The organism is Allobosea sp. RCC_152_1 (assembly GCF_041360765.1).
GTDB classification, from domain to species: domain Bacteria; phylum Pseudomonadota; class Alphaproteobacteria; order Rhizobiales; family Beijerinckiaceae; genus Allobosea; species Allobosea spartocytisi.
Map to the genome: position 1 here is coordinate 279,636 of NZ_JBFUPU010000003.1, position 55,671 is coordinate 335,306.

The following is a 55,671-nucleotide window of genomic DNA, read 5'->3' on the forward strand; positions in this document are numbered from 1 at the left end:
CGGGCGCGATCGAGATCATGGGGCGTGTCAACGCCGAGCGGTACGTCGTCGACGACGATGATGTCGATGCGCATGCCGTCCTCGACCGCGCGCAACTGCTCGAGGCGCTCGCGCTTCTCCAGCGGCGAAGGCGGCAGCGAAACGAAGCGGTCGAGCGCGCTGCGGCGATAGGTGTAGAGGCCGATATGATGATAGAGCGGCCCCTCCCCGCCCGGCGCGGTGACGCGGGTGAAATAGAGCGCCCGCATCCGGCCGGGGCCGATCTCGCTGCCGATCGCCTTGACCACGCTGGATTCGGTCTTCTCCTCCTCGCGCGTGATCACGGCGGCCAGCGTAACGATGTCGACTGCGGGGTCCTCCAGCGGCGCCACCGAGGCGATGATCACCTGCGGGTCGATGGTCGGCAGGTCGCCCTGGACGTTGACGATGACGTCATGGCGGCCCTGCGGATCGACGATGTCGGCGGCCTCCTTGATGCGGTCGGAGCCGGAGGGATGATCGGAGCGCGTCAGGGCGGCGCGACCGCCCGCTTTTTCCACAGCCGCGACGATCTCGGGCGTGTCGGTCGCGACCACGACGGGTCCGAGCCCCGTCTCCATCGCACGGCGCCAGACATGCACGATCATCGGCTCGCCATGGATGTCGGCGAGCGGCTTGCCCGGCAGGCGGGTCGACTGCATGCGGGCGGGGATCAGAATCAGCGGATTCGGCATGATCGGCGGCGGGTCCGGCTGGGATGCCGCTTCGGGACGGGAAGCAGCGTCGAAAGGTCTCAAAACGAAGCGCGCTTATACGAGTTGCAATCGGGCGCGCAAAGCGGTTAAGCAGCATCCGAGGCTGGAGGCGTTCAAGACTTCGGCTAAGGCTCTATCTCGTCTCCCGCGCCTCGGCCGCGGAGGGTCCAGGGTTCGGATACGATGAATATCGAAGCCAACAAGATCGCCGGCGCGGTTCTGTCCACGCTCCTCGCGGTGATGGGTCTCCAGATGGTCGCCGGAATCGCCTTCACGCCGCATAAGCCGGCCGTGCCGGGCTACGACCTTCCCAGCGCCGAGCCGGCCTCCGCCGGCGGCGCCGCTCCCGCGGCCGTGGAAGATCCGCCGATCGCCGACCGCCTCGCCAAGGCCGACCCGGCCAAGGGCGAGAAGGCGACCGCTGCCTGCAAGGCCTGCCACACCTTCGAGAAGGGCGGCGCCAACAAGGTCGGCCCGCATCTCTTCGGCGTCGTCGGCCGCAACGAGGGCACCGTCGAGGGCTTCGGCTACTCGGCTGCGATGAAAGGCCGCAACGACAAGACCTGGGATGCCGACGGGCTCGACCACTTCCTGAAGAACCCGAAGGCCTATGTCGCGGGCACCGCGATGTCCTTCGCCGGCATCAGCAATCCTCAGACCCGCGCCGACGTGATCGCCTATCTCAGCACGTTGAAGTGATCGGTTTCGATCTCACCTCTCGCTGACCCTTCCGAGCCGGGCTTAACGCCCGGCTTTTGCTTGCGGTGCCCTGCTCCCGCCTTCACCATGGCGATAATCACCGCCATTGCCGTTCCGGCGCCCACGGGCGACAAGGAACAGGCGAATCGGAGAAGGAGACGCGAGACGATGGCGATGCGCATCACACGCCGCAGGCTGCTCGAAGCCGGAGGCGTCATGGCGGCAACGGCCGCTTTGCCGGAACTGTCCGGGACGGTGCTCGCACAGGAAGCCGAATCGCACGGGCTCTCGACCTTCGGCGAGCTCGGCCTACCGCCGGATTTCCCACATTTCCCCTATGTGAACCCGCAGGCGCCGAAAGGCGGCACGCTGACCCTGCAGATCAAGCAGGCCGGCGGCAACCAGAGCTTCGACACCTTCAACACGCTCAACACCTTCGTGCTGCAGGGCGACGGTGCGGCCGGCATGGATGCCTGCTTCGACAGCCTGATGGCCGGTTCGGGCGACGAGCCGGGTTCGCTCTACGGGCTCCTGGCCAAGAGCGTCGCGGTCTCCGCCGACAGGCTGACCTATCGCTTCCGCCTCAGGCCCGAGGCGAAATTCCAGGACGGTTCGCGCGTCACGGCGAAGGATGTCGCCTTCTCGCTCAACATCCTCAAGGAGAAGGGCCACCCCTCATACCGGCTGACGCTGAACGAGATGGTCTCGGCCAGCGCCGAGGGCGACGACATCGCCATCGTGCAGTTGTCGCCGAAGCGCAGCCGCGACCTGCATCTGGTCGTCGCAAGCCTGCCGGTCTTCTCCGAAAAATACTGGTCGACGCGGGATTTCACCGCCGCGACACTGGAAGCGCCGCTCGGTTCCGGCCCCTACAAGGTCGGGCGCTTCGAGCAAGGTCGCTTCATCGAGTTCGAGCGCCTGCCGGATTACTGGGGCAAGGATCTGCCGGTGAATGTCGGCACCAATAATTTCGACCGGGTGCGCTGGGAGTATTTCCGCGACCGGCAGGTGGCGTTCGAGGGCTTCAAGAGCGGCGTCATCACCTTCCAGGAGGAGTTCACCTCACGCATCTGGGCGACCGGATACGACTTCCCGGCGCTGAAGGAGGGCAAGGTCAGGAAGGAGTCCCTGCCTCGGACGGAACCGGTGGCCTCGCAAGGCTGGATCTATAATCTGCGCCGCGAGAAATTCGCCGATCCGCGCGTCCGCGAAGCGCTGGGCCTCGCATTCGACTTCGAATGGACGCGCAAGAACATCATGTTCGGCTTCTACGAGCGGCTGACCTCCTATTTCGAGAACTCGGATTCGAAGGCCGTCGGCAAGCCCTCGCCCGCGGAGCTCGCGCTGCTCGAGCCCTGGCGCGGCAAGGTGCCGGACGAAGTCTTCGGCGAGCCCTGGCTGCCGCCGGTCTCGGACGGCTCGGGCAGCGATCGCAACCTGCTGCGCAAGGCCGACGAGATGCTGCGCGCCGCCGGCTGCAAGCGCGACGGCAATGTGCTCAAGCTGCCGAACGGGCAGCCCTTCGAGATCGAGTTCCTCGATTCGAACCCGGCGCTGCAGCCGCATACCCAGCCCTTCCAGGCGAATCTGAAGCGCCTCGGCATCAATGCCACCTCGCGCTTCGTCGACCCGGCCCAGTATCAGCGCCGCCTCGACGAGTTCGATTTCGACATCATCACCCGCGCGCTCAGCGGCAGCGCCATTCCGAGCGACACGCTGCGCATCGTCTATGGCTCGGAAGCGGCCAAGACGCGCGGCTCGCGCAACCAGAACGGCATCAGCGACCCGGCGGTCGATGCGATGATCGAGAAGATCGGCCAGGCGCACAGCTATGCCGACGCCGTCACCGCCGCGAAATGCCTCGACCGGCTGCTCCGCGCCGGCCGCTACTGGATCCCGATGTGGTGGAACGACGAGGTCTGGCTCGCCCATTGGGATATGTTCGACCGGCCGCAGACCAAGCCGAAATTCAGCTCCGGCGCTCCGGGAACCTGGTGGTACGACGCCGAGAAGGCCAAGCGGATCGGGAAGGCGTGATGACCGCACCGTTCTCCGTCGGCCAGGTTCAAGGCGCGCCGCGCCTGCTGCTGCGGTTGGAAGGGCTCGCGCTCGGCCTGCTCTGCATCTGGCTGTTTCACAAGTCGGGGGCCTCATGGTGGCTGTTCGGCAGCCTGATCCTGGCGCCCGATCTGACAATGCTGGGCTATCTCGCCGGACCGCGTTTCGGCGCGGTGCTCTACAATGCCGGGCACACGCTGCTCTGGCCGGTCCTTCTCGCGGTCATCGGTTGGGGTGTCCAAGCCTCCCTCGCGCTCGCCCTCGCTTTGATCTGGGCAGCTCACATCACCCTCGACAGGGCACTCGGCTACGGCTTGAAATATTCGAGCGCGTTCAACCACACGCATCTGGGAACCATCGGCCAGCCCGGAAAGGCGCAGTGAGCGAATGCTGAGCTATATCGCCCGGCGTCTCGCCCTGATGGTGCCGACCCTGTTCGGCATCCTGCTGGTCGCCTTCACCATCGTACAGTTCGCGCCGGGCGGACCGGTCGAGCGCGTGATCTCGCAGCTCCAGAACCCCAATAGCGGCGCGGCCGACCGCGTCGGCGGCGGCCAGGGCGGCGATGCCGGCGCCCATGGCGGCGAGGCATCAGCCTATCGCGGCGCGCAGGGCCTCGACCCCGCCTTCATCAAGGAGCTGGAGAAACAGTTCGGCTTCGACAAGCCGGCGCCCGAACGCTTCTGGAAGATGCTGACCGACTATGCCCGCTTCGATTTCGGCCGCTCCTATTTCCGCGGCGCGCCGGTGCTGCAGCTGATCAAGGAGAAGCTGCCGGTCTCGATCTCGCTCGGCCTGTGGATGACGCTGCTCTCCTACATGATCTCGATCCCCCTCGGCATCCGCAAGGCGGTGAAGGAGGGCTCGCGCTTCGACACATGGACGAGCGCGGTGGTCATCGTCGGCTATGCGATCCCGAGCTTCCTCTTCGCGATCCTGCTGATCGTGCTCTTCGCCGGCGGCTCCTTCTGGCAGATCTTCCCCCTCAGAGGACTGACCTCCGACAACTGGAGCGACCTCTCCCTGATCGGCAAGGTGAAGGACTATCTCTGGCATATCTGCCTGCCGGTCACGGCGATGGCGCTCGGCGCCTTCGCGACCTCGACGCTGCTGACCAAGAACTCCTTCCTCGACGAGATCAGGAAGCAATACGTCCTGACCGCGCGGATGAAGGGCCTGACCGAGCGCGGCGTGCTCTACGGCCACGTCTTCCGCAATGCGATGCTGATCGTCATCGCGGGCTTTCCGGGCGCCTTCGTCAGCGCGCTCTTCGCCGGCTCGCTCCTGATCGAGACGATCTTCTCGCTCGACGGGCTCGGGCTTCTCTCCTTCGAGGCGATCGTCAACCGCGACTACCCGGTGGTCTTCGCCAATCTCTACATCTTCTCGCTGATCGGCCTCGTCGTGCATCTCATCACCGACCTGACCTATAGCTGGGTCGACCCCCGCATCGATTTCGAGACGCGGGAGAGCTAGGGATGAGTGACACGCTGCTCGATGTCCCGCCGCCCTCTCTCCGCAGCGACGCGCCGCTCGCGCCGGTCGAGGCGAATGAAGGCTGGCTCAAGCTGACGCCGATCAACCGGCGCCGGCTCAACAACTTCAAGGCCAACAAACGCGGCTGGTGGTCGTTCTGGCTGTTCCTGGCGCTGTTCGTGTTGTCACTCTTCGCCGAATTCATCGCCAACGACCGGCCGTTGCTCGTCCGCTACAAGGGCGAGTGGCTGTTCCCGGTCGCGGTGACCTATCCCGAGGAGAAATTCGGCGGCTTCCTCGCCACGACCGACTACCGCGATCCGGTGATCGCCAAGGAGATCGCGGCGCATGGTTTCGCGATCTGGCCGCCGATCCGCTACAGCTACAACACCAACAATCTCGACCTGCCCGTCCCCGCCCCGGCCCCGCCGACCTGGCTGCTCAAGGACGAGCAATGCAAGCCGATCGCCGAGCGCAATGGCGGGGCGACCTGCCGCGACCTCGAATGGAACTGGCTCGGCACCGACGACCAGGGCCGCGATGTCGTTGCGCGATTGATCTACGGTTTCCGCATCTCCGTGCTGTTCGGGCTGATCCTCTGCGCCTTCTCCTCGGTGATCGGCATCGCGGCCGGCGCCGTGCAGGGCTATTTCGGCGGTTGGACGGATCTGATCTTCCAGCGGCTGATCGAGATCTGGACCTCGATACCGGCGCTCTATCTGCTGATCATCGTGGCAGCGATCATCACGCCGGGCTTCTTCGTCCTGCTCGGCATCCTCCTGCTGTTCTCCTGGGTTTCGCTGGTCGGCGTCGTCCGCGCCGAATTCCTGCGGGCGCGCAATTTCGAATATGTCAGGGCGGCGCGGGCTCTGGGCTTGTCCAACCGCACGATCATGATCCGCCACCTCCTGCCCAACGCGATGGTGGCGACGCTGACCTTCCTGCCCTTCATCCTGAACGGCTCGATCACGACGCTGACCTCGCTCGACTTCCTCGGCTTCGGCCTGCCGCCAGGCTCGCCCTCGCTCGGTGAGTTGCTGGCGCAGGGCAAGGCCAATCTCCAGGCGCCCTGGCTGGGCTTGTCCGGCTTCGCCGTGATCGCGCTGATGCTGTCGCTGCTGATCTTCATCGGTGAAGCGGTCCGCGACGCCTTCGACCCGCGGAAGACCTTCGCATGACGGCCCCTCTCCTTTCCGTCGAAGAGCTCTCCGTCGCCTTCCGACAGGGTGGCAGGGACACGCTCGCGGTCGACCATGTCTCCTTCCAGGTCTCCAAGGGCGAGACGCTGGCGATCGTCGGCGAATCCGGCTCGGGCAAGTCGGTCTCGGCGCTGTCGATCCTGAAGCTCCTGAACTATCCGGCGGCGCATCACCCTTCCGGCAAGGTGCTGTTCAAGGGGCAGGACCTGATCGCGGCCGACGAGGACGCGATGCGCAAGGTGCGCGGCAACGACATCACCATGGTGTTCCAGGAGCCGATGACCTCGCTCAACCCGCTGCACAGCATCGAGAAGCAGATCGGCGAGATCCTCGAACTGCATAAGGGCCTGCGCGGCGAGAAGGCGCGCGCCCGCACGCTCGAACTGCTCGGCCTCGTCGGAATCCGCGATGCGGAAAGCCGGCTCGGCGCCTATCCCCACCAGCTCTCCGGCGGGCAGCGCCAGCGCGTGATGATCGCCATGGCGCTCGCCAACGAGCCCGATCTGCTGATCGCCGACGAGCCGACCACCGCGCTCGACGTCACCGTGCAGGCGCAGATCCTGAAGCTGCTCAAGGAGCTCCAGGGCCGGCTCGGCATGGCCATGCTGTTCATCACCCATGATCTCGGCATCGTCAGGCGCATCGCCGATCGCGTCGTGGTGATGCTGAAGGGCAAGGTCGTCGAGGAAGGTCCGGTCGCGGAGATCTTCGCCAACCCGCAGCACGCCTATACGAAGCGCCTGCTGGCGGCCGAGCCGAAGGGACGCCCCGAGCCGATCGCACCCGACGCGGCAACGCTGCTCGAAGCCGGGCCGATGAAGATCTGGTTCCCGATCAAGTCGGGTTTCCTGCGCCGCGTCACCGGTCATGTGAAGGCGGTCGACGGTATTTCCGTGAAGGTGCGCGAGGGCGAGACGCTCGGCGTCGTCGGCGAGTCCGGCTCGGGCAAGACCACGCTCGGGCTCGCGATCCTCAGGCTCATCTCCTCCGAGGGGCCGATCGTCTTCCTCGGCGACCGCATCGACGGGCTGTCGAGCAAGCAGGTTCGCCCCAAGCGCAAGGACCTGCAGGTGGTCTTCCAGGACCCCTATGGCTCGCTCTCGCCGCGCATGTCCGTGGCCGAGATCGTCGCCGAAGGGCTCGGCGTGCAGCAGCAGGGCCTTTCCTATGCGCGGCGCCGCGAGATCGTGGCGCAGGCACTCGCCGATGTCGGCCTCGACCCTGCAGCGATGGACCGCTATCCGCACGAATTCTCCGGCGGCCAGCGCCAGCGCATCGCGATTGCGCGGGCCATGGCGCTCGATCCGAAATTCGTGGTGCTGGACGAGCCGACCTCGGCGCTCGACATGTCCGTGCAGGCGCAGATCGTCGATCTGCTGCGCGGGCTGCAGGCGAAGCGCAAGCTGGGCTATCTTTTCATCAGCCATGATCTCAAGGTGGTCAGGGCGCTCTCGCACCGGCTCGTCGTGATGCAGAACGGCAAGGTCGTCGAGGAGGGCCCGGCCGAGGAGGTCTTCGCCCGGCCGCGCGAGGCCTATACGCAGGCGCTGCTCGCCGCCGCGCTCAATCTCGAGCCGGCCGGCGGCGACGCCGTCAGGGAGTGAGCATGGCGCGCGCGCTGCTCATCGTGCTGGATTCGGTCGGCTGCGGCGCAGCCGAGGACGCGGGCGCCTATGGCGATGCGGGCTCCGACACGCTTGGCCATATCGCGCAGGCCTGCGCGGAAGGACGCGGCGACCGGGAGGGGCTGCGCAGCGGGCCGCTGAACCTGCCGAACCTGTTCCGCCTCGGCCTCGCCCATGCCTGCGAGGCCTCGACGGGCCGCCCGCTCGCCGGCGTCGCCAAGCCGGCCCAGCCGCAAGGGCGCTGGGGTTACGGCGTCGAGGTCAGCCAGGGCAAGGACACCCCCTCCGGCCATTGGGAGATCGCCGGCTGCCCGGTGAGCTTCCGCTGGGGCTATTTCACCGCGCTGGAGAACTCCTTCCCGGCCGAACTGATCGCTGGAATCGTCAAGGAAGGCTCCCTGCCCGGCATCCTCGGCAACAGGCATGCCTCCGGCGTCGCGATCATCGATGAGCTCGCGGCAGAGCATATCCGGACGGGCAAGCCGATCTGCTACACCTCGGTCGACTCCGTGCTGCAGATCGCGGCGCATGAGGAGCATTTCGGTCTCGACCGGCTCTACGCTCTGTGCAGGACGGTCCGCACGCTGGTCGACCCACTCCGGATCGGCCGCGTCATCGCCCGGCCCTTCACCGGTTCGCCGGAAGAGGGCTTCACCCGCACCGGAAACCGCAAGGACTTCGCCATCCCGCCGCCGCAGGAGACGATCCTCGACCGGCTCGCGGCGCTGGCGCGGCCCATCGTCACCGTCGGCAAGATCGGCGACATCTTCGCCCACCGCGCAACCGGCGTGGAGATCAAGCCCTTCGGCAACGCCGCGATGGTCGAGGCGGCGCTCGAAGCCTGGGACGGGCTGCCCGATGGCGGCTTCTGCTTCGTCAACCTCGTCGATTTCGACACCGAGTTCGGCCATCGCCGCGACGTGCCCGGCTATGCCGCGGCGCTCGAAGCCTTCGACCGGCTGGTGCCCCATCTGGAAGCGGCGCTGCGCCCTGGCGACATCGCCGTGATCACCGCCGACCATGGCAATGATCCGACCTGGCCCGGCACGGATCATACCCGCGAGCATGTGCCGATCCTCGCCTTCGGCCCCGGTATCCCGCTCACGCCGCTCGGGCGGCGCGAGAGCTTCGCCGACATCGCCGCCAGCCTCGGAATCTGGCTCGGGATCGGGCCGGTCGGACCCGGCCGTCACTGGTAGGGATCAGGCGGCGGCGACGCTGTTGCAGAAGACCGCGACATCCTGCCGGATGGTCTGGGCCTGCCGCGCGAGACCGGCGGCCGTCTCCTGCAGATTCTCGGCCGCGCCATGCGTCTCGACCGTCATGGCCTCGAAGCCACCCGCGATGTCGGCGCTGCGCTGCGCGCCCTCGAAGGACAGACGCACCTGATAGGCGATCTCGGAGGTCGCCCGGCTCTGCTCGTCCACCGACAGCGCGATCGCATTGGCGACGCTCTCGACCTCGCCGACGGCCTCGACGATCTCGCGGATCGCCCGGAGCGAGCGCTGGGTCGCATCCTGCATCGCCCCGATATGGGCCGATACCTCGTCGGTCGCCTTCGCGGTCTGGGCGGAGAGCGTCTTGACCTCGCTGGCGACCACGGCGAAGCCGCGCCCCATCTCTCCGGCGCGCGCCGCCTCGATCGTCGCGTTCAGGGCCAGCATGCTGGTCTGGGAGGCGATGCCGCGGATGATCTCGACGACCGCGCCGACATCCTGGCTGCGTCCGGCGAGATCCTGGATCTCGCGGCTGGCATGGCGCGCCAGCTCGGCCGTGGATTTGGAGCCGTTGGCGGATTCGTCGGCATTGCGGCCGATCTCCGCGATCGAGGCCGCGAGCTCGGTACTGGCGGCCGAAAGCTGGTCGATGCTCCCCATCGTGCCCGCCGCGGCGTCGGCGACCAGCGCGGTCTGTCCACGCGCCCGGTCGGAGGTCTGCGTCAGGGCACTTGCCTTCACCTTCATGTTCTCGGCCGAATGATCGAGCATCGCCATGGCCTGCTCCATCTGGTGGCGAAAGCGCGAGACGAGCGCCTGCAGCGCCTGTGTGCGGCGCCCCATCTCCTCCGACAGCGCCTTCTCCTTTTCCGTCGCCCGCCTTTCGCGCTCGGCCACTTCCTGCGCGTGGGCGAGGCCCGCCTCGCTCTCCTGGAGCCGGCGCTGCAGGAAAACCGCGAAGGTCGCGAGGAACGCGGTTTCGATGACCACGATCACCGCATGCAGGAGAACCCGCAGAATGTTGCCGCCCTGATAGAAGACGGCGGCCGGCAGGACATATTGAAGAACCAGATGGTGCAGCGCGGTCAGGGCCGCGCCCAGAATGATCGGCCGCCAGTCGCAGAAGCCCGCCAGAAGCGCCAGCACCGCGAAATAATACATATGCATGTCCGGCTGCCACGGATGGCCGGCGAAGCTGTAGACCAGTGCGGACACCTGCCCGATCAGAACCACCACGATGGCCAGCTGCGTCACCAGCGCCATGCCCGCCACACGGTAGAGAACCGGCAGGATCGCGGCCGCGATCGCGATGATCAGGACCGGCGCGAGGCCGGACTGGCCGTGGATCCAGAAGCTGAGCATGAGCAGCGGCACATGAAGCAGCGCCAATGCGATCAGCGACAGGCCGACGCGACGCCGGACGAGCCGTAGAGACCAGTTCATTGCCGCTCTTCCGCTAAAGATTGACTGTCGAGACAGCCTGCGAGCCCCGCCAGCCGCAATGAAAACCAGGCACCGCGCGGCAATTCTCCCGAGCGGGAGCCCGGAACCGTCACCACGATGGAGCCGAGCCGCCCCGTTCGCAGCACGCGCTCGCCCGCCTCGAAACTGCGCGCCAGCGCTTCGTCTCTCGCCATCCAGAAGGGGAACACGATGGCGACGGGCTCGTCGCGGCCATCAGCGCCGGGCAAGCTCGCAAAAACGCCGATGCCGACGAACACGCTGAGCACGGCAAGCAGGAGCGCAGCTGGAGCCGTGAGCTCCTGGCTGCGGCCGTCGGCCGGGGGGATTTTCGCGGCACAGACGGCAGGCATGGGCGTGGCATTTCCGGGCGCAAGCAACACGCTCCACGCAACGGCAACCCGGTAAAATTTTACTTAAGTTCAAAATCTTTCACCAAGCAAAATCCCGCTTAAATCCGCCTGTTAAGGGTTCATAAACGCGAAAAATACAACCTATGAGAGCGATCTTTGCTGGAGCTCTTCTATGGCTGCTTCGCTAGAACGTTTGACAAGGGACGAAGGCGGGACGAGCGCCATCGAGTTCGCCTTCGTCGCGCCGGTGCTGCTGATCCTGCTCTTCGGCATCATGGGCTACGGCTACGTCTTCGGCATCTATCACAGTATTCAACAGATCGCGGCCGAGGCGGCCCGTTCTTCCGTGGCGGGGCTGAGCGATACCGAAAGGGCCCAGATCGCGAAGGACTACGTCGCGGCCAACGCCCAGGCCTATGCCTTCATCGACCCGTCGAAGGTGAAGGTCCGCACAAGCCAGACCGGGCCACAGCAGCAAAGCTTCGAGATCGCGGTCAGCTACGACATGAGCGGCACGGTCTACGACCAGCTCAGCCGGCTGGCAGCGCTGCCGCCCCCTCTGATCGAACGCCGCGCGGTGGTGCAACGCGGCGGCTACTGAATTCGTCATTTCGGGCTGGGGAGGCCTCGATATGCGCAAATTCCGGAATTTCGCAAGCGACGAGCGCGGCGCCACCGCCATCCTCTTCGCCTTCTCGCTGGTCGCCCTGCTGGGCTTCGGGGCGATGGCGGTGGATGTCGGCAGCTTCTTCTACGAAAAGCGCAGGCTGCAGACGGCAAACGACCTCGCGGCGCTGGCCGCGGCGAGCGACATCCCCCGGGCGCAGGCAGCCGCACAGGCGAGCGTGACGCAGAACGGCTTCCAGAACGGCAACATCCGGGCCATCCAGCCGGGCGTCTACACCCCCGACCCGGCCAAGGCTGCCGAAGACCGCTTCGTGTCGGGGCCGGCCGCCACGGCGAACGCCGTCAGGATCGACATGCGGATGACGACGCCGCTGTTGCTCGGGCGCGCCTTGGCCGCCTCCACCACGACGAAGCCGGAGCCCGGCGCCAAGCTGGCGCCGATCCAGGCGAGCCTCGATACGGGGGAGGTCCCGATCGGCAGCAGCGCCATCGCCTATCAGGATGCCCAGGCGTCCTTCGCGATCGGCTCGCGCCTCGTCAAGCTCGAGGGCGGCTTGCTCAACGGCCTGCTGAGCAGCCTGCTCGGCGGCGGCGTCTCGCTGTCGGTGATGGACTACGAAGCGCTGATCAAGGCGCGGGTCGATCTCTTCGATTTCTCGAAGCATCTGGCGACGCGGCTCAACCTCACCGCGGCCAGCTATGACGACGTGCTGAAGGCAAATGCGCGGCTTGGCGACGTGCTCTCCGCGATCGTCGACGCCTCGCGCGACAATGACGCACGCAGCGGCACCGCCACCGCCGCGCTGGGCAAGCTCGCCTCGGTCGCCGCCAGCGGCCTGCCGGTCGACCTGTCCCAGCTCGTCTCCTTCGGCCCGGCCGGCGACCGGCCCGCCTCGGGGCCGAAGCCGCTCGCAGCGTCCGTCTCGGCGCTCGACATCGTCTCGGCCGTGGCGCAGATCGCCAACGGCAAGCGCCAGATCGATGTCGGGCTTGCGCTCAACCTGCCGGGCATCGCCGCGATCAACCTCAAGCTCGGCATCGGCGAGCGGCCGGTCGGCAGCCCGATGGTCCGGGTCGGCCGGACGGGATCGAGTGTCCATACGGCGCAGACCCGCCTGCTGCTGACCGTCGACCTCATCGGCTCGGGTGCCGCCTCGCTCGTGCGGCTGCCGGTCTATCTGGAACTCGCCGCCGCGACCGCGAAGCTCAACGCGGTGCAGTGCTCGCCCGGCGACGTCTCGACCTCGCGCGTGACGCTGGGGGTGAGGCCGGCGCTGGTCGATGCCTGGATCGGCCAGGTCTCGATGACCGAGTTCAACAATTTCAGCACCGCGCCCAACCCGCCGGCCGCGACGCTGGTCAACGTCGCCGGTCTCGCCAAGGTCAGCGCCCGCGCCCATGTCACGATGACCAATCTCGCCGAGACGCCGGTCAATTTCAGCTATGCCGAGATCCTGCGCGGCGACAAGAAGACGACCTCGACCCAGGATTTCGTCGCGACGCTGCTCGGCCGCCTCGTCGGCGATCTCGAATTGCGGGTCGAGGCGCTGGGTCTGGGCATCGGCCTGCCCGGGCTCGACGGGCTGGTCAGCGGCATCGTCGGCAAGGCCGTGACGCCGCTCGACCAGTTGCTCAACGGCGTTCTCGGCACGCTCGGCATCGGGCTCGGCCAGGCCGATAGCTGGGTGACGGGCGTGCGCTGCGGCGGGGCGGTGCTGGTGCGGTAACGCCCTCAGCTCCTGAGCCTTTCCTTGATGCGCCGGGTCAATCCGTCACGCAGGTCACGATAGGCGTCGAGTTTCTGCTCGCGCGAGCCCTGGACGAGGGTGGGGTCCATGGTCGGCCAGTATTCGACCTCGGCTGCCAGCGTCCGGGTCAGCTCCAGAGCCCTGTGGTGAGCCTCCGGCGAGAGCGACACGATGAGGTCGAAGTTCAGACCTTCCCACTCCTCCAGCTCCTCCACCGATTTCGGCTTGTGGCGGCTGAGATCGATGCCGATCTCGTCGAGAACCTCCCGGGCGAAGCCATCGACCTCTCCCTTCCGCGCACCGGCCGACTGGACGTAGATCGACTTGCCGAAGAAATGCTTGGCCAGGGCTTCCGCCATCGGCGAGCGCACGGCGTTCATCGCGCACATGAAGAGCACGCTCTGGACCTTGCGCGGAGCGGTCCATGCATTCGGCGCATTTTCTTCAGGCGAACCGGTAGCCACTTCGCTCGAAAATGCTTTCTGCTCCAAGCGCGTCAGCCTTTCCAGTGCAGCGCATAGATCAGCGTGAACAGGCGCCGGGCGGTATCGAAGTCGATCTCCACCTTGTTCGACAAACGATCGACGAGGATGGCCGCCGCCTCGTCGTGCAGGCCGCGGCGGCCCATGTCGATCGCCTCGATCTGCTCGGGCGTCTGGGTGCGGATCGCGGCATAGTAGCTCTCGCAGATCAGCTCGTAGTCCTTGACGATGCGCCGGAACGGGCTGAGCGAGAGATGGTGCGTGACGACCGCAGACCCGTCCGACTCCTTGATGTCGAAGACGAGGCGGCGCTCGACCAGCGCGAGATGGGCGAGGTAGGGCCCGCCCTCATGACCCGGTACGTTGAAGCGGTTGCGCTCGATCAGATCGTAGATCGCGATGGCGCGCTCGTGCTCCTGATCGGGCGAGCCGCGCCCGAGCGAGGATTCATCGAGGGTGACGCCGACGAGGGACTGCTTTTCCGAAGACGGGACGGCCGACATCGCTCCTCCTGTTACGGCACGGCCCTTTCGGCAGCGCCGAAAGAATGCGCCGGTCAGATTGCAACGCGATCTGACCGGATCACGCTTTCTCTATCAAACATCGAGAGACGGATTCACCGATCGGGCCGATTCAATCCGACCGAATCCGTCTCTAGAGATTGAGCCTGATCGTCACGGAACGGCCATGCGCCTGCAAGCCCTCCGCTTCGGCCAATTGCGTGGCGGCGGGTGCGAGCCTGCGCAGCCCCTCCGGCCCGCATTTCAGCAGCGAGGTGCGCTTCATGAAATCGCCGACGCCGAGGCCGGATGAAAAGCGGGCCGAGCGGGCGGTCGGCAGCACATGGTTGGGGCCGCCGACATAATCGCCGATCGCCTCGGGCGTATGACCGCCGAGAAAGATCGCGCCGGCATTGCGGATGAGGCCGGCAAGATGCTCGGGATGTTCGGTGATGATCTCGAGATGCTCCGGCGCGAGGCGGTCGACCAGCGGCACGGCCGCCTCCAGATCGGCAACGAGCAGGATCGCGCCGAAATCCTGCCAGCTCTTTCCGGCGATCCCGGCGCGCGGCAGCGTCGCGAGCTGGGCCGCGACGGCCTTCTCCACCTCGGCGGCGAGCGCGGCATCGTCGGTCATCAGGATCGACTGGGCGGAAACGTCGTGCTCGGCCTGCGCCAGAAGATCGGCGGCGATCCAGTCGGGATTGGCGGTCCGGTCGGCGATGACGAGGACTTCGGAGGGGCCGGCGATCATGTCGATGCCGACCTGGCCGAAGACGCGGCGCTTGGCGGCCGCGACATAGGCATTGCCGGGGCCGACGATCTTGGCGACGGGCGCGATCGTTTCCGTGCCATAGGCCAGCGCCGCGACGGCCTGCGCGCCGCCGATGCGGTAGACCTCGTCGACGCCGGCGAGCCGGGCCGCTGCGAGGACGAGCGGGTTGGTCTCGCCGCGCGGCGTCGGCGCGACCATGACGATGCGCGGCACGCCGGCGACCTTGGCGGGGATCGCGTTCATCAGCACCGAGGAGGGGTAGCTCGCCGTGCCGCCCGGCACATAGAGGCCGACGGCCTCGATGGCGCTCCAGCGCCAGCCGCTCTCGACGCCCGCCTCGTCCTTCACCCAGGAGTCTTCGGGCTTCTGACGGCGGTGATAGGTCTCGATGCGCGCACGCGCCGTTTCCAGCGCTTCCAGCAGCTCCGGCGAGCAGGCCGCGACGGCGGCGTCGATCTCGGCTTCGCTGACACGCAGCGTCCGCGGCGCCAGATCGAGGGCATCGAAGCGGCTGGTATAGGCGATCAGCGCCGCATCGCCCCTGGCGCGGACCTCGGCGATGATGTCGGCGGCAACGCGATCGACCTCCTCGGAGACCTCGCGCTTGGCGGAAAGCAGTGCCGCGAAGCCCTCGGCAAAGCGCGCATCGCGGTCGTCGAGCCTGATCGGCATGGATATCCTCGCTATTGGCAGACCGGACCGCGCTTCCGGGGAAAAAGCCGAACCAGCAACCGTCATCCCAGGCGGACCGACGCGGCCGAAGCCGCTTGTCCGGGATGACGCGCGTTCTTTAGACGAAGGGTGGCGGCGATTAAAGTTGTCGCCGGAGGAAAAGCGGCGCGCTCAGGTGTCCGGATGGCCGGGCGTCGCCACCGCTTCCCAGACCGGGCCGAGATCCTTCATCTGGGCCTCGACGCATTCGACGGAGAGCCGGATTGCGGCCCCTTCCGAGAAGTGCAGCGTCACGTCGCCGGCAGGCTCCGCGCTGTGGTCGAAGGTGATCGCCAGCAGGTTCAGCACCTTGCCGGGCTCTGCTTGATCGAGCCTGGCGCTGCGGACGGCGAGCACGCGGTCGAAATGCAGGGCGGCCAGCCGGCGGCGACGCTTGCCATGCGCCGCGCCTTCCCAGTCGAAGCGGCGCGCCGCGAGGGCGAAGCGCTTCTCGGACGGCAGATAGACGATATCTGCGGTCTTCAGCACCGCATCCTGAAGATGGGCGGAGACAATGGCGAGGTCGTCGGCGTCGAGCGCGACGAGCTTCAGCGGTTCGGCGGCATCGTCAGACATGAGATTGTTCTGACGAGCCGCCTCAAGAAAATCAACAACCTAAAATCGGGAGCCCGCAATCAGCTGCTGATGCGCTCGACGACGGCGCCGCAACGGCCGAGCTTGGCCTCCAGCGCTTCGAAGCCGCGATCGAGGTGATAGACACGGTTGATCGTGGTGTCGCCCTCGGCGGCGAGACCGCCGATCACGAGCGAGACCGAGGCGCGCAGATCGGTCGCCATCACCGGCGCGCCGGTCAGCTTCCGGACGCCCTCGACATGGGCGACATCGCCGTCGAGCCGGATCCTGGCACCGAGACGGGCAAGCTCCTGCACATGCATGAAGCGGTTCTCGAAGATGGTCTCGCGGATGCGCGAGGTGCCCTTGGCCTTGGTCATCAGCGCCATGAACTGCGCCTGCAGATCGGTCGGGAAGCCGGGGAAGGGATCGGTATCGACATCGACGGCATCGATGCCGTGGCCGTTGCGGCGCACGCGGATGCCTTCGTTCGTCTCGCTGATATCGACGCCGGCCCTCACCAGCGCGTCGAGCGCCGATTGGAGCAGATCGGCGCGGGCACCCTCGAGCATGACATCGCCACCGGTCATGGCGACGGCCATGGCATAGGTGCCGGTCTCGATGCGATCCGGCAGGACGGCGTGGTGGGCGCCGCCCAGGCGTGAAACGCCGGTGACGACGATCCGCGAGGTCCCCGCCCCCTCGATCTTGGCGCCCATCTTAACGAGGCAGGCCGCGAGATCGGTGACCTCGGGCTCACGCGCCGCGTTCTCGATCACGGTCGTGCCCTCTGCGAGGACGGCGCCCATCAGCGCGGTATGCGTGCCGCCGACCGTCACCTTCGGGAAGACGATCTCGCCGCCCTTCAGCCCCTTCGGCGCCCGCGCCAGCGCATAGCCGTTCTCGATGACGATCTCGGCGCCGAGCTTCTCCAGCGCCATCAGCAGCAGGTCGACGGGGCGGGTGCCGATGGCGCAACCGCCCGGCAGCGAAATCTTGGCCTCGCCCATGCGCGCCAGGATCGGCGCGATGACCCAGAAGCTCGCCCGCATGGTCGAGACCAGCTCGTAGGGCGCGCAGGTGTCGACGATCTGGCGCGCGGTCAGCGAGATCGTCTGACCGGTCTCGGCCGACTGGCCGATGCGCTTGCCCGCGACGGTGCGGTCGACGCCGTGGTTGGAGAGGATGCGCGACAGGGCGGTGACGTCGGACAGACGCGGGACATTGGTCAGCGTCAGCGTCTCGTCCGTCAGCAGGCTCGCGATCATGAGCGGCAGGGCGGCGTTCTTGGCGCCGGAAATCGGGATGGCGCCATTGAGGCGCTGGCCGCCGGTGATGCGGATCTTGTCCATCGTCAGGTCCTGCTCGGCCGGCGGGGTCAAGGGCCCGCGGCGCGTGGAAATCGGGAAAATCAGGTCCGCGGAGTGTCGGCCTGAGCTGGCGGCGCCGGTTCATGCGCTTGCGCCTCCTCCACACGGCGAGCGCGAGCCTGCGCCTTGCGGCGCTTCAGGTTCTCGCGAAGGGCGGCGGCAAGGCGCGCCTGCTTCTCGTCGTCGGCGGTCTGGCGAGTCACGGCATCAACTCGGCATCGGTGTTTGAACGCGGGAACGCGGCGAATTCGCGGCATCATGGTTAGCCGGACAGCCGGCCGCGGACAAGCGCGGCCGCGAAGCGGGCCGTGGGACGCAGCTGTGCCATGGCGGCGCCGGTTCCGTGCCGTTCCGTGACAACGCATGGACAGCCGCGCGCTCGCTGCAATCGGGCGCGCCCGAAGGTTTCGCAGACAGCCGCAACGAAACCATTTTTAGCCCATTAATCAACAAATCTCGCAATTTTATTGCGCGAGCTTTGGCCGAGCTCCGAGGCCCGTTTTTTGCCGGGTGGACGCGACAGACGCGCATCCGAGGGAAACCATGACGATACGTAAATCGGAAATATTAATGAAATTAACCATTTCCGCCGGAATGCGTTTACAGTTTGTTAAGCTCGTTTACCCTGACTATGTCGATATTGCGGGGATTGCGTCATGCTCGAGTCCTTCACGATGAATGGAGATCATGCCGGCTCTGCGCTCATCGAGAGCTGCGAGGTGATCGACGCCATTCGTTACAAGGCGGGATTTCTGCCAGAGGTGGAAATCGCCTATGAATCGGCGATCAAAACGCTCTGGGTGACGATCCGACCCGAGCTGAAACCAGTCTTCACGCTGCAGTTGCTCGACAGCCTGGTGAAGATCCAGAGCGCGATCGTCGCGCTCTGGGGCGCGCCCGACCAGTATCACCGTGCACCGGTGCGCTTCCTCGCCTTCCGCGGAACCGGCCCCTTCTTCACGCTGGGCGGCGATCTCGACTTCTACCTGGATTGCCTGGCGAAGAACGACCGCGCGGCCCTGGCGGAATATGCGCGCCTCTCAGCCGAGGGCGCGATCTGGAACACCGGCGGCCTGAACGGGCTCGTGGTGACGCTGTCGACGATCCATGCCAAGGCGATCGGCGGCGGCATCGACGCGCCGCGCTCATGCAACGTCATGATCGCCGAGGAACAGGCCTCGTTCGTCTATCCGGAGATCAAGTTCAACCATTTTCCGATCACGGCCGTAGCGATCCTGTCGCGGCGGATGGGCCCGCGCGCGGCGGAGAAGCTGCTGATGTCCGGCGAGGAAATGAGCGCCGAGGCCTTCATGGAGGCCGGCGGGCTCGAGGCGGTCGTGCCGACCGGGACCGGCGAGGCCTGGATCCGCAAGTACTGCACCGATACCCTGCCGATCCACGCCGCCAGGACGGCTCTCTTCAGGGCCTTCAACCGCCGTGCCGGCGATCTGCGCGAGGAATTGTCCCATCTCGGCCAGATCTGGACCGACTGCATGCTGCGCCTGAGCCCGAGCGCGATCTCGAAGCTGCAGCGCATCGCGCAGACTCAGGACCGGATGCTGGCGCGCGTCTATCAGCGTCAGGCGGAAACCGCCTGACGCCTACCGCCGACTGTAAAACTTCCGACAATTCAATCGGGAGGATATATGGCGTTGCGTCATCCGCACGCCTGATCGAAGATTGGACCAGAATCTCACGAAGCATTTACTTCTACTCGCCTACAGCTTCAGATCACGTGGGACGTCCGGAAATCTCACGCATCGAGCCGCCAGAGGTGGCAAAGGCAGGAGTGAATGGCAGACGCTTTCCAGCGTTTGATCGCCACAGGACAGCGCGACCGGGGCGATGATTTCGACCTGACCGGCTATACCCTGCTGGTCAATTCCCTGTTCTCCTCGCCCGCCTCCATCATTCCCGGCGGGATCGCCGGCATCCTCACGCCCTTTCTCTGCTGGATTTCGACCGGGTCCGACATCTTCATCCAGCTGACGTTGCTGGTGGCCCTCGTCGTCGTGCTGCGCATCTCGACCGTCATCACCTATCGGCGCCGCAACCACGCGCATGACAACTATGCCCAGACGCGGCGCTGGGATCGCGACTATTTCCTCGGGGCGACGGCCTTCAGCGCCGTGCTCGGCTACAGCTGCTACGTCGCGCTCGTCCACACCGACGACCCCGCCGCTCACATCACCTCGGTGTCGTCGACGATCGCATTGGCCTCGGGCTATGTCTCGCGCAATGCCGGGCGGCCGAAATTCGTCGCGGTCCAGCTGCTGACCTTCTGCGTCCCGATGGCCATTGGCCTGATCGCGGCCAGCAATCCCTATTACAAATATATCGGCTATTTCGCCTTCCTGTACGTGGCGGCCAATATCGCGATCACCAACTCGCTCCATCGCAATCTGCTCGCGCTGAGCGACGCGACGAAGCAGTCGAAGGCGCTCGCCACCGCGCTGCATTCGCAGAACCTGACGCTGGATGCGGCGCTCAACACCATGATCGACGGGCTGGCGATGTTCGACCGCAGCCTCAAGCTCGCCGTCAGCAACGCCCCGCACAGCGCGCTCTACGGCCTGCCGGAGACGCTTGCCCTGCCCGGCACGCCGCTGACGGCGATCGCGCGCTTCCTGGTCGAGCGGCAGGTCATCAGCTCCGAGCAATTGCGCGACATCCGGTCGGCCCTGGTCACCGTGCAGTCGACGCAGCAGGCCGCCAGCCAGGAGGTCGTCACCCGTGGCGGCCTCGTGCTCGTCGTGACCTTCGCCCCGGCCGCCGAAGGCGGCATCCTGATGCTGACGGAGGACGCGACCGAGCGGAAGCGGACGGAAGCCCGCATCGAGCAGATGGCCCGCTTCGACGAATTGACCGGACTTGCGAACCGCTTCGAGTACAACCGGCATATCGACGAGGCTTTCGCGCGGCTCGAGCGGACGGGCGAGACCTTCGCGCTGCTCTATGTCGATCTCGACGGCTTCAAGCAGGTCAATGACAGCCTGGGGCACGATATCGGCGACCAGGTCCTGATGGAGACCGCCAGCCGGCTGCGCAGCGCAATTCGCAGCAACGACATGCTGGCGCGCTTCGGCGGCGACGAGTTCCTGCTCATCCTGCCCTCCGCCGACCATGCGGTGGTCACGGCCGTTGCCCAGCGCATGATCGACAGCATGACGCGCTCCTTCGACGTCGACGGGAAGACCGTCTACGTCACGGCCAGCATCGGCATCGCGATGGCGCCCGTCGACGGCGCGTCGTCGGCCGACCTGCTGCGCCACGCCGACACCGCGCTCTACAAGGCGAAATCCGCCGGCCGCAACATGCTGATGTTCTTCAACCCGGCCATGGCCGAGGAGATGATGGAGCGGCACGAGATCGAGGTCGATCTCCGCAAGGCCAGCGTCGACGGCTCGCTCGAACTCTTCTACCAGCCCATCGTCGACCTGAAGACGCAGGTGGCCGTGTCGCGCGAGGCGCTGATGCGCTGGCGCCATCCGGTTCGCGGCATGGTTCCTCCCGGCGTCTTCATTCCCATCGCCGAGCAGTCCGGGCTGATCGCGGCCATGGGCGACTGGGCCATCCGGCAGGCCTGCAAGGACGCCGCCGGCTGGGAGCCCGGAATCAGCGTCTCGGTCAACGTCTCGCCGCTGCAATTCCGCGAGCCGCGGCGCCTCATCGACACGGTGAAGGAGGCGCTGATCGCCTCCGGCCTCAGCTCGCGGCGGCTGACGCTCGAGATCACGGAATCGCTGCTGATCGAGGACAACAAGCTCACGCTCTCCGTGCTCGAGGAACTCAGGGCACTCGGCGTGAGCTTCGCCCTGGACGATTTCGGCACGGGCTATTCCGCCCTCGCCTATCTCTCGACCTACCCGATCGCGCAGGTCAAGATCGACCAGAGCTTCGCGCGCGACGTGCACAACAGCGAAGCCCCCAAGGCCATCATCGAGGCGGTCTGCCAGCTCGCGCGCCGCCTGCAGATGAACGTGGTGGTCGAAGGCATCGAGACCGAACAGCAGCGCATCGCGGTGCAGCTTCTCGGCGCCCATCGCGCCCAGGGCTATCTGTTCGGCAGGCCGGAGAGCCTTTCCAACCTCAAGCAGGGCGGCGGCAACCGCAGCGTCGCCTGAGACGTCCGAACGATCTCCCGTCAGGCCGGTCTTTGCCAAATCGGCCTTGATTCCGCCCACTCGACAACGCATCAGCGATGGGGACAGCAGGCGGAGCGGATCACCCGGTGAGCGATGCCAAGGCCAAGGCGGCGAAACCCGCCGCGTTGACACCCGATCTTTGCGTCATCGGCGCCGGCGCCAACGGCATCGCGCTGGCGATCGCGGCAGCGGCCTTCGGCGCGCCGGTCGTGCTGATCGACCGTCAGGCGACGGGCGGGCGGACGACGTCGCTCGCCGCCAAGGCGCTGGTCGAGGCCGCCGCCCGCATCCAGGACATGCGCGAAGCCGGCCGGCTCGGCGTCCCGGTCGAGGTGCCTGAGGTCAACGACGCGCTGATTCACGACCATGTGCAACGGGCGCTGGCCACGACCGCCACCAACCAGCAGGCGGAGCGGCTCAAGGCGCTCGGCATCCATCTGATCCAGGGCGAGGCCCGCTTCATCGACCGCGGCAGCGTTCAGGTCGGCGACATCGCCATCAAGGCCCGCCGCTTCGCCATCGCGACCGGATCGCGGCCGGACATCCCCGCATTGCCGGGGCTGGCCGAGCTCAATCCGGCACTCATCCTGAGCGAGGACGCGCTGTCCGAACTGACGCGTCTGCCGGGACGGCTGGTCGTCCTGGGCGGCAGCGGCCCCGCCGTCGCCCTCGCCCAGGCCTTCCGACGCCTTGGCAGCTCCGTCGCGCTGATCTGCCCTGCCGGGATTCTGCCGGAGCATGATGCCGAGGCGGTGATGATCCTGCGGCAGAAGCTGCTGCGCGAAGGCGTGACGCTGCACGAGGACAGCGAGGCGGTACGGGTCGAGAGCCGCCGGTCCGGGCTGAAACTGACCCTCGCCGGGTTGTCGGGAGAGGGGACGCTCGAAGCCTCGCATATCCTCGTCTCCGGCCGCAGGCGGGCCGATATCGAAGCGCTCGACCTCGATCTCGGCGGCATCCGCAGCGATGCGGACGGCGTGGTGGTCGACCGCAGCCTGCGGACGGCCAATCGCCGGGTCCATGCGCTGGGGAGCTGCGCCGGCGGCGCCGCGGCCGGCTCCCGCGAGCTTGCGGGCAACGACCATGTCGGCATCGTGCTGCGCAGCGTCCTGTTCCGTCAAAAGGGCTCGCTCGATCCGACCGGCAATCCCCGCATCGCCTGGAGCCGGCCGGAGATCGCCTCCATCGGCGACTGGCGCGCCGTCAAGGATGCCCGGCCGGGCACGCTGCGCTTCCTGCGCTGGCCCTTCGCCGAGGTGCCGGCGGCAATCGCGGCCGGACGGACCGAGGGCTATGTCAAGCTCGTGACCGACCGGAATGGGCGGCTGCGCGCCGTCACCATCGTCGGCGATGGCGCAGGCGAGCTGATCGCGCCCTGGTGCGTCGCGCTCAAGGCCGGGCTCGACGTCAAGGCCATGGCCGGGATCGCCCTTCCGGAGCTGGCGGCCTCCGATGCGTCGCGGCGTGCGGCGCTCAGCTTCCTCGCCTCCGCCACGACGAGCCCGCGCCTGCGCAGGCTCATCGGCTTTCTGCGCCGTTTCGGCTAAGATTGGGTCGATGCATCCACCCGGCCTGCCCAGACACAACCTGTCGATCAGCGTACCGCGCGGCCTGACCCGGCTCGGTCTTTCGGCCAAGCTCCTGCTCGTCACCGTGCTGTTCGTGATGCTGGCGGAGGTGCTGATCTACGTCCCCTCCATCGCGAATTTCCGGCGCAACTGGCTGAACGACCGGATCGCCGCGGCGCAGGTCGCGGCGCTGGTGCTGGAGGGCGCGCCTGAGGACGGGTTGCCGGAAGGCAGCGAGAACCGGCTGCTCATGGGTGTCGGCGCACGCTCCATCGCGGCCCGCGTCGCCGGTGCCCGCCGGCTGCTCAGCCTGGATTCGATGCCTCCACCCGAGGTCTCGCGCTCCGTGGACCTGCGCAATCTCGACTGGTGGACCTCGATCCGCGAGGCGATCTCGGTGCTGGTCGCGCCCGCCACCATGCCGATCCGCGTCGTCGGCGAGGCCGTCGGCGGGGCGGATTTCGTCGAGATCGTCATCGACGAAGCGCCGCTGCGGCGGGCGATGCTGAAATTCTCCTGGAGCCTGCTGCTGATCTCGCTCTTGCTGACCGGGCTCACCGCGCTTGCCGTCTATATCGCGCTCAACGCGCTGATCGTCGGGCCGATCCGGCAGCTCGCCGCCAATGTGATGGAGTTCGAGGCCGATCCGGAAAACCCGCAGCGGATCATCGAGCCCTCGCTCAGGGCCGACGAGATCGGCGAGGCCGAGCGCGCGCTCGCCCGCATGCAGGGGACGCTCGCAGACGAGCTGCGCACCAAGAAGCATCTCGCCGAGCTCGGGCTCGCCGTCAGCAAGATCAATCACGATCTGCGCAACATGCTCGCCGCAGCGCAGCTCATGTCGGACCAGCTCGTCGAGACGCGCGACGCCAAGATCAGGCGCTTCGCGCCCCGGCTGATCGCGACGCTGGGACGCGCCATCGAATTCTGCCAGGCCACCCTCGCCTATGGCCGCGCGGCCGAGGCGACGCCCGCGATCAGGCAGGTAGCGCTGCGCCAGCTCGTCGCCGAGCAGGCCGAATTGCTGGGGCTCTCCGACAACAGGCACTTGCGCTTCGACAATCAGGTTCCGGCCGAGCTCGTCGCACCCTGCGACCCCGACCAGATGGCGCGCGTGCTGACCAATCTCATGCGCAACGCCATCCAGGCCCTGACCCAGGCAGGCACTGAGGGCGACAACCAGCCGATGCTGACCGTGAGCGGGATGCCGGCGAACGGCTCGGCCACGCTGCGCGTCATCGACAATGGCCCGGGCGTGCCGCTGCGGGCGCAGGCCAATCTGTTCCAGGCTTTCCGCGGTTCGGTCACGCCCGGCGGCACCGGTCTCGGCCTCGCCGTCGCGGCCGAGCTCGTCCGGCTCCATGGCGGCACCATCGAACTCGAACCCTCGCCGGTCGGAGCCGTCTTCCGGGTCTCATTGCCGCTGCGCCGCAACGGGCATTGAATCGCGGCGCGTGTTTTCCGCCGCTACTGGCTCGCCCAGATCACGCGGGCCATGAAGGCGATCTCGGCGAGGTTCAGCACCCTGTCGGAATGCTCCGGATTGAGCGAGGCGAGTTCGACGGTCTTGGCGGTCTGGCGCTTGAGCTGCTTGGCCAGCACCTCGCCTTCCACCGTCTTGACCACGACCCGGTCGCCGCGCCGGACCGTCGCGGTCGGCGAGACGATGATGGTGTCGCCGTCGCGATAGAGCGGCAGCATCGAATCGCCCGAGATCTCCAGCGCATAGGCCTTCTCGTCGGTCACGCCGGGGAAGGCGACCTCCTCCCAGCCCGTGCCGGCCGGAAAGCCGCCATCGTCGAAGAAGCCGCCCGAGCCGGCCTGGGCGAAACCGATCAGCGGGATGGTGCGTGCCGGCGCGGGCGCGCGCTTGAGCACCACGCTCATGAACTCGTCGAGCGAGGCGCCGGTCGCGGCCAGGATCTTGGCGATCGATTCGGTCGAAGGCCAGCGCTCGCGGCCATCGGGCCCGAGGCGCTTCGAACGGTTGAAGGTCGTGGCGTCGAGCCCGGCCTTGCGAGCCAGCCCCGAGGCGGTGAAACCATAGCGCTGGGCGAGCGTGTCGATCGCCCCCCAGATCTGGTCATGTGACAGCATCGCTCAGGGCCTCGCATGGCTCTTGCCGTTCGGCGGGGATAGGCAATAGGAAATATCCCCTATCTCATAAGATTTCAATCCGATTCTTGCCACATTCAAGGCATGGCTTGCGGAAAGCTCCTGCCACTGGCCATACCGTCCATGACCGTTCTCGCGCGAGACTCAACGATGCCGCTGATCTACAAGATATGCCCGGCCGCCCTCTGGCGCGAAGCCGAGGAAAAAGGCCGCTTCGAGGGTGCGCCCGTCGATCTCGCCGATGGCTACATCCATTTCTCGACCGGCACGCAACTCGCCGAGACCGCCGCGAAGCATTTCGCCGGACAGGACGGACTGCTCCTGATCGCGGTCGAGGATTCGCGGCTCGGGACCGCGTTGCGCTACGAGCCGTCGCGCGGCGGCGCGCTGTTTCCGCACCTCTATGGACCGCTCGATCCCAAGGCCGTGCGCTGGGTGATGCCCCTGCCGTTGAAAAACGACGGCAGCCACGCGCTTCCGGCTGATATCTGAGCCCATCACCGCCTCGCGGCTGCGGCGAAAAATCCATATCCAACAGCGCGTAGGATGCTCTAAAGACCCCGGCATGCTCTCAAGCCTCTTCCATCTCGCCCGCCCCCTGATTCACCGGATGGACGCGGAGGCGGCGCACCGGCTGACGGTCGCGGCGCTGGCGGCGGCGCCGGCGCTGAAGCCGGCTCCCGACGACCCCGTGCTGACGATGGAAGCCTTCGGCCTCTCCTTCCCGAATCCGGTCGGGCTTGCGGCCGGCTTCGACAAGCATGCCGAGGCGATCGACGGCGCGCTGGGGCTGGGCTTCGGCTTCGTCGAGGCAGGGGGCGTGACGCCGCTGCCGCAGCCCGGCAACCCGCGCCCGCGCGTCTTCCGACTCGTCGAGGACGAGGCCGTGATCAACCGCTACGGCTTCAACAGCGAGGGCGTCGAGGCCATGGCGCGGCGTCTCGCGGCCAGGCAGGGACGCGGCGGCATCGTCGGGATCAATCTCGGCGCCAACAAGGATTCGACCGACCGGGAGGCGGATTACGCGATTCTGGCGCGGCGTCTCGCGCCGCTCGCCGATTTTCTCACCATCAACGTCTCCTCGCCCAACACGCCGGGCCTGCGCAACCTGCAGGCCGAGAGCGCGCTGGACGATCTGGTGGCGCGTACGCTCACGGCCCGCGACGAGGCCGCGGCCGAGGGCAAGCGCACGCCGGTCCTGCTCAAGATCGCGCCGGACCTGACGCTGCCCGAGCTCGACGGCATGGTCGCGGTCGCGCGCAAGCGCGGCATCGACGGGATGATCGTCTCGAACACCACCGTCGCGCGGCCGCAGAGCCTGCGCAACGCGGCGAAAGCCGAGACCGGCGGGCTTTCCGGCAAGCCGCTCTTCGCCGCCTCGACCAGGATCCTGGCCGAGACCTTCCTGCGCGTCGAGGGGCAGTTCCCCTTGATCGGGGTCGGCGGCATCGATTCGGCCGAGGCCGCCTTCGCCAAGATCCGGGCCGGCGCGACCCTGGTGCAGCTTTATTCGGCGCTGGTGTTCAAGGGGCCGGGGCTGGTCAAGGAGATCAAGACGGGGCTGGCCGCGCAGGCGCGCCGGGCGGGGCTGCCGCGCCTCACCGCCCTGATCGGCCGCGACGCTGCCGCGATCGCGCGTGGCGAGGGGCTTTAGCCGCAGCTACTTCCGTGCCGCGAAGAGCCGCATCAGCAGCCAGAGCGGCACGACGACCAGCGCGCCGGCGATGAGCCAGTCACCGACCTCGCGGATGGCGCCGAAGCCGAGCCCCGTGATCGAGCGGATGAAGCGGGAGGCCGCCTCGAAGAGCCCGCGCGGCGAGAGGCCGAGAAAGGCCATGGCGGCGCCGACGAGCAGCGAGATGAAGATCAGCCTGACGAGGACGCTGAGCGGCGAGCCGCCGATGAACCGTTCCATGAAAGCCCTGGCATCCTGCTACGCGCCCACGGATCTGCGGGGCGCTTTCCACCTGTCTTAACCTGAAACCCGCCGCGCTTGAACGGCGCCTGAACGCCGTTTGCACAGCCGCGCTGCGTCCGGGCGGGAGCCCCCCGAGGGGGCCCGGCAGCCTCAGGCGGAGGCGCCGGCTCCGGTGGTCGCCCAGGCGGTGCCGGCGATCTTCGAGGCGGCGATGACGGCCTGCGTGCGGCTGTCGACGTCGAGCTTGGTCAGGATCGCCGAGACATGCGCCTTCACCGTCGCCTCGGAGACGCCGAGCTCATAGGCGATCTGCTTGTTGAGCAAACCTTCCGACAGCATCATCAGCACGCGCACCTGCTGCGGCGTCAGCGTCGAGAGGCGGCGGACCATGTCGGCCACCTCGGCATCGACGGGGGCTGCGAGATCGACGCCGGGCGGGGTCCAGACGCCGCCGTCGAGCACGGCGCGGATCGCCTCGCCCATCTGGGCGACATCGGCCGTCTTGGGGAGGAAGCCGAGCGCCCCGAACTCGATGCAGCGGCGGATCACCGCCGGGTCGTCATTGGCCGAGACGACGATGACCGGGATCTCGGGATGGTCGGCCCGCAGGAAGAGCAGGCCGGAGAAGCCCTGGACGTCCGGCATGGTCAGATCGAGCAGGACGAGATCGGCATCGCCGCCGCTCGCCAGCGCCTCGGTCAGCGCTTCGAGCGAGCCGACCTCGCTGACCTCCGCGCCCGCAATGGCGTGCGAGACGGCCTGTCGCAGCGCCCCGCGAAACAGCGGGTGGTCGTCCGCGATGACGATCCGTGTCGAAGGCTGCTTGCTCATCGCGCCACTCCGTATTGTCCTTATTGCGACCCTGTGGTTGCGACTCTGTTATGTTGCCTCAGGCGCGAGGCGGATCACAAGCATTGCCAGCGCATGGGCGCAACCCATCCGCCGTCAGCCATTGGTCGGCAATAGCGCTTCCAGCACCTCTATATGGTCGGCCTCACCAGGCGGCTTGTCCCAGCGGATGCGGTTGATGCGGGGAAAGCGCATGGCGAGCCCGGATTTGTGCCGCGTCGAGCGCTGCAAGCCCTCGAAAGCAACCTCGAAGACGAGGCCGCTTTCAGCCGTATGCACCACCTCCCGCACCGGGCCGAAGCGGTTCAGCGTGTTCTTGCGGACATATTTGTCGATCTCGAGCAGCTCCTCGTCGGTGAAGCCGAAATAGGCCTTGCCGACCGGCACCAGCTCGAGACCGCCCTCCTCGCCCACCCGCCAGACGCCGAAGGTGTAGTCGGAATAGAAGGAGGAGCGCTTGCCGTGGCCGCGCTGGGCGTACATCAGCACGCAGTCGACCAGCCGGGCATCGCGCTTCCATTTCCACCAATAGCCCTTGGGCCGGCCCGGCAGATAAGGCGAGTCGCGCCGCTTGATCATGCAGCCCTCGACCGCTTCCGCATCGGCGCCCGCCCCGGCCGAGGCCGGATCGGCCCGCGCCGTGGTCAGTTCCTGCCATGACCCGAAGGGGATCAGCGGCGAGAGATCGAAGCGCGGGCTGGCAAGCCGCGACAGGAAGGCTTCGAGGCGCTCGCGCCGCTCCTCGAAGGGCAGGTGGCGGATATCCTCCTCGCCATCGACCAGCAGATCGTAGACGCGGATATGGGCGGGGAATTCGCCCAGCATCTTGGCCGTCACGGTCTTGCGGTTGAGCCGCTGCTGCAAGGTGTTGAAGCTCTGGACAGCGCTCTCGCGCATCACCAGCAACTCGCCGTCGAGCGCGCCATCCTGCGTCAACTCCTCGACGAGATCAGGAAAGGCGTTGGCGATATCCTCTCCGGTGCGGGAATAGAGCCGGGTCACGCGGCTGCCGTCATCGCGCCGGCCGCTGGCGGCCTGGACGCGGATACCGTCCCATTTCCACTCGGCTGAGAATTCGGCCGGATCGAGCTTGTCGAAATCGCCGTCCTCGATCGGATGCGAGAGCATGACCGGGCGAAACGGTGCGGGATCGCGGGCCTCCGGCCGCGGGCCCCTGCCCTCCAGCCAGGCGAAGAGCGCGGCATAGGGCGGCTCCAGCCCGTGCCAGACCTGCTCGACCTCGTCAGCCGGCACGCCGCCGAGGCTCGCCGCCGCCGTCTTGGCGAGGCGGGCGGAGACGCCGATCCGCAAGGCGCCGGTGATGAGCTTCAGGAGCGCCCAGCGGCCGGTCTCATCGAGCGCGTCGAGCCAGGAGGCGACGAGGCGCGGCAGGTCGGTCTTGCCGGCCTCGCGCAGGCTCTCGACGACCTCCGGCAGATGCGGCACCGCGTTAGCGCCATGCCGGGCCGGCCACATCAGCGCGACCGTCTCCGAGAGATCGCCGACATAGTCATAGGACAGCGCGAACAGCACCGGATCGGTGCGCTCGGCGATCAGCGCGCGGATCAGCCCGGCCTTGGCGTTGCGGAAGACGAGCCCGCCCGTCATCGCCGCCAGCGCATAGCCGCGATCGGGGTCGGGCGTGGTGCGCAGATAATCGGCGATCAGCGCGAGCTTGGCGTTGCGGCGCGGCTCGTAGGCGAGGCGGTCGAGCAGCCAGGCGAAGCGGTTCATGGTGTCACCGCGTCGCCACATCGAATCGTTGCATGCTTCTTGCAGCGCATCGTTCAGATACCGTTCATGAAGCAAACCTTAACGGCAGCAGTGTAGCCAGGAGACAGACGCCAATGCGTGCCGCGATGCGGTTTCTTGCCTTGCCTGCCGTCATCGCTGCCACGCTTTCGGTCGGAGCCCCTGCCCAGGCAGCCGGCTTCTCCTGCCGCGAGACGCCGATCGTCCAGTCGCGCGCGGTTCTCGCGCCGCTGGCCGACAAGGTCGCGCAAGGGCGCCCGCTCACCATCCTCGCCATCGGCTCCTCCTCCACCGAGGGGATCGGCGCCAGCGCTAAGGACAAGACCTATCCCGCCCGTCTTCAGGCTTTGCTCGGCAAGGCCTGGTCGAAGGCGCCGGTCGAGATCGTCAATGCCGGCATTGGCGGCGAGACCGCGCCGCAGACGCTCGCGCGCCTCGAAACCGCGCTGGCCGGGCGCCATTACGATCTGGTGATCTGGCAGGTCGGCACCAACGACGCCGTCAAGGGCGGCGATATCGAGGCCTTCCGCGGCATGGTCCGCGAGGGCATCCGGCTGGTGAAGCAGGCGAATACCCCTCTCGCCATCCTCGACCCGCAGTTCTTCCCGACGGTGCGCGATTCCGACAATTACAAGCGCTTCGTCGCGGCTGTCGGCGATGTCGCGCGGCGCGAGGCCGTGCCGGTCTTCAGCCGCTACGAAACGATGCGGGAATGGCACGACAGCGATGCCGAGGCCTTCAAGGCGGCGCTGTGGAGCGACGGCTTCCATATGAGCGATGCGGGCTATGACTGCCTCGCCCGCGACATGGCGAATGCGCTTGTCGGCATGACCGCGCCGAGCCGTCCGGTCGTCGCCTCGGCGCGCTGATTCACTCTCCCAGCCGTCGTTTTCACGCCACCGGCGCATCGGCGGCCTCCGCTTCCGACTCCGCCTCGCCCTCGTCGCCATAGCCGACGAGATGCAGCGGCTTGGCCTTGAGGCCCGCCGTGCCGCACCAGTGGACCAGCGCCTCGGCCTCGCCATGGGTGACCCAGATCTCGCTGGCCTGAACCTCGCGGATCGTCGCCAGCAAATCGTCCCAATCGGCATGGTCGGAGATCACCAGCGGCAATTCGACGCCCTTCTGGCGGGCACGCGCCCTGATCCGCATCCAGCCCGAGGCGAAGGCGGTGACGGGGTCGGGGAAGCGCCGCGCCCAGAGGTCCTGTGTCGCGCTGGGCGGGCAGATGACGATCTCGCCACCGAGCGTCTTGCGGTCCATGCCCGCGACCAGGCGGATCTCGCCGAGCGGGATGCCTTCCGCTTGATAGAATTCGGTGATCGTCTCGACGGCACCGTGGATGTAGATCGGCTTTTCGTAGCCGGCCTCGCGGATCAGGGCCATGACGCGCTGCGCCTTGCCCAGTGAATAGGCGCCGACGATATGCGTCCGCTCCGGGAAGAGCCTGACGGATTCCAGGAGCTTCCCGACCTCGCCATCGGCCGGCGGATGGCGGAAGACCGGCAGGCCGAAGGTCGCCTCGGTGATGAAGATGTCGCAGGGCACCGGCTCGAACGGCGTGCAGGTCGGATCGCGCTCGCGCTTGTAGTCGCCGGAGACCACGATCCGCAGGCCGCGGCTCTCGACCACGATCTGGGCCGAGCCGAGGACATGGCCGGCGGGAACGAAGGTGAAATCGACCTCGCCGATGCGGACCACCTCTCCAGGCACCGCGACCTGCTGCGAACCGGCGAACCCCTCGCCATAGCGCAGCGCCATGATCGCCAGCGTCTCGCGCGTCGCCAGCACGCAGCCGTGGCCGGCACGAGCATGGTCGGAATGGCCATGGGTGATAAGCGCACGCGGCACCGGGCGCACCGGATCGATATGAATGTCGGCCGGCGGGCAGAAGAGCCCGGCCGGGGTCGGCACGAGCAATTCGGCGGGGCGCCAGCGCGGGCTTTGTCTGGCCAGTGTCATTCTCCTCGGCTAGACCGGCTGGCATGAGCGAGACCGGCCAGACCACGCATCATTCCAGCTCCGGCGATCCGATGCTCGACCGACGCTACGCCTGGGCGGAAGCCGCGCTCAAGGAGGGCGACGCGCAAGCGGCCGTCGAGATCCTCGACCAGACCTTGGCCGGGGCCTATCACTTTACCGCTGCCTGGCATCTCTACGGCCTCGCCAAGGAGGCGCTCGGGCACAGGGAGGACGCCGCCACGGCCTGGCGACAATGCCTCGACCTCGACCCCAACGACCATTTCGGCGCCAGGCTCGACCTCGCCCGCATCGGCGCCATGCCGGCCGAGGAGGCGACCTCGGAGAATTTCTCCGGCGCTCTGTTCGACGGTTACGCCGAGCGCTTCGACAGCCACCTGACCCAGACCCTGCACTACAATGCCCCTGCTCTGCTGAAGGATGCGCTGCGGCGCTGCTGCGACAACGCCGCGCGGCCCTTCCGGTTCGACACCGTCTACGATCTCGGCTGCGGCACCGGGCTGATGGGCGAGGCGATCCGCACCGAGAGCGGTTTCCTCGCCGGCTGCGATCTCTCGCCGCGCATGATCGCGCGGGCCCAGGTCAAGACGCGGGAGGATGGCGCGCCGCTCTACGACAAGCTCGCCGTCGCCGGGCTGACCGCCTTCCTGGCGAGCCGCCCGGACCAGTCGGCCGATCTGGTGATCGCGGCGGACGTCTTCGTCTATCTCGGCGAACTCGCGCCGAGCTTCGCCCAGAGCGCGCGGGTGCTGCCGACCGGCGGGCTCTTCGCCTTCACGGTGCAGAGTCATGCGGGCGAGGGCGTGGTCGTCGGCGATGACAGGCGGTTCGCGCATGCGGAAGGCTGGCTGCGGGAGCGGCTGGGGGAAGCGGGGCTTACCCCCCTACTCGTCGAGCCCGCCAGCACGCGGCAGGATCGCGGCGTGCCCGTGCCGGGGCTGCTGGTCGTGGCGGAGCGGCGGTGAAGGCATCCCGCCGGGGATGACCCCCGGCATTTCCCGGGCCGTCCAAACAGCTGGATCGCGCCGGTTTCAGCGACCGGATGGCGGGCAGGCGCAGAATCTCGCGAAAGCGGATCGCCCGAAGACGGGCATCCTCGCCCGCAGGCCGTGCAACTCCGTATACACATTGACGGCCCTTGAAGCGGCGGCTTTCGCCTGAGCAATAGGGACATCCACACATCGTCTCAATGGGAGTGCCCGCATGGCCAAGGAATTCACCGGCAAGCGCGTGATCGTGATGGGTGGCAGCCGTGGCATCGGGCGCTCCATCGCGCTGGGCTTTGCAGCAGGCGGCGCGTCCGTTTCGATCTGCGCCCGGGGCGCGGGGCCGCTGGAAGCGACGCGCCGGGAGATCGAGGCGCTCGGAGTCACAGCTCACGCCGCCTGTGTCGACCTCGCCGACGCGGAGGCGATCGCGACCTATGTGCCGGAGGCAGTGAAGGCTCTCGGCGGTCTCGACATCCTGGTCAACAACGCATCGGGCTTCGGCCATTCGGATGACGACGAGGGTTGGGCCGCGTCCTTCAACATCGACATGATGGCGGTCGTCCGCGGGAGCCATGCAGCCATCCCGCACATGAAACCGGGTTCGTCGATCGTCAATATTTCGTCGATCTCGGCTCTGCGAGCCTCGTCGCGCTCGGCACCTTACGGCGCGATCAAGGCGGCGGTCATGCATTACACCGCCAGCCAAGCGAAGATGCTGTCGCGGAAAGGCATTCGGGTCAATTGCGTCGCGCCGGGCTCGATCGAATTCCCAGGCGGCTCTTGGGAAGATCGAAAGACATCGAATCCCGAGCTCTATCAGGCGACGCTGGCCAACATCCCCTTCGGCCGCATGGGAAAGCCCGAGGAGGTCGCCGCGGTCGCGCTCTTCCTTGCCTCCGACAAGGCCAGCTGGGTCACGGCCCAGACCGTTGTTGTCGATGGGGGGCAGCTCGTAGGCCCCTGATCGCGAATCGGCGACGAGCCGCCACAACGCGTTATTCTCCTTTCGTTCTCCTGAGCTACCCCCTATCTTCGGCCGGCATGGCCGCGCCCTCCCCGCTCCCTCCCGCCTTCGAGGCCTGGTTCGCCAGCCGCGGCTGGAGCGTGCGGCCGCATCAGCTCGCCTTGCTGGAAGAGGCACGCGCCGGGCGCTCGACGCTGCTGGTGGCGCCGACCGGCGCCGGCAAGACGCTCGCCGGCTTCCTGCCTTCGCTGGTCGAGCTCGCAGAGCGCGGCGGCCGGCATGACGGGTTGCACACGCTCTACATCTCGCCGCTGAAGGCGCTCGCCGTCGATATCGCCCGCAATCTTGAAGCGCCCGTGCGCGAGATGGGATTGCCGATCACAATCGAGACGCGCACCGGCGACACCTCCGCCGCCAAGCGCACACGCCAGATCCAGCGCCCACCCGATATCCTGCTGACGACGCCGGAGCAGCTCGCGCTGCTCGTCTCCCACCGCGACGCCGCGCCGTTCTTCTCATCCTTGCGCCGCATCGTGCTCGACGAGTTGCACGCGCTCGTCACCTCCAAGCGCGGCGACCTGCTTTCGCTCGATCTCGCGCGGCTGAAGGCGCTGGCGCCGCAGGTCTCGGCCGTCGGCCTCTCGGCGACGGTGCGCGAGCCCGCCGATCTCCAACGCTATCTCGGCGGCAGCGAGACGCCGGCCGGGCTGGTCACGGTCGCGGGCGGGGCGAAGCCGCGCATCGGCATCCTCGATACGCAGCGGCGCCTGCCGATCGCCGGCCATACGACCCTGCACGCGATGGCCGAGGTCTACGAGGCGATCCGCACGCACAAGCTGACGCTGGTCTTCGTCAACACGCGCATGCAGGCGGAATTCGCCTTCCAGGCCTTGTGGAACCTGAACGACGACAACCTGCCGATCGCGCTGCATCACGGCTCGCTCGACGCCCAGCAGCGCCGCAAGGTCGAGGCCGCGATGGCGGATGGGCGGCTCAAGGCCGTGGTCTGCACCGCGACGCTCGATCTCGGCATCGACTGGGGCGATGTCGACCTCGTCGTCAATCTCGGCGCACCGAAGGGGGCGAGCCGCCTGATCCAGCGCATCGGCCGCTCCAACCATCGCATGGACGAGCCCTCCGAGGCGCTGCTGGTGCCCTCCAACCGTTTCGAGCTGCTGGAGTGCCGCGCCGCGCTGGAGGCCGTCCACGAGGCCGCGCAGGACACCCCGCCGCCGCGCATTGGCGCGCTCGACGTGCTCGCCCAGCATGTGCTCGGCGTCGCCTGCTCGGACGGCTTCCAGGCGGATGCGCTCTATGAGGAAGTCCTCACGGCATCCCCTTACGCCGGGCTTGCCCGCGCGGATTTCGACGCGGTCGTCAATTTCGTCGCGACCGGCGGCTATGCGCTGAAGAGCTATGAGCGTTTCGCCAAGCTCCGGCAGGACAAGGCCGGTCTGTGGCGCGCCAGCAATGCCCGCGTCATCCAGCAATACCGGATGAATGTCGGCACCATCGTCGAGGCGACGATGCTGAAGGTCAGGCTCGGCCGGGCGCGCGCCGGCAGGCCTGGACAGCCCGGCATGATCACGCGCGGCGGCCGCGTGCTCGGCGAGATCGAGGAGTATTTCGCCGAGACCATGGTGCCGGGCGACACCTTCGTCTTCGCCGGCGAAGTCCTGCGCTTCGAGGGCATCGTCGAGAACGAGGCGGTCTGCTCGCGCGCCACCGCCGGCACCGATCCGAAAATCCCCTCCTATGACGGCGGCAAGTTTCCGCTCTCGACCTTCCTGGCCGAACGCGTGCGCGCCATGCTCGCCTCACCGAACCTCTGGCATACGCTGCCGGAGGAGGTTTCCGCCTGGCTGCATGCGCAGAAGCTGAAATCACGGCTGCCCAAGCCCGGCGAATTGCTGGTCGAGACCTTCCCGCGCGGCGGCCGCTTCTATCTCGTCGCCTATCCGTTCGAGGGCCGCCTCGCGCACCAGACGCTCGGCATGCTGCTGACGCGCCGTTTGGAGCGCGCCCGGATGCGCCCGCTCGGCTTCGTCTGCAACGATTACGGCATGGCCTGCTGGACGCTCGGCGACATGACGGCGGCGATCGCGCGCGGCGCGCTCGATCTCGACGACTTGTTCGCGCAGGACATGCTCGGCGACGATCTCGAGGAGTGGATGGCGGAATCGGCCCTGATGAAGCGCACCTTCCGCTCCTGCGCCATCATCGGCGGCCTGATCGAGCGGCGCTATCCCGGCCAGGAGAAGAGCGGCCGGCAGGTGACGATCTCGACCGATCTCGTCTACGACGTGCTGCGCCGGCACGAGCCCGACCATATCCTGCTCAAGGCCGCGCGAGCCGATGCGGCGACGGGCCTGCTCGACATTCGCCGGCTTGGTGAGATGCTGACACGGATCAGCGGCCGAATCGTGCATCAGCCGCTCGATCATGTTTCGCCGCTCGGCGTCTCGGTGATGCTCGAGATCGGGCGCGAGGCGGTCTTCGGCGAGGCGGCCGACGAGATCCTGGCGGAGGCAGAGGCGATGCTGACGGAAGAGGCGATGGCGTGACGGTTGCAGCCGCAGCGCTGGCGACAACGGACAAGGCCTTCATGCTGGGCCGGCTCGCGCTCGTGCCGGACATTTCGGGCGCGCTCTGGCTGCCGGAGGAGCGCACGCTCGTCGTCGCGGACCTGCATCTGGAAAAAGGCTCGGCCTATGCGGCGCGCGGCGTGATGCTGCCGCCCTATGATTCGAGCGCGACACTGGCCGCACTTGGCCACGCGATCCTGCGCCATCAGCCGGCGCGCGTGATCGCGCTCGGTGACTCCTTCCACGACCGGCAGGCCGAGGAGCGGCTCGCACCGCAGACGCTCGCTGCGCTGCACCTGCTGCAGCAAGGCCGCGACTGGCTCTGGATCACCGGCAACCACGACCCGTCGATCAGCCACCGCGTCGGCGGCGAAAGCGCGGCAGAGATCAGCCTCGCCGGCGTGACGCTGCGCCACGAGCCCGATCCGGCCGAGAACGGCTACGAGATCGCCGGGCATCTGCACCCTGCCGCCAAGGTCAGGATGCGCGGGCGGGCGGTCCGGCGGCGCTGCTTCGCGCTGTCGACGCGCCGCTGCGTGATGCCGGCGATGGGCGCCTATGCCGGCGGGCTCAACCTGCGGGACGCCGCTTTCCGGCCGTTGTTCGGCGGGCGGCTCAGCGCGCATCTCATCGGCGACGGCCGTCTTTTCCGAATTGATCCACGGTTATTGCTGCCGGATTGAGAGAGCGGGTTGCGTCCGCCCCGCGCTTATGGCATCAGGGCGCCGCTTCGCAACGATGCCGCGCCGCAGCCGCCCTCCGGGACGACCCAGCGCGACTTGGCTGACGATCCTGCTGCCGTAGCTCAGTGGTAGAGCACTCCCTTGGTAAGGGAGAGGTCGAGAGTTCAATCCTCTCTGGCAGCACCAGCCGGCTCTCGAAGAGCAAAACACCTCACATGACGTCGGCCGGCGAGCATGCGGGCTCAATGCGCGATCGACTGGCATAAGCCCGGCCGGCTCCGGACATCATCGCCGATGCTGCGGTCAAGCCCGAGCATCGGCGGCGGAGGCTGTCGAAGCACAGCAGGCTTCGACTCAGACCAATTCCGAGACGAGCTTGGACACCAGGCTGTTCGATAGAATGACCGGCAGCCCCGCCGCCGCGGCCGCCCGCCGATGGCTTTCGACGAAACCCATGCAATCCATCAGCAAGATTTCGGCGCCCCGGTCGCGGAGGTCCCGAGCGGCGGCGGCGACGGCGTCGAGATCGCCTCGATAGGGCGAGGCGGCCGCGTAGAGCGGCGCTGGATCGAGACCGGCCCATTTGCCGGCCTCGCTGTCGATCTGCTCGACGAGCGGCACGATGATGCCGAGCCGCGCGCCGCGCACCAGCGCCGCCACCGTCGGCGGCAGGATGCGGTCGGGCTCGATGAAGCGGGCCTTTCGGGTCGAAAGCTTCTCGAAATGCCCGGTGCACAACATCAGGATGGTGGTGCAGCCCGCGGCTTCCAGAGCGTCGAGCTTGTGCTGGGCGGCAGCTTCCGTGCGGGCGCGATCGATCACGACCGAGGAGCCGTCCAGCAGGCGGGTGATCAGCGGGGCCTTGCCGGGAAGCGGGGTGAAATCCCGCGCGATCTCATCGCGGCCGAGGCCATCGAGCACGCCGGCATGGATGCGCGGAAGACCGGCGTCCAGCACCGCATCGAGAATCGGGGTGATGTCGGCGCGCGGCGCCTGCCCGATGGTGAGCGTTCCAAGCTTGCCCATGGCGATGATCCTCTTCCGGACGCGAAAGGCCCCGGGATGCTGGTCCCGGGGCCTGTTTTGGTCAGGGCTTGGTGACGTTCTTGATGACCGAATCGAAGAACGAGAAGATCGCGTCGCCGGCGATGATGCCGGCGGCAAAGACCTCCATGTCGCCCTCGCCGCTGTCGCCGCGCAGCTTCTCCCAGATCAGCCGGCAGACGATGCCCGCCAGCACCGCCCAGCCCGCCATCGGAAAGCTGATCAGCAGGCCGGTGGCGAAGAGCACGCCGATCTGCCGCTTCGGCCCGCCGATGAACTGCAGGATCGCGCCGGGGATGGCCCAGAGGAACAACTGCCAGGCGACGCCCGGCGCCACACCGGCCTTGATCGTCGCGGCATAGACCTTGTCGACGGGCGCCACGAGGTTCCGGTCGAAATAGGACTGGTAGGAGAACAGCACCACGATGCCGGCGATGACGAAGGCGAACATCGCGGCGAAGAGCTGCTGGCGGCGGCCTTCGCGCTCGAAGGCCGGATCGACGCCGTGGCCGCGCAGGATGTAGCCGGCCTTGAGGTCGTAGCCCATATCGGCGAAAGCCGGGCCGGTCGCCGCCGAGAAGCCGACCAGCAGCGCCAGCGCCGGCATCGGGAAGCCGATGAGCATGCCGATGATCAGCGTGATCAGCGCCACCGCGAAGGCCGGGAACCAGCCGGAATGCATCGCGGCGAGGCCGACGATCAATTCATGCACATAGGCCGCGAAGGCGGCGTAGAGCACGAACAGGATCAGCATGCCGATCGACATGTCGCTGATCAGCCCGCCGACCAGCGCGATGAAGACCGCGATGACGAGATAGCCGATGGTGCCGAGGCCGAGCGCGCGGCGGACTTCGGTGTCGGTGACGCCCTCTTTGGCAGCCCCGGATGTCTCGCCACGCTTGAAGAGCAGCATTCCGACCTGGATCAGGGCGACGAGGCCGGCGCCGATCATGAAGCCGTGCGGAATATAGGCGGCCATCAGATCCCCCTTGGGGATGATGGTCTCGAAGAGCGGGCCGCCGAAGAGCTGGCCGGAATAGCCGCGCAGCAGCAGGCCGATGCCGAACATCGTCAGCGCCCAGACATTGCCGATGAAGGCGACGCCGAAGGCCGACATCGGAATGCCGCTCACCGCCGTCGAGCCGGCGAAGCCGATCCAGGCCAGCGGCACCTTGACGAAGGAGACGACCACGCCGGTGAGGAAGCCGACGCCCATCAGCGCCGCCTTCCGCCCGCCCTCGTCGCCGGCCTTGATCGCCTCGGCGGCGGCGACGCCCGGCGGCCAGGCGCCCTGGGCCGGGAAGACGCGGGAATCGAACATCCGGTAAAGCAGATAGCCGTCGAGCAGCATGGCGAAGAAGGCGCCGGCCAGCATCGGCAGCACCAGATCCGGCCGATTGAGCAGCCAGGGAATGCCGACCGGCAGGAGCAGGCTGTTCGCAGCGCCGAAGGTGGCCGAGGAGATCGCGCTCTGAGCCAGGTTCTGCACATGGATCGAGCGGTAGCGGGCGAACATGGCAAGCGGCACCCGCGCCAGCGCCATCGCCGCCAGCGCACCGATCAGCGAGGTGTTCGCGGTGATGCCGAGCGACACCAGAAGCTGCATGCCGATGATCGAGCCGAAGACGCAGAGAATGGCGATCAACGCCAGTGTCGCCGGCTCGAACAGACTCGGGTGCCGCTGAGGCACTCCGTTGTTTTGGTGTGTCATGCCTCAGTCCCCTCATTGCCCCTGTCGGGCTGTTGTCAATCTCGATGTCTGCCGTCAGGCAACAAGGATGCCGGCCTTGGCCTCGCCCACATCCTGCGTGGCATGCGCTCCCTGCACGCCGTAATCGCGCTTGGCCGCATCCGGAGAGACCAGCCCCAGCGCGATGTCGCGGGCGATCGCCTCCCGCGAGCGCTCGGAGGCCGGGCCGTAGCCGGCGCCACCAGCGAGCACGAGCTCGACGATCTCCTGCGGCTGGCGGACCTGGACGAGCTCGCCGGTGCCGACGTCCTTCAGGACATGGCCCTGCTCGTCGATCACCCGGCCGGAAGCCCCGCCACCGGCCTTGCCGCCGAACAGGCCGGGAATCGGGTTGTTGACACCCTCCGGATAGAGCGAGACCAGCGTCGGCAGCCCGTCATCCGAAAGCTTGCGCAAACGCACGCGCTGGCCGAGGCCGCCGCGATGCTGACCGGCGCCGCCGGAATCGGTGAGATAGGCCTTCTCGACCACCAGCACCGGAACCCGCGATTCGAAGGTCTCGATCGAGGTGTTCGCAGCGGAGGTCGGGTAGAGCAGGCCCGACTTGCCGTCGCCCTGGGCCGAACCGCCCTGGCCGCCGCCGCAGAAGAGCATGTCGGAATAGGTGTCGCCGGCCGAGTCCCGGCCATAGACACTCGCCGCCACCGGCAGGCCGGTGAAGGCCTGGACCTGCTTCGGCGCCGCTTCCGACAAGGCGCGGAAGATGTTCGGCGCCAGATACCAGCCGGTGCGGGTGCGCAGGTTGACCGCCAGCGGCTTGTCGCAGTTCAGGATCGAGCCCTTCGGGGCCTCGACCGTGAAGGCGCGGTAGCAGCCGGCATTGCCGCGGACATTCGGCGTCAGCATGCATTTCAGCGGATAGGTCGCATGCGCCATCGTGTAGTTGAGCGTGCAGTTGAGGCCGCCCTGCGGCAGCTGCGGCGGGGCGCCGGCGAAGTCGAGATGGATCGTGTCGTCCTTCACCGTCAGCGCCAGCGGATAATGCATCGGCGTGCCCAGCGGGTTGTTCGAGGCGGTGCCGTGATAGATGCCGTCCGGAATGGAGCGGATGGCGTCGCGCATCGCCTTCTCGGAACGGCTCTGCACGACATGGGCGAGCGCGCGTAGATCCTGCATGCCGTAATCGGTGAGGAAGGACTGCAGGCGCTCGGCGCCGATGGCGTTGGCCGCGACGAAGGAGTGCAGGTCGCCGAGCACCTGCTCGGAATTGCGCACGTTCTCGGCCAGCAGGCGCACCAGCGTCTCGTTGATCCGGCCGGCCTCGTAGAGCTTCATCGGCGGAATCTGGAAGCCCTCCTCGTAGATCTCGCGGGCCCGGAGCGAATCCTTGGTGCCGCCGATATCCGAGACATGGCCGACCGTGCCCATCAGGCCGACGACGCGGTTGCCGAGGAAGACCGGCGTCACCACCGCGATGTCGAAGAGATGGCCGGCGCAGAGCCAGGGATCGTTGGTGATGAGGACGTCGCCGGGCTTCAGCGTCTCGGCCGGATAGCGCTCCAGGAGCGCCTTGACCGCGCGCGGCAGCGTCAGGTTGAACACCGGCATGGCGCGGGGCGAATGCGCCAGCGTCTCGCCTTCGGGGTCGAGCAGTTCGCAGGCGAAATCCTGCGCTTCCGAGATCACCAGCGAGAAGGCGGTGCGGCAGACCGTCAGCCACATCTCCTCGACGACGTTGATCATGCGGCTCCACATGATCTCGAGCGAGATCGGATCGGCCTCGATCCGGCGCGCGGCCTCGACCAGCGGCATATCGGCGGTGATCGTCGTCTCGGCCGCATTCGGCTGGGCGACATGGACGATGAGGTTCAGGACATCGTCGATGGCGACGCTGTCGCCGGGCGGCACGATCGTGGTCGCCTCGCGCTCCTCGATGATTGCCGGCCCCGTGACGGTGTCGCCGGAGCGGAGCGCATAGCGGTCATAGACGGTCGCCTCGCTCCAGCCGCCTTCAAACCAGGCCTTGCGGGTGCCCTTGATCTTGTTCTTGGCATCGCCGCCACCGGCCGCGCCCGAGAGCGAGAGCGTCGGCACCGGGCCGGCGCAGCGGACGCGGAAGTTGATCGCCTCCAGCCGGGCGCCTTCGTAGACCGAGGTGTAGCGGGCGGAATAAGCCTTGCTGAACGCCGCGCGGATGGCCTCCAGGCTCGACGCATCGATGGTGCCGCCCGGCAGCGGCACGGAGATGTCGTGCATCTGGCCGACGAGGCGCATATCGGCCGTGCGCTCGACCGTGACGTCGCCGGACTTCACGCCGGCCTCGGTCAGGTGCTTGCGGCCTTCGACTTCGAGATCGCGGAGAACGGCATTGACGGCGGCCGCATCGAAGCCTTCCGAGAACTCGACCGGCAACGAGCGCACCATGTCGAAGGAGAGCGGCGCGGCGAGGAAGCCGAGCGCGGAGGCCGCACCCGAAGCCGGCGGGATGATGACCTGCTTGACGCCGAGAACGCGGGCGACGTCGACGGCATGGGCCGGACCGGCACCGCCGAAACCGACCATGGCGTAATGGCGGGGATCCTTGCCCTTCTCGACGAGATGGACGCGGGCGGCAGCGCCCATGCTCTCGACCACGACCTTGTGGATGCCCCAGGCGGCTTCCTCGATCGAGAGGCCGAGCGGCGCAGCGACGGTCGAGACGGCCTTGCGCGCCGCCTCAAGGTCGAGCGCCATGCGTCCGCCCAGGAAGAAGCCGGGATCGTAATAGCCGAGCACGAGATTGGCGTCGGTCACGGTCGGCTTGGTGCCGCCCATGCCGTAGCAGGCCGGGCCGGGGTCGGAGCCGGCCGAATGCGGACCGACCTTGAGCAGGCCGACCTCGTCGATCGCGGCGATCGAGCCACCGCCGGCGCCGATCTCGATCATGTCGATGACGGGCGCCTTGATCGGCAGGCCGGAGCCCTTGGCAAAGCGGTTGACGCGGCCGGCTTCCAGCATCGGCGCGATCTCGGCGCGGCCGTCCTCGATCATGCAGGCCTTGGCGGTGGTGCCGCCCATGTCGAAGGAGATCACGTCCTTATGGCCGGCGAGCTCGCCGAACAGGGCCGTGGCGAGGCCGCCGCCAGCCGGGCCGCTTTCGAGCAGGCGAATCGGGAAGGTGCGCGCCGTCTCGGGCGAGACGAGGCCGCCGGCCGAATGCATCAGGCGGAGCGCACCGGTGAAGGCGCGGGCCGCGAGCTCGCGCTCCAGCCGCTGCAGGTAGCGGCGCATCAGCGGCTGGACATAGGCATTGGCCGCCGTGGTGACGAAGCGCTGGTACTCCCAGATCTCGGCGACGACCTCGCTCGATAGCGAAACGGTCAGCTCCGGACAGGTTTCGCGGACGATCCGGCCGGCTTCCTGCTCGTGAGCGGGGTTGCGGTAGCTGTTGAGGAAGCAGACCGCGATCGCCTCGCAGCCGGCGGCTTCGAGCTCGCGGGCGGCCTTGCGCACGGCGTCCGCGTCGAGCGCGGTGACGACCTGGCCGTCGCGATCCATGCGCTCGGCCACTTCGAGGCGATGTTCGCGCGAGACCAGCGGATCGGGGAAGGTCAGGAACAGATCGTAAATGTCGTAGCGCTGCTCCGTCCCCATCTCGAGGATGTCGCGGAACCCCTTGGTGGTGATCAGGCCGAGCTTCGAGCCCTTGCGCTCGATCACGGCATTGGTGACCAGCGTCGTGCCGTGGACGATGTCGCCGACATCGGCGAGCGTGATTCCGGCCATCTCGACGAGTTCACCGAGACCGATCAGCGCCGCTTCGGAGGGGTCATGCGGCGTGGTCAGGCGCTTGTGCAGGCGGACGGAGCGCTCCTGCGAATCGTAGAGGATGAAATCGGTGAAGGTGCCGCCGATGTCGAAGCCGATACGCCAACGATTGCTCATGGAGCGGTCTCCGCGATGGAAAGGTTCAAGGGATAGAAGCGCTTGTCCTGGGTCAGGGCCGCGATCTCGGCGGCCCCCTCTCCCAGCGATCGGATGATGGCGAGGCGCTCGGCCGGCTCGACGATGGCGGCCGGAAAGGAAATGCAGAGCGCGACCTCGTCGCCCGTCTCGGGATCCCCGACGGCGACCGAGACGGCATGCACCCCGCGCACCGCCTCGTCGTCGGATTCGGCATAGCCCTCGCGGCGGGTCAGCGCGAGGCGGGCGAGCAGGTCGTCGATATCCTGCGGGGCGGTGACCGAGGGCGGGACGAGCCCATTCGGATAGAGCGCCCGGACCTCGTCGTCGCTCAGCCGGGCCAGCAGGGCGCGCCCGGTGCTGGAGGCGAAGGCGGGCAAGCCATCGCCGATCGTCGTGACGACCCTGAGCGCATGTCGGCCGGAATGGGCGGTCACGCCCATCACCTCGGCGCCGCGACGCACGCTGATATAGCCGGTATGGCCAACCGCGTCGGAGATGCGGCGGACAACCGCATCGCTACGGTCAACCAACGATGCGGCGAAACGATAGAACTGGCCAACCCGGCAGAGCAGCACGGCCGGACGGTAGCGCTTGCTGTCGCCGACCGTTTCCAGGAGCCCCTCGTCCCGCATCGCCCTGAGCAGGCGCGAGGCGTTGCTCTTCGGCATGCCCAGCAGCGTGACGAGATCCGTGACGGTGACATCGTGCCGCGTGCTGGAAAAGCAACGAAGCACATCCGCAGCCGCCGACAAGATCGACATTCGCACGCCTCAGAAAATGTTCCAAAAAATGGAACTTAAGTTCCATTAATAGAAACATGGCACCGAACGGGCGCAGCGTCAATCGGACGCGGCGGCTCGGATCGCTGAAAGATGGGGCGACCGCCGGGTTGGGCATCGCGGCCTCGGGCACCCGGCAAGTCGCGCACCGAAAACCCCGTCCAGGCCTCGCCTGCGGGGTTTTCGGGCTTCAACATCCGAGGGATGCGCGGAGCCTGGCGGCGTTCGCAGTCGACGGCTGCGTGCCGATGTCGATGATGTCGAACAGCGACGACCTCGCGCTGCCCGGCCCCGCGCACGGGTATCTGGGGGTCCGCCTCGCTTGATGACGCCCGACAAGGGCGGGGGCCTGCCTGTTCGGCCCGTGCGAAGTCGGCACCTCCGCGCCACCAAAGAGAGGATCACCGTGATCGCGTCCTGTCGGACGCGCGGCGATCCAGCGGACCCGCAACGGCCCGGGAGCGCGAAACCCGCAATCCCATCCGGCCGCACGATGCCTCGCGAAGCCCCTCGGTCGGCTGCGACGAGGCGAGAATAGGCATGGGGCGGAAGGGCGGGGATAAGTTTGCCTCTTCCCTTCTCCCCTTGCGGGAGAAGGTGGCAGCGCGAAGCGCTGACGGATGAGGGGGCTCTCAACCTTGATCGTCAGCGCCCGATACCATCGACCCTGCCGGGCCCCTTCTCCCGCAAGGGGAGAAGGGAGGGGCGCGTCCTATGTCCGCGTCATAACGAACACCGGCAGCACGCTCAGCGCGGCTCCTCGACATAGGTGGCGACGAAGCGGACGAGCTCGCTCTGGCGGGCAGTGCCGGTCTTGGCGAAGAGGCGCTGGAGATGGGTGCGGGCGGTGGTCGGGGCGATGCCCAGGCGCTTGGCCGCGACGATGGTGTCGAGCCCCTCGACGATCAATGCCAGCATGCGCTCCTCGGTCGGCGTCAGCCCACAGGCTTCCGCGACCTGATCGAGCTTGCGGCCCATGGCAACCTCGGGATCGTCGACCGAAAGGACGAAGAGGTCGATGCTTTCGAGATGAACGGCGTCGATCGCGACCTGCCGGCCGCAGCGGAGCGCCAGCGGCAGCCGCGTCTCTCCGGCCATGCTGCCGGTGCGGCAGCGCTTCAGCCAGGAATGGAGCCGCGCCATGAATTCCTTGTCGGCGGCGGTGAAGCGGTCGGGGGCGCCGAGCCCCTCGCCTGACAGGGCCCGGGCGCCGCGGTTGCTGAACTGGATGTTCAGATTGGCATCGATGACGAAAACGGGTTTCGAGGCATGGCAGGCGGGTTCAGGCATGGTCTCGCGGCGCGCCGAAAGGGGCGGGTAATTCGCGTGGCTGGAAACCGAGAAGTGGAGCGACATCGAAACATCCATCCCTGTTGTCTCGGATCGTCGCGACGCCCCCGCAGCGGCCGGTTCATCCAGCCGGGGCGGGCAGAGCGCGCGTCCGCATTCCTTCGTCGCGCCGGAATGCGAGCAGGTTCAAAGCGGATGCTGTTTTTTGGACTGGTATTGGACTGATTAAAATGCGAGCGACCTGCCGCCGCCGTCAAATATGGAGCGAGAGCCGGTAAGTGTAGCTGTCGCCGCGGAACAGGCCCTCGACATATTCCAGCATCTCGCCATCGGCGCCATAGCTGCGGCGCTTGATCAGCAGGCACGGAACCGGCCTCTCGAAGCCGAAGATCGCGCATTCTTCCGGCGTCGGCGCAGCCGCCTCGATCGTCTGGTCGCAGCGGATGAGAGGCGCTCCGAGATCGGCCAGCATCGCATAGACCGAGCCGCTGAGATCGGCCTGCGCCAGCCCGGGAGCCCGCTCGAGATTGTACCAGGCGATCTCGCGCGACATCGGCATCCCGTCGCCCGAGCGGACGCGCACGAGCTTGAGGAGATCGATATGCGAGGAGTGGCCGAAGATCGAAGCGATGGAGCGGTCGTTCACGATCTCCCGTTCGAGAATGCGCGACGACGGAACGCGCCCCAGCTCGCGCATCTCCTCGGTGAAGCCCTTCAGCCGGTCCATGCCGGGGTGCAGACGCGGCCCCGGCCCCTGCACGATGGAGCCCAGGCGCCCCTGCGCGCTGAGCAGCTTCCTTTCCCGCAAGGCGTTGTACGAGCGCTGCACGGTGGTGCGGCTGATCTTCAGCCGCTCGGCCAATTGCCGTTCGGCCGGCAGCGTCGTGCCAGGCGGCAAGGTGCCGTCGCCGATCAGCCGCGTCAGCTGGTCTTCCAACTGCTGATAAAGCGGTTTGGCCGTGTCGTCGCGTAGGTCCAGCAGGTCCTGGAACACCGGCTTGGGCGTAGGCAATTCAAGCTCTGTCGATGGTTGCATGAGTGTGGCACAACCCGGGTAGCAGCAGTCGAGCGGGGAAATCAAACGCCATGACCGACCGGCCTGTCTTCGTGCTCGGAAGCTTCGTGGTTGCCTGCACGGCAACAGTGCCGCGCGTGCCGCGCCCCGGCGAGGCGCTCGCTGCCGAAATCGTAACGATCGAACCCGGCGGCAAGGGCCTCAATCTCGCGATCATGGCCCGACGGCTCGGCATGACGGTCGATGGGCTCCTCGCCATCGGCGACGATCTGGCCGCGGCCTTCGCCGCTCCGGCGCTGCAACGCGCCGATCTGCCGCAGGCCATGCTCGTCGAGATCGCCGGGCCGACCGGCAGTGGCGTCGGCTTCATCGACCCCCGCGGCGAGACCAGCGTGGCGATCGCCAGCGGCGTCAATTTCGCGATCACCCGCGCGCATATCCGCGAACGCGCCGGCGCCATCGCCGGCGCGGCTCTCGCATTGGCACAATTCGAGACCTCCGACGAGGCGGTTGCCGAAACCTTCGACATCGCCCGGCGGGCCGGCGTCCCGACATTGCTCAACCCCTCGCCGTTCCGGCCGGTCACTCCTGAAATCCTGCAGCGGACCAGCATCCTCATCGTCAACGAAACCGAAGCCGGAGACCTTGCCGCCGCCATCGGCCACGACCCGGCCATCACGGTCGATCCCGCCCACTTCGCGGGCACGCTGGCGCCGGCCATCATGGCGCTGGGGCCCGACCTCGTCGTCATGACGCGGGGCGCTGCCGGTGCCGTCGCCGCCCCCCGCGACGGAGCGGCGCTCTCGCAGGCCGGCATCGCCGTCGCCACCGTCGATGCGCTCGGCGCGGGGGATGCCTTCGCCGCGACGCTTGGCGTCAGCCTAGCCCGGAAACACGGCCTCGCCGAGGCTCTGCGGCTGGCTGCCGCGGCCGGGGCGCTGACGACAACACGCCATGGCGTGTTCGACGCCTTGCCGACAGGCGAGGCCATTCGGGCGCTGCTCGGCAAGAGCTGATCGAGCGATCGACAGCCTGCTAAATTTTTGGATTGCTTTTGGACTTCACGAAAGCGACGCGTCCTGCTAGCTTGACGTTGCTGCCGCCGGGCCCCGGCAGCTGTCGCGAGCGAGGTAGCGTCATGCCGGCACCGAATCTCGATACCGTCATGTCCGCCGTCGATCAGCTCCTGAGCGGAGCGATGGATGAAGAGCAGATGCCTGCCGCCGCCGAAACGCTGCGACAGCTCTTCAATGGCTCGAAAGCCTGTTTCGCCAGTGTCGGACCGAATCCCGAGGACTGGGTGGCCTATGCCACCAATGTCGACGAGGCGCTGCAGGCGCGGTGCTTCGGCGACCTCGCGCAGGATTTCGTCGAGATGGGTTTTGCCCTGCGCAACATCCCTCTCGGCCAAGTCTATCACGACCATGAGGTCTACGGCCGCGAAAGGCTGCACAGCAGCCGCATCTGGCAGGAATGGATGCAGCCACAGGACATGCATGGCGGCATGGCCTGCCGCCTCGCGGAGAACGGCGAGGCGTTCTGGTTTTTCGACGTGCAGCGCGGCCGCCACCAGGAGGGTTTCGACCGGGAGGACGTCGCCCTGCTCGGCAAGCTCTATCCGGTCCTGCGCCGGATCGCCGAGGTCCGGCGCCATCTCGGCCGGGTCGCGATCCAGCGGGACGAGGCGCGCGGCGCCCTCGACAGCCTCGCCATGGGCATCGTCATCGTCGATCAGGACCTGCGCATCATCTACGCGAATGAAGGCGCCGACGAGATTTTGGCCGAGCCCGACGGAGCGCTCTCGCTCCGGCAGGGGCGCGTCTTCGCCCGTCAGCCGAGCGACCACCGGCAGTTCAGGCAACTGGTCGAGGCCGCGGCGCATGGCGGCCGCGACCCGCTGGGCCAGCAGCGTAGCAGCCTGATTCTGCGGGGCGACGACCGCGCTCATTCGCTGTCTGCCTGCGTCATGCCTGCGGCCCTCTCGCTCGCGCCCGCTGGATCGCACAGCAAGGTCATGATCGCGCTCCGCCGGCTCGAGATGGCGACCGACATCGTCGCCTGCTCGCGCCAGCTCTTCGACCTGACCGAAACCGAAGCCAAATTCGCCTCCGCCCTGGCGAGCGGATTGTCACTGACGGAAGCGGCCACTGCTCAACGCGTCAGGATCTCGACCGCACGGACCCATCTGGCGCGGATTTTTCAGAAGACCGACACCCGCCAGCAAAGCCAGCTCGTCTCCCTGCTGCGCAGCGCGGACCTCCCCCTCCGCTCTCGTTGAGAACAGTTCGGCGAAGCGCTTTTGCTTCGCGGGCTGGCTCGTTCAGGAGCACAGGGCAAAATTAGTCAGCTTCAGCCTAAATCTTCATCATCCAAATGACGGAGAAGACAGGTTTTTAGACTGAGACGGCCGGCCGGTGCAGATGCCCGCCGGTCAGCGGCTGCGGCACGCCCGTGGTCGAAGGCAGGCTGAGGGGCAGGCCACGGACAGAGCGGATCGCGAAATAGGCGAAGATCTGCGCCTCCAGCGCATCGCCGTTCCAGCCGACGGTCTCGACCGGCTCGACCGGCACGCCCAGGCGCTGACCGAGCCTTTCCATGAAATGCCGGTTGAGCCGGCCGCCGCCGCCGACGAGCCAGCGCCGCGGCGCGACCGGGACATGGCGCAGCGCCGCGACAATGCTTTCCGTGGTGAAGGCGGCGAGCGTCGCGGCCCCGTCGGCGTCCGAGAGCGGCTCGACCACCTGAGCGCGACGATGAAAGTCGTTGCGGTCGAGCGATTTCGGCGCCGGCCTGTCGAAATAGGGATTGGCCATGAAGCCGGCGACGAGATCGTCATGGACCCGGCCGCTTGCGGCAAGCGCGCCGTCGGCATCGTAGGGGCGGCCGAGCCGGCGCAGCATGAAGTCGTCGAGGATCGCGCTGGCCGGCCCGGTGTCGAAGGCGATGACGGTGTCGCCGTCGACATAGGTGACATTGCCGACCCCGCCGAGGTTCAGCACCATCACCGGCTGCTCCAGCCCCTGCACCAGCGCGCGATGGTAGAGCGGCGCGAAGGGGGCGCCTTCGCCACCGGCCGCGACATCGGCATCGCGGAAACGGTCGACCGTGGGGATGCCGAGCGCATCGGCCACGGCCTGCCCGTCGATGAGCTGGCGGGTGAAGCGGCGCTCCGGGCGATGATAGATCGTCTGGCCGTGCAGCCCGACGAGATCGACGCTGCCGAGATCGAGCCCCTGCTCCTCGGCATAGCTGCGGATGGCGGCAAGATGATCGGCTGTGACCGCCGCCTCGAGCTCCGTCAGAGGTTCGGAGGAGGCGCGCTCGGCATCGGCGATGACAGCCTGCAGGGCGCGGCGCGTCTCGTCGCGGTAGGGATAGGAGGCGCCGGGACCGAAGGAGAGCCGGTCGCGCCCGTCGCTCGTCACCAGCGACACGTCGATGGCATCCATCGAGGTGCCGCTGATCACGCCGATGGCGGTCAGGATTGCGGACGGGTCAGAGAGACGATCCGCCACCTGCGGCTCCTTGCAGTGCTGCGATGACATCCCGGGCGACCGAAGAGAGACCCGGAATTCGGATTCAGCTCACTCGCCCGGCTGCGGGCCGTCATAGCCGCCGATGATGACGAGATCGGACTTGCCGGCGGCGCTGAGATGCTTCACCGCCTCCTGATATTCCGGCGAGGCGTAGCAGGCGCGGGCCGTCTCCTCGTCCTTGAACTCGATGACGACGTTGTGCTTGCGGCCCTCGCCGCGGGCGAGCTTGTACTCGCCGCCGCGAACGAGGAACTTCGCGCCGTATTTGGCGAAGGCGACGGCGTTCAACGAACGGTACTTGGCGTAAGCCTCATCATTCTCGACGTCGACGCGCGCGATCCAGTAACCCTTCGCCATGGCTCAGGCCCCCTCGACCGCGACGAGGTCGATCTCGCCCGCACCTTCACGCAGCTTGCGGGCCTCGGCATATTCCGGCGAGAAGAGATAGGCGCGCGCCGAGGCGAAATCGTTGAACTCGATGACGACATTGCGAGCGCGGCCCTCGCCTTCGCCCACCGTCATCTGGCCGCCGCGCACGATCGGCGTGCCGCCATAGATCTTCATCACCTCGGAGGACTTGGCGGCATAGGCCGCCCATTTGGTCGCATCCGTCACCTTGGCGCGGCCGATGACATATCCCTTGGGCATGGTGCAATCCGTTCGCTGAATCGGTTTCGGGCGGAGATTACGAAGCCGCGACGATCTCGTCCATGACCGCGCCCGCCGCCGCACGCGGGTCTGCCGCGCGGACGATGGGACGCCCGACAACGAGATGGTCGGCGCCGATGCGGATCGCCTCGGCCGGTGTCAGCGTGCGCTTCTGGTCGCCGGCAGCACTGCCGGACGGGCGGATGCCTGGCGTGACGATGAGCATATCCTTGCCGATCACGTCACGAACGATCTCGGTTTCGGCCGCCGAGCAGACGATGCCGTCGATGCCGGCGATGCGGGCCTGTTCAGCGCGCAGCCGCACGAGATCGCGCACCGCAAGCCCGTAGCCCGCATCGCGCAAATCGCCGTCGTCATAGGAGGTCAGCGCCGTGACCGCGAGGAGCTTCAGCGCCGCGTCGCCCCGGCCCTCGACCGCGCCGCGCATGGTCTGCGGATAGGCGTGGACGGTGAGGAAGGTGACGCCGAGCTTGGTCAGCGATTCCACGCCTTCGGTCACGGTGTTGCCGATGTCGTGCAGCTTGAGATCGAGGAAGACCTTCTTGCCCTCGGCGACGAGCTGGCGCGCGAGGTCGAGCCCGCCGGCGAAGGCGAGGCGATAACCGATCTTGTAGAAGGTCACGCCGTCGCCCAGCGTCGAGACGAGGCGGTAGGCGTCCCAGACTGTCGGCACGTCGAGGGCGACGATCAGGCGATCGCGGACATCGTTGATCTTCTGCATCTGGCGGCTCCCTGAGTTTCGAGGGAAGGCGCATGATTCGAAGCAGGAGGCAAGGGCGCAAGCCACCGCGACGCCCCGCAGAACAATCTCCTACACATCGGCGCTTTTCCGAAAACAATATTCCCCAAAACGGGCCGATCCTCTAGGCGTCGTTCTCCGCTCTTCCGGAGGCCGCCTCACGATGTCATGGACCGCGCTGACCGGCTTCCTGCTGCTGACGGGCGTCGCGGCCTATGCCCAGACGCTGACGGGCTTCGCCTTCGGGCTCATCACCATGGGCGGGGTCGGCCTGACGGGCCTGCTGTCCCTGCCCGATGCGGCCATGCTCGTCAGCGTGCTGACCCTGGTCAACGCCTGCCAGATGCTGCTGAAAGGCTGGCGTGACGTCGCCTGGCGGACATTCGGGCTGGTCACGGTCGCGAGCCTGCCCTGCCTCGTCCTCGGCTATGCGCTGCTGATCTGGCTGGCGGATAGCCGCGCCGATGTCCTGCGGGTGGCGCTGGGCCTCACCATCATCGTCTCGAGCCTCCAGCTCGCACGCAAGCCTCAGCCGCTCCAGCGCGAATCGGGCCGTTTCGGCTTTCTGTTCTTCGGCGGCGTCGCCGGGTTGATGGGCGGCATGTTCTCGACCTCGGGGCCGCCCCTGGTCTACCACCTCTACAGGCAGCCGCTGGCGCTCGCGACGATCCGGGAAACCCTCGTCACCATCTTCGCGCTCAATGCCACGGTCCGCACCGGAATGGTCGCCGCCTCGGGCCAGGTTCCGTCAGCCTCGACGCTCACCGGCCTGATCGCCGTCCCCGTCGTGATGATGGCCACGCATCTGGCACGGCGCTACCCGCCGCCGCTGTCGCAGCGCGCCATGAGGCAGATCGTCTTCGCGCTGCTGTTTCTCTCGGGCGTCGCGCTGGGCGCCCCGGCGCTGATCCACCTGACGGCTCAGTTCGGCCGCTAGAAACTGTTATGGACCTTCGACAGGCATCGAGCGCAGGCGAAGAACGAAGGGAAAGGCGGCGCATCATGAGCAAGGCCGATACCGGTGCATCCCCATCCGAGCTGATCGACGCACGGATCGCGGAGCTGGACGATTGGCGCGGCCGGACGCTGGCCCGCATCCGCAAGCTCATCAAGGAGGCGGTTCCGGATGTCGCCGAGGAGTGGAAATGGCGTGGCGTCCCGGTCTGGTCCCGGGACGGAATCCTCTGCACCGGCGAGACCTACAAGACCGTCGTGAAGCTCACCTTCGCGAAAGGCGCTTCGCTCGACGATCCCGCCGGCCTGTTCAACTCCAGCCTCGACGGCAATGTCAGGCGCGCGATCGATATCCACGAAAGCGAGACGCTCGACGAAGGCGCCTTCAAGACGCTCATCGGCGCGGCCGCGGCCCTGAACGGCGCCACCCGAAAACGATAGGCCGGAACCGGCCGCCGGAGCGCTTCAGAACTCCGGCATCTCGGGCTGCTGCTGCGTGGCCAGCACCTGCTGGAAGACCTGCGCCCAGACATCCGGGGGCTGCGCGCCGGAGACGGCGAGCTTGCCGTCGACGATGAAGAACGGCACGCCGGTGACGCCGACCTCGCGGGCGTGGTTCTCAAGCCCGATCACGGTCTCGCGCAATTCGTCATTGGCGAGTTCGTCGCGCGCGGCCTGCTCGTCGAAGCCCTGCTCGACGGCGATCTGGACCAGCGTCTCGAGATCGCCGATGTCGCGCCCCTCCTGCCAATAGGCCTTGAACAAGGCCGCCGTCATGTCGCCGCCGCGCTGGACGGTGGAGGCGGCCGCCACCAGCATATGGGCCATGCGCGTGTTGACGCTCTTCGTCACCTTCGCCCAGTTGAAGGTGACGCCGCTCTCCAGCGCCGCCTCCGACAGCCGAAGCTCGATCTCCCGGCGCTTGCCGGGACCGAACTTGGTGTCGAGATACTGCGTGCGGTCCATGCCCGCCTCTGGCATCTCCGGGTTGAGCTCGTAGGGTAGCCAGGTGATGGTGAAGCGCTCGTTCAGGCCGAACTGGGCGAGCGCCGTTTCCAGCCGCGTCTTGCCGATGAAGCACCAGGGGCAGGCGATGTCGGAGACGATCGCGAGCGGCAGCTTGTCCTGCATGTCGATATCCTTCGTGTCAGACGGGCGGATAGAGATGCCGCCCACCCTGTCGGTCTTCGGCGATGGCCTCCACACCGGGCGTCTCGCAGCCGGAAAGGAAGGCGGGACCGACCGGAATCTTGCCGGCGCCGCCGGGAATGTCGAGGATATAGGTCGGCTGGCACAGCCCCGAAAGATGGCCGCGCAGGCTTTTGACCAGGGCCTGTCCCTCCTCCAGCGTCAGGCGGAAATGCGAGGTGCCGGGCGCGAGGTCCGGATGGTGCAGGTAATAGGGCTTGATCCGGTTCTCGACGAAGGCGCGCATCAGGGCACCCAGCGTCTCGACATCGGCATTGACGCCCTTGAGCAGCACGGACTGGCTGAGCAGCACATGGCCGGCATCGGCCAGCGTCGCGATGGCCGCGCGGGCGTCGTCCGTGAACTCGCGCGGATGGTTGGCGTGAACAGCGATGTAGCTCGCCTTGCCGGGGATGCGCAGCGCCCTCGCATAGTCCGGCGTGATCCGGGCGGGATCGACCACCGGCACGCGGGTGTGCCAGCGCGCGACCTTGATATGCGGGATCGCGGCGAGGCGTTTCGCGACCTCGCGGATGCGGCGGGCAGACAGGATGAAGGGATCGCCGCCGGTCATGATCACCTCCCAGATCTCGGAATGGGAGGCGAGATAGGCGAGCGCAGCGTCAAGCTTGGCACCCGTCAGCGCATCGCTGCCGGGGCCGACCATCTCGCGCCGGAAGCAGAAGCGGCAATAGACCGGACAGGCATGGACGAGCTTGAGCAAGGCGCGGTCGGGATAGCGATGCACAACGCCCTCGACCGGCGAGTGGGCGTCGTCACCGATCGGGTCGGCCAGTTCCTGCGGCAGCGTCGTGAGTTCGGCGGCATCGGGAATGAACTGGCGCGCAATCGGATCGGCCGGATCAGTGGGATCGATCAGCCCGGCGACGGCTGATGTCACCGAGACGGCATAGCGCTCCGCCACCTTCTGCAGGGCTTCACGGCGCGCGGGCGCGGCAAGCCCGGCCTCGACGAGCGCGTCGATGCTGCGCAGCGGCTGGCCGCCAGGGGGCTGATGAAGGGTCATGCGCTTCCCCTGCCCGGTTCCGCGACCGGCGTCCAGAGCACGTCCTCGATCCGGCGTGCGCCGACGCAAAGCATGACGAGCCGGTCGAAGCCGAGCGCGATGCCGGATGCGGCCGGCATCAGCGAAAGCGCCTCCAGGAAATCGTTGTCGACAGGATAGCGCTCGCCATAGATGCGCTCCTTCTCGTCCATGTCGGCCTCGAAACGGCGGCGCTGCTCTTCCGGGTCGGTGAGCTCGCCGAAGGCATTGGCGAGCTCGACGCCGCAGGCATAGAGCTCGAAACGCTCGGCCACGCGCGGATCGCCGGGCTTCGGCCGGGCCAGTGCCGCCTCGCTGATCGGATATTCGCAGAGGATCGTGGCGCGGCCGCGACCGAGATGCGGTTCGATACGCTCGGAGAGGATGCGGCTGAAGATGTCGGACCAGCTATCGTCATCGGCCAGACGGATGCCGGCCGCGACGGCCTGCGCGGCAAGCGCGGCGCGGTCGGTCACGCCAGCGGGCGAAACGGTCGCGAGCAGGTCGATGCCGGCATGGCGTGCGAAGGCGTCGTGCAGCGTCAATCGCTCGGGCTCGGCGAAGGGGTCGGCCTCCGCATCGCGCCAGCGGAGGGTCGTGGTGCCTGCGGCGCGAACGGCT

Annotated in this window: 51 protein-coding genes and 1 tRNA gene (2 of these 52 running past the window's edge); 25 read left to right on the top strand and 27 right to left on the bottom strand. The window is 67.4% G+C overall.

The genetic code is table 11. From position 1 onward, the window contains the following. Nucleotides 1-713, bottom strand: the 5' portion of a protein-coding gene (locus AB6806_RS13150; RefSeq protein WP_038360587.1) for a 3-deoxy-manno-octulosonate cytidylyltransferase. 22 nt of this gene lie to the left of the window's left edge; only the first 713 of its 735 coding nucleotides appear in the window; its start codon is at nt 711-713; its stop codon lies off the left edge, out of view. Nucleotides 714-917: 204 nt separating this feature from the next. On the opposite strand from AB6806_RS13150, the gene AB6806_RS13155 reads away from it, so the two are divergent. The 7 genes from AB6806_RS13155 (at nt 918) to AB6806_RS13185 (ending at nt 8,990) form a co-directional block, all read left to right on the top strand. Continuing rightward, entirely contained in the window at nt 918-1,433 is a 516-nt protein-coding gene (locus AB6806_RS13155; RefSeq protein ID WP_038360584.1) for a c-type cytochrome, read from the top strand. A 174-nt stretch (nt 1,434-1,607) separates the two neighbouring features. Continuing rightward, complete coding sequence (locus AB6806_RS13160) at nt 1,608-3,470, top strand: extracellular solute-binding protein (protein WP_112763086.1); 1,863 nt, start codon at nt 1,608-1,610, stop codon at nt 3,468-3,470. Continuing rightward, entirely contained in the window at nt 3,470-3,874 is a 405-nt protein-coding gene (locus AB6806_RS13165; protein ID WP_112763044.1) for a DUF4260 domain-containing protein, read from the top strand. The genes AB6806_RS13160 and AB6806_RS13165 overlap by 1 nt, the downstream gene beginning before the upstream one ends. Nucleotides 3,875-3,878: 4 nt before the next feature. After that, entirely contained in the window at nt 3,879-4,967 is a 1,089-nt protein-coding gene (locus AB6806_RS13170; RefSeq protein ID WP_038360579.1) for a microcin C ABC transporter permease YejB, read from the top strand. 2 nt (nt 4,968-4,969) lie between these two features. Next, nucleotides 4,970-6,145 carry an ABC transporter permease gene (locus AB6806_RS13175; RefSeq protein WP_051987652.1) on the top strand — a complete coding sequence of 392 codons (1,176 nt, stop codon included), beginning with the start codon at nt 4,970-4,972 and terminating at the stop codon, nt 6,143-6,145. Then, entirely contained in the window at nt 6,142-7,770 is a 1,629-nt protein-coding gene (locus AB6806_RS13180) for an ABC transporter ATP-binding protein (RefSeq protein WP_142019913.1), read from the top strand. Before AB6806_RS13175 ends, AB6806_RS13180 begins: the two co-directional genes overlap by 4 nt. A 2-nt stretch (nt 7,771-7,772) precedes the next feature. Continuing rightward, nucleotides 7,773-8,990 (top strand): phosphopentomutase, encoded by a 1,218-nt coding sequence (locus AB6806_RS13185; RefSeq protein ID WP_142019911.1) that lies wholly within the window; start codon nt 7,773-7,775, stop codon nt 8,988-8,990. Between the two features lie 3 nt (nt 8,991-8,993). On the opposite strand, the gene AB6806_RS13190 is transcribed toward AB6806_RS13185, so the two are convergent. Then, nucleotides 8,994-10,451 carry a methyl-accepting chemotaxis protein gene (locus AB6806_RS13190; RefSeq protein WP_142019909.1) on the bottom strand — a complete coding sequence of 486 codons (1,458 nt, stop codon included), beginning with the start codon at nt 10,449-10,451 and terminating at the stop codon, nt 8,994-8,996. Next, on the bottom strand, nt 10,448-10,822 hold the full coding sequence (locus AB6806_RS13195) for a hypothetical protein (protein ID WP_038360571.1): 375 nt from the start codon (nt 10,820-10,822) through the stop codon (nt 10,448-10,450). The genes AB6806_RS13190 and AB6806_RS13195 overlap by 4 nt, the downstream gene beginning before the upstream one ends. Nucleotides 10,823-10,994: 172 nt before the next feature. Here AB6806_RS13195 and AB6806_RS13200 point away from each other — a divergent pair, with 172 nt between their 5' ends. Together AB6806_RS13200 and AB6806_RS13205 are read left to right on the top strand one after the other, a co-directional pair. After that, entirely contained in the window at nt 10,995-11,423 is a 429-nt protein-coding gene (locus tag AB6806_RS13200; RefSeq protein WP_112763049.1) for a TadE/TadG family type IV pilus assembly protein, read from the top strand. Between the two features lie 31 nt (nt 11,424-11,454). Beyond that, nucleotides 11,455-13,176, top strand: a complete 1,722-nt coding sequence (locus tag AB6806_RS13205) for a pilus assembly protein TadG-related protein (protein WP_142019906.1) — start codon at nt 11,455-11,457, stop codon at nt 13,174-13,176. Between the two features lie 5 nt (nt 13,177-13,181). On the opposite strand, the gene AB6806_RS13210 is transcribed toward AB6806_RS13205, so the two are convergent. The 6 genes from AB6806_RS13210 to AB6806_RS13235 form a co-directional block, all read right to left on the bottom strand. After that, on the bottom strand, nt 13,182-13,586 hold the full coding sequence (locus AB6806_RS13210; RefSeq protein WP_051987823.1) for an arsenate reductase/protein-tyrosine-phosphatase family protein: 405 nt from the start codon (nt 13,584-13,586) through the stop codon (nt 13,182-13,184). Between the two features lie 107 nt (nt 13,587-13,693). Beyond that, nucleotides 13,694-14,182, bottom strand: a complete 489-nt coding sequence (locus AB6806_RS13215) for a UPF0262 family protein (RefSeq protein WP_038360563.1) — start codon at nt 14,180-14,182, stop codon at nt 13,694-13,696. 151 nt (nt 14,183-14,333) lie between these two features. Next, nucleotides 14,334-15,626 (bottom strand): histidinol dehydrogenase, encoded by a 1,293-nt coding sequence (gene hisD, locus AB6806_RS13220; RefSeq protein WP_112763051.1) that lies wholly within the window; start codon nt 15,624-15,626, stop codon nt 14,334-14,336. A 171-nt stretch (nt 15,627-15,797) separates the two neighbouring features. Continuing rightward, nucleotides 15,798-16,241 (bottom strand): DUF2948 family protein, encoded by a 444-nt coding sequence (locus tag AB6806_RS13225; RefSeq protein ID WP_038360557.1) that lies wholly within the window; start codon nt 16,239-16,241, stop codon nt 15,798-15,800. 59 nt (nt 16,242-16,300) lie between these two features. Further along, a complete protein-coding gene (gene murA, locus AB6806_RS13230; protein WP_038362174.1) occupies nt 16,301-17,590 on the bottom strand; it encodes a UDP-N-acetylglucosamine 1-carboxyvinyltransferase in 1,290 nt (429 codons plus the stop codon). A gap of 59 nt (nt 17,591-17,649) precedes the next feature. Continuing rightward, the gene (locus tag AB6806_RS13235; RefSeq protein ID WP_166652965.1) at nt 17,650-17,811 is read right to left on the bottom strand and encodes a hypothetical protein; all 162 of its coding nucleotides are present in this window, start codon (nt 17,809-17,811) and stop codon (nt 17,650-17,652) included. Nucleotides 17,812-18,264: 453 nt separating this feature from the next. On the opposite strand from AB6806_RS13235, the gene AB6806_RS13240 reads away from it, so the two are divergent. The 4 genes from AB6806_RS13240 (at nt 18,265) to AB6806_RS13255 (ending at nt 24,765) form a co-directional block, all read left to right on the top strand. Beyond that, nucleotides 18,265-19,206, top strand: coding sequence for an enoyl-CoA hydratase-related protein (locus AB6806_RS13240; protein ID WP_038360551.1), 942 nt, complete (start codon nt 18,265-18,267; stop codon nt 19,204-19,206). Between the two features lie 195 nt (nt 19,207-19,401). Continuing rightward, entirely contained in the window at nt 19,402-21,732 is a 2,331-nt protein-coding gene (locus AB6806_RS13245) for a putative bifunctional diguanylate cyclase/phosphodiesterase (protein WP_051987649.1), read from the top strand. Between the two features lie 107 nt (nt 21,733-21,839). Continuing rightward, entirely contained in the window at nt 21,840-23,300 is a 1,461-nt protein-coding gene (locus tag AB6806_RS13250) for an FAD-dependent oxidoreductase (protein ID WP_370954734.1), read from the top strand. Nucleotides 23,301-23,310: 10 nt separating this feature from the next. Then, entirely contained in the window at nt 23,311-24,765 is a 1,455-nt protein-coding gene (locus AB6806_RS13255) for a sensor histidine kinase (protein WP_051987647.1), read from the top strand. Between the two features lie 23 nt (nt 24,766-24,788). Here AB6806_RS13255 and AB6806_RS13260 read toward each other — a convergent pair whose 3' ends face one another. Continuing rightward, nucleotides 24,789-25,418, bottom strand: a complete 630-nt coding sequence (locus tag AB6806_RS13260; RefSeq protein WP_038360547.1) for a S24 family peptidase — start codon at nt 25,416-25,418, stop codon at nt 24,789-24,791. A 168-nt stretch (nt 25,419-25,586) separates the two neighbouring features. Here AB6806_RS13260 and AB6806_RS13265 point away from each other — a divergent pair, with 168 nt between their 5' ends. Next, on the top strand, nt 25,587-25,928 hold the full coding sequence (locus tag AB6806_RS13265; RefSeq protein ID WP_113254225.1) for a DUF952 domain-containing protein: 342 nt from the start codon (nt 25,587-25,589) through the stop codon (nt 25,926-25,928). Between the two features lie 73 nt (nt 25,929-26,001). Further along, entirely contained in the window at nt 26,002-27,090 is a 1,089-nt protein-coding gene (locus tag AB6806_RS13270; protein WP_370954735.1) for a quinone-dependent dihydroorotate dehydrogenase, read from the top strand. 6 nt (nt 27,091-27,096) lie between these two features. On the opposite strand, the gene AB6806_RS13275 is transcribed toward AB6806_RS13270, so the two are convergent. From AB6806_RS13275 to AB6806_RS13285, 3 genes are all read right to left on the bottom strand, one after another. Further along, nucleotides 27,097-27,351 carry a DUF6460 domain-containing protein gene (locus tag AB6806_RS13275; RefSeq protein WP_038360541.1) on the bottom strand — a complete coding sequence of 85 codons (255 nt, stop codon included), beginning with the start codon at nt 27,349-27,351 and terminating at the stop codon, nt 27,097-27,099. A 153-nt stretch (nt 27,352-27,504) separates the two neighbouring features. After that, entirely contained in the window at nt 27,505-28,185 is a 681-nt protein-coding gene (locus tag AB6806_RS13280; protein WP_370954736.1) for a response regulator, read from the bottom strand. Nucleotides 28,186-28,299: 114 nt separating this feature from the next. Then, nucleotides 28,300-29,937: a cisplatin damage response ATP-dependent DNA ligase gene (locus AB6806_RS13285; protein WP_370954737.1), complete on the bottom strand. Its 1,638-nt coding sequence runs from the start codon at nt 29,935-29,937 to the stop codon at nt 28,300-28,302. Nucleotides 29,938-30,050: 113 nt separating this feature from the next. On the opposite strand from AB6806_RS13285, the gene AB6806_RS13290 reads away from it, so the two are divergent. Continuing rightward, a complete protein-coding gene (locus AB6806_RS13290) occupies nt 30,051-30,824 on the top strand; it encodes an SGNH/GDSL hydrolase family protein (RefSeq protein ID WP_370954738.1) in 774 nt (257 codons plus the stop codon). 22 nt (nt 30,825-30,846) lie between these two features. On the opposite strand, the gene AB6806_RS13295 is transcribed toward AB6806_RS13290, so the two are convergent. Continuing rightward, entirely contained in the window at nt 30,847-31,917 is a 1,071-nt protein-coding gene (locus AB6806_RS13295; protein ID WP_370954739.1) for a ligase-associated DNA damage response exonuclease, read from the bottom strand. A gap of 23 nt (nt 31,918-31,940) precedes the next feature. On the opposite strand from AB6806_RS13295, the gene AB6806_RS13300 reads away from it, so the two are divergent. The 5 genes from AB6806_RS13300 (at nt 31,941) to AB6806_RS13320 (ending at nt 37,342) form a co-directional block, all read left to right on the top strand. Then, nucleotides 31,941-32,900 (top strand): methyltransferase domain-containing protein, encoded by a 960-nt coding sequence (locus AB6806_RS13300; RefSeq protein WP_142019892.1) that lies wholly within the window; start codon nt 31,941-31,943, stop codon nt 32,898-32,900. 238 nt (nt 32,901-33,138) lie between these two features. After that, nucleotides 33,139-33,888 (top strand): SDR family NAD(P)-dependent oxidoreductase, encoded by a 750-nt coding sequence (locus AB6806_RS13305; RefSeq protein WP_112763060.1) that lies wholly within the window; start codon nt 33,139-33,141, stop codon nt 33,886-33,888. 77 nt (nt 33,889-33,965) lie between these two features. Further along, on the top strand, nt 33,966-36,452 hold the full coding sequence (locus AB6806_RS13310; RefSeq protein ID WP_142019890.1) for a ligase-associated DNA damage response DEXH box helicase: 2,487 nt from the start codon (nt 33,966-33,968) through the stop codon (nt 36,450-36,452). Beyond that, the gene (pdeM, locus tag AB6806_RS13315; RefSeq protein WP_370954740.1) at nt 36,449-37,156 is read left to right on the top strand and encodes a ligase-associated DNA damage response endonuclease PdeM; all 708 of its coding nucleotides are present in this window, start codon (nt 36,449-36,451) and stop codon (nt 37,154-37,156) included. Before AB6806_RS13310 ends, pdeM begins: the two co-directional genes overlap by 4 nt. Before the next feature lie 111 nt (nt 37,157-37,267). Then, nucleotides 37,268-37,342, top strand: a tRNA-Thr gene (locus tag AB6806_RS13320). Nucleotides 37,343-37,510: 168 nt separating this feature from the next. Here AB6806_RS13320 and AB6806_RS13325 read toward each other — a convergent pair. The 6 genes from AB6806_RS13325 to AB6806_RS13350 form a co-directional block, all read right to left on the bottom strand. After that, nucleotides 37,511-38,182 (bottom strand): AroM family protein, encoded by a 672-nt coding sequence (locus AB6806_RS13325; protein ID WP_370954741.1) that lies wholly within the window; start codon nt 38,180-38,182, stop codon nt 37,511-37,513. 61 nt (nt 38,183-38,243) lie between these two features. Continuing rightward, nucleotides 38,244-39,911, bottom strand: a complete 1,668-nt coding sequence (locus AB6806_RS13330) for an OPT/YSL family transporter (protein ID WP_051987644.1) — start codon at nt 39,909-39,911, stop codon at nt 38,244-38,246. A gap of 54 nt (nt 39,912-39,965) precedes the next feature. Continuing rightward, entirely contained in the window at nt 39,966-43,814 is a 3,849-nt protein-coding gene (locus AB6806_RS13335; protein WP_142019884.1) for a hydantoinase B/oxoprolinase family protein, read from the bottom strand. Next, complete coding sequence (locus tag AB6806_RS13340) at nt 43,811-44,596, bottom strand: IclR family transcriptional regulator (RefSeq protein WP_112763065.1); 786 nt, start codon at nt 44,594-44,596, stop codon at nt 43,811-43,813. The genes AB6806_RS13335 and AB6806_RS13340 overlap by 4 nt, the downstream gene beginning before the upstream one ends. Nucleotides 44,597-45,361: 765 nt before the next feature. Next, nucleotides 45,362-45,970 carry a helix-turn-helix transcriptional regulator gene (locus AB6806_RS13345; protein ID WP_162720126.1) on the bottom strand — a complete coding sequence of 203 codons (609 nt, stop codon included), beginning with the start codon at nt 45,968-45,970 and terminating at the stop codon, nt 45,362-45,364. A gap of 187 nt (nt 45,971-46,157) precedes the next feature. Further along, nucleotides 46,158-46,916, bottom strand: a complete 759-nt coding sequence (locus tag AB6806_RS13350) for a GntR family transcriptional regulator (protein WP_248311121.1) — start codon at nt 46,914-46,916, stop codon at nt 46,158-46,160. A gap of 74 nt (nt 46,917-46,990) precedes the next feature. Here AB6806_RS13350 and AB6806_RS13355 point away from each other — a divergent pair, with 74 nt between their 5' ends. After that, nucleotides 46,991-47,935, top strand: a complete 945-nt coding sequence (locus AB6806_RS13355; RefSeq protein ID WP_370954742.1) for a PfkB family carbohydrate kinase — start codon at nt 46,991-46,993, stop codon at nt 47,933-47,935. Nucleotides 47,936-48,057: 122 nt separating this feature from the next. Beyond that, nucleotides 48,058-49,197, top strand: coding sequence for a PAS domain-containing protein (locus AB6806_RS13360; RefSeq protein WP_113254237.1), 1,140 nt, complete (start codon nt 48,058-48,060; stop codon nt 49,195-49,197). A 115-nt stretch (nt 49,198-49,312) separates the two neighbouring features. On the opposite strand, the gene AB6806_RS13365 is transcribed toward AB6806_RS13360, so the two are convergent. The 4 genes from AB6806_RS13365 to pyrF form a co-directional block, all read right to left on the bottom strand. Then, nucleotides 49,313-50,434 (bottom strand): anhydro-N-acetylmuramic acid kinase, encoded by a 1,122-nt coding sequence (locus AB6806_RS13365; protein WP_370954743.1) that lies wholly within the window; start codon nt 50,432-50,434, stop codon nt 49,313-49,315. Nucleotides 50,435-50,503: 69 nt separating this feature from the next. Further along, on the bottom strand, nt 50,504-50,812 hold the full coding sequence (locus tag AB6806_RS13370) for a DUF1330 domain-containing protein (protein ID WP_113254238.1): 309 nt from the start codon (nt 50,810-50,812) through the stop codon (nt 50,504-50,506). A 3-nt stretch (nt 50,813-50,815) separates the two neighbouring features. Beyond that, nucleotides 50,816-51,103: a DUF1330 domain-containing protein gene (locus tag AB6806_RS13375; RefSeq protein ID WP_038360503.1), complete on the bottom strand. Its 288-nt coding sequence runs from the start codon at nt 51,101-51,103 to the stop codon at nt 50,816-50,818. A 37-nt stretch (nt 51,104-51,140) separates the two neighbouring features. Beyond that, entirely contained in the window at nt 51,141-51,845 is a 705-nt protein-coding gene (gene pyrF, locus AB6806_RS13380) for an orotidine-5'-phosphate decarboxylase (protein WP_038360500.1), read from the bottom strand. Between the two features lie 181 nt (nt 51,846-52,026). Between pyrF and AB6806_RS13385 the strand changes: the two genes are divergently transcribed. Together AB6806_RS13385 and AB6806_RS13390 are read left to right on the top strand one after the other, a co-directional pair. After that, nucleotides 52,027-52,800: a TSUP family transporter gene (locus AB6806_RS13385; RefSeq protein WP_370954744.1), complete on the top strand. Its 774-nt coding sequence runs from the start codon at nt 52,027-52,029 to the stop codon at nt 52,798-52,800. A gap of 65 nt (nt 52,801-52,865) precedes the next feature. Further along, nucleotides 52,866-53,258, top strand: coding sequence for a DUF1801 domain-containing protein (locus AB6806_RS13390; protein WP_370954745.1), 393 nt, complete (start codon nt 52,866-52,868; stop codon nt 53,256-53,258). 24 nt (nt 53,259-53,282) lie between these two features. On the opposite strand, the gene AB6806_RS13395 is transcribed toward AB6806_RS13390, so the two are convergent. The 3 genes in view from AB6806_RS13395 to epmA are tightly spaced (at most 16 nt apart) and all read right to left on the bottom strand, a layout consistent with a single transcriptional unit that may run on beyond the window. Next, a complete protein-coding gene (locus AB6806_RS13395) occupies nt 53,283-53,948 on the bottom strand; it encodes a DsbA family oxidoreductase (RefSeq protein WP_370954746.1) in 666 nt (221 codons plus the stop codon). A gap of 16 nt (nt 53,949-53,964) precedes the next feature. Beyond that, a complete protein-coding gene (locus AB6806_RS13400) occupies nt 53,965-55,032 on the bottom strand; it encodes a lysine-2,3-aminomutase-like protein (protein ID WP_370954747.1) in 1,068 nt (355 codons plus the stop codon). Then, nucleotides 55,029-55,671, bottom strand: partial view of an EF-P lysine aminoacylase EpmA gene (gene epmA / locus AB6806_RS13405; RefSeq protein ID WP_370954748.1) — the 3' portion only. Its footprint extends 422 nt past the window's final position; 643 of the gene's 1,065 nt are visible here — the last part of the coding sequence; its start codon lies beyond the right edge, outside the window; the stop codon is at nt 55,029-55,031. The genes AB6806_RS13400 and epmA overlap by 4 nt, the downstream gene beginning before the upstream one ends.

What these genes read in the sequence shown, in the direction of transcription:
- AB6806_RS13155 (WP_038360584.1), top strand. Translation starts at nt 918, where the DNA reads ATGAATATCGAAGCCAACAAGATCGCCGGCGCGGTTCTGTCCACGCTC.
- AB6806_RS13160 (WP_112763086.1), top strand. Translation starts at nt 1,608, where the DNA reads ATGCGCATCACACGCCGCAGGCTGCTCGAAGCCGGAGGCGTCATGGCG.
- AB6806_RS13165 (WP_112763044.1), top strand. Translation starts at nt 3,470, where the DNA reads ATGACCGCACCGTTCTCCGTCGGCCAGGTTCAAGGCGCGCCGCGCCTG.
- AB6806_RS13170 (WP_038360579.1), top strand. Translation starts at nt 3,879, where the DNA reads ATGCTGAGCTATATCGCCCGGCGTCTCGCCCTGATGGTGCCGACCCTG.
- AB6806_RS13175 (WP_051987652.1), top strand. Translation starts at nt 4,970, where the DNA reads ATGAGTGACACGCTGCTCGATGTCCCGCCGCCCTCTCTCCGCAGCGAC.
- AB6806_RS13180 (WP_142019913.1), top strand. Translation starts at nt 6,142, where the DNA reads ATGACGGCCCCTCTCCTTTCCGTCGAAGAGCTCTCCGTCGCCTTCCGA.
- AB6806_RS13185 (WP_142019911.1), top strand. Translation starts at nt 7,773, where the DNA reads ATGGCGCGCGCGCTGCTCATCGTGCTGGATTCGGTCGGCTGCGGCGCA.
- AB6806_RS13190 (WP_142019909.1), bottom strand. Translation starts at nt 10,451, where the DNA reads ATGAACTGGTCTCTACGGCTCGTCCGGCGTCGCGTCGGCCTGTCGCTG.
- AB6806_RS13195 (WP_038360571.1), bottom strand. Translation starts at nt 10,822, where the DNA reads ATGCCTGCCGTCTGTGCCGCGAAAATCCCCCCGGCCGACGGCCGCAGC.
- AB6806_RS13200 (WP_112763049.1), top strand. Translation starts at nt 10,995, where the DNA reads ATGGCTGCTTCGCTAGAACGTTTGACAAGGGACGAAGGCGGGACGAGC.
- AB6806_RS13205 (WP_142019906.1), top strand. Translation starts at nt 11,455, where the DNA reads ATGCGCAAATTCCGGAATTTCGCAAGCGACGAGCGCGGCGCCACCGCC.
- AB6806_RS13210 (WP_051987823.1), bottom strand. Translation starts at nt 13,586, where the DNA reads ATGTGCGCGATGAACGCCGTGCGCTCGCCGATGGCGGAAGCCCTGGCC.
- AB6806_RS13215 (WP_038360563.1), bottom strand. Translation starts at nt 14,182, where the DNA reads ATGTCGGCCGTCCCGTCTTCGGAAAAGCAGTCCCTCGTCGGCGTCACC.
- hisD (WP_112763051.1), bottom strand. Translation starts at nt 15,626, where the DNA reads ATGCCGATCAGGCTCGACGACCGCGATGCGCGCTTTGCCGAGGGCTTC.
- AB6806_RS13225 (WP_038360557.1), bottom strand. Translation starts at nt 16,241, where the DNA reads ATGTCTGACGATGCCGCCGAACCGCTGAAGCTCGTCGCGCTCGACGCC.
- murA (WP_038362174.1), bottom strand. Translation starts at nt 17,590, where the DNA reads ATGGACAAGATCCGCATCACCGGCGGCCAGCGCCTCAATGGCGCCATC.
- AB6806_RS13240 (WP_038360551.1), top strand. Translation starts at nt 18,265, where the DNA reads ATGCTCGAGTCCTTCACGATGAATGGAGATCATGCCGGCTCTGCGCTC.
- AB6806_RS13245 (WP_051987649.1), top strand. Translation starts at nt 19,402, where the DNA reads ATGGCAGACGCTTTCCAGCGTTTGATCGCCACAGGACAGCGCGACCGG.
- AB6806_RS13255 (WP_051987647.1), top strand. Translation starts at nt 23,311, where the DNA reads ATGCATCCACCCGGCCTGCCCAGACACAACCTGTCGATCAGCGTACCG.
- AB6806_RS13260 (WP_038360547.1), bottom strand. Translation starts at nt 25,418, where the DNA reads ATGCTGTCACATGACCAGATCTGGGGGGCGATCGACACGCTCGCCCAG.
- AB6806_RS13265 (WP_113254225.1), top strand. Translation starts at nt 25,587, where the DNA reads ATGCCGCTGATCTACAAGATATGCCCGGCCGCCCTCTGGCGCGAAGCC.
- AB6806_RS13270 (WP_370954735.1), top strand. Translation starts at nt 26,002, where the DNA reads ATGCTCTCAAGCCTCTTCCATCTCGCCCGCCCCCTGATTCACCGGATG.
- AB6806_RS13275 (WP_038360541.1), bottom strand. Translation starts at nt 27,351, where the DNA reads ATGGAACGGTTCATCGGCGGCTCGCCGCTCAGCGTCCTCGTCAGGCTG.
- AB6806_RS13280 (WP_370954736.1), bottom strand. Translation starts at nt 28,185, where the DNA reads ATGAGCAAGCAGCCTTCGACACGGATCGTCATCGCGGACGACCACCCG.
- AB6806_RS13285 (WP_370954737.1), bottom strand. Translation starts at nt 29,937, where the DNA reads ATGAACCGCTTCGCCTGGCTGCTCGACCGCCTCGCCTACGAGCCGCGC.
- AB6806_RS13290 (WP_370954738.1), top strand. Translation starts at nt 30,051, where the DNA reads ATGCGTGCCGCGATGCGGTTTCTTGCCTTGCCTGCCGTCATCGCTGCC.
- AB6806_RS13295 (WP_370954739.1), bottom strand. Translation starts at nt 31,917, where the DNA reads ATGACACTGGCCAGACAAAGCCCGCGCTGGCGCCCCGCCGAATTGCTC.
- AB6806_RS13300 (WP_142019892.1), top strand. Translation starts at nt 31,941, where the DNA reads ATGAGCGAGACCGGCCAGACCACGCATCATTCCAGCTCCGGCGATCCG.
- AB6806_RS13305 (WP_112763060.1), top strand. Translation starts at nt 33,139, where the DNA reads ATGGCCAAGGAATTCACCGGCAAGCGCGTGATCGTGATGGGTGGCAGC.
- AB6806_RS13310 (WP_142019890.1), top strand. Translation starts at nt 33,966, where the DNA reads ATGGCCGCGCCCTCCCCGCTCCCTCCCGCCTTCGAGGCCTGGTTCGCC.
- AB6806_RS13325 (WP_370954741.1), bottom strand. Translation starts at nt 38,182, where the DNA reads ATGGGCAAGCTTGGAACGCTCACCATCGGGCAGGCGCCGCGCGCCGAC.
- AB6806_RS13330 (WP_051987644.1), bottom strand. Translation starts at nt 39,911, where the DNA reads ATGACACACCAAAACAACGGAGTGCCTCAGCGGCACCCGAGTCTGTTC.
- AB6806_RS13335 (WP_142019884.1), bottom strand. Translation starts at nt 43,814, where the DNA reads ATGAGCAATCGTTGGCGTATCGGCTTCGACATCGGCGGCACCTTCACC.
- AB6806_RS13340 (WP_112763065.1), bottom strand. Translation starts at nt 44,596, where the DNA reads ATGTCGATCTTGTCGGCGGCTGCGGATGTGCTTCGTTGCTTTTCCAGC.
- AB6806_RS13345 (WP_162720126.1), bottom strand. Translation starts at nt 45,970, where the DNA reads ATGTCGCTCCACTTCTCGGTTTCCAGCCACGCGAATTACCCGCCCCTT.
- AB6806_RS13355 (WP_370954742.1), top strand. Translation starts at nt 46,991, where the DNA reads ATGACCGACCGGCCTGTCTTCGTGCTCGGAAGCTTCGTGGTTGCCTGC.
- AB6806_RS13360 (WP_113254237.1), top strand. Translation starts at nt 48,058, where the DNA reads ATGCCGGCACCGAATCTCGATACCGTCATGTCCGCCGTCGATCAGCTC.
- AB6806_RS13370 (WP_113254238.1), bottom strand. Translation starts at nt 50,812, where the DNA reads ATGGCGAAGGGTTACTGGATCGCGCGCGTCGACGTCGAGAATGATGAG.
- AB6806_RS13375 (WP_038360503.1), bottom strand. Translation starts at nt 51,103, where the DNA reads ATGCCCAAGGGATATGTCATCGGCCGCGCCAAGGTGACGGATGCGACC.
- pyrF (WP_038360500.1), bottom strand. Translation starts at nt 51,845, where the DNA reads ATGCAGAAGATCAACGATGTCCGCGATCGCCTGATCGTCGCCCTCGAC.
- AB6806_RS13385 (WP_370954744.1), top strand. Translation starts at nt 52,027, where the DNA reads ATGTCATGGACCGCGCTGACCGGCTTCCTGCTGCTGACGGGCGTCGCG.
- AB6806_RS13390 (WP_370954745.1), top strand. Translation starts at nt 52,866, where the DNA reads ATGAGCAAGGCCGATACCGGTGCATCCCCATCCGAGCTGATCGACGCA.
- AB6806_RS13395 (WP_370954746.1), bottom strand. Translation starts at nt 53,948, where the DNA reads ATGCAGGACAAGCTGCCGCTCGCGATCGTCTCCGACATCGCCTGCCCC.
- AB6806_RS13400 (WP_370954747.1), bottom strand. Translation starts at nt 55,032, where the DNA reads ATGACCCTTCATCAGCCCCCTGGCGGCCAGCCGCTGCGCAGCATCGAC.